This is a genomic window from Salipiger mangrovisoli, assembly GCF_015223355.1.
Classification (GTDB): domain Bacteria; phylum Pseudomonadota; class Alphaproteobacteria; order Rhodobacterales; family Rhodobacteraceae; genus Salipiger; species Salipiger mangrovisoli.
Genome location: NZ_JADFFK010000029.1, coordinates 1 through 54,402, shown reverse-complemented (window position 1 = coordinate 54,402; position 54,402 = coordinate 1). Strand labels below are relative to the sequence as shown.

Genomic DNA, 54,402 nt, shown 5'->3' with positions numbered 1-54,402 from the left:
CCGCCGGGATCAATTTAGCGCGCATATAAATCAATGACTTACGGCATCGTTATGGCCAAATATCGGTAGTCGTGACATCAGAGAAAGCAGATGAATGCGCAAACGGAAGCATAAGTCTGCGCAAGGGGTGTCAAGGGCGAAACGTACCGCCTCGTGCCCCTGGGCTGCTCTCTGAAGGACGTTGATAGAGGCGCTGGGGCAGACGCTCCGGCGCCTTTCGCGTATGAAGGGGATGTGCGGTTCGTGGCATGAAGCGGGGGATCTGGCGGAGGGCCGTTGTGCCCTCCCTGTAAGAGCCTGAGCATGGCGCAGTGGGGCTGGCTTGCGATGGTGAGACCCTGGACACGAGGTCGCTTGGGAGCAGTGGGAACTCCGATGAAGACCATTAAGCCGACGCAAGCTGTCGCTACGATCCTCAGCCGATATCAGCGTCGGAAAAATTGTCAGGTGCCCGTCACAGCAACAGACGTCTACGCCGACGCCATTGCTCGCGTCTGTGGAGACGACGTTGACCTCGACCCGGTTGAAAGGGGCCTCATCCACCTCAAGCGCCAGAAGGTGATTTCCGGCCGAAGACTGGTCAAGCTTCTTGCTCGCCATCAGCGCGAGATCAGACCTGATTGACGCTTCCCAAGGGCTTCCTATGGTACTGGGCTCAACGCCAGATACGAATACACGAGGCGTCATCGCTCTTGGGAGCGAATGGTCTGCTTCAAGGGGCCATAGTCATTGCTCATGTCCGGCGCTGCATGATGATCTGCCCTGGCTCGAATGGGCGGAAAGCTGCCACTCGCTGCATCCCGCACGAACGGCGGCTCTGAGCATTTGTGGAAGTTCTGCATCACCACACGAGTCATTCGTCGAGCGCCAAAAGGATATTCTGGCCCAAGCCATCGGCTCGGCAGAGTTACCTTGCGACCAGAGGTCGGCAAAAGTGGAGGAGACAATTTCAGCCAACTGGCCGGCACGTGGATTCGAACGATGCGTGCTTCGGCCTCAAGGGCCGTAGTCTTGACCGCCCATGCTCGACACCCAGCTGCGAAGGAACTCGTCCCGCTTGATCCGGTCCAGGAATGTGAGCAGGCCCGGTCCCAGCCTTATCGGCAGGAAGCTTGCATTGCCGGCTGGGCGAACGTCCTCGAGGCCCAGCGGCTGCTCGCGCGACAGCAAAAGCGGAATCAGCGGTGTCTTCAGGTTGATGATCGACTGACCTTCTGCAGACAGCAGGAAGGCAACGAAACGCTCCGCCATCTCCGGCTCTGGCGCGGTTTTAGGGACCCAAGCGGTACGGGACATCACGAGGTTGTAGTCGTCCAAGAAATGCACGCCGATGTTCTCTTGTCCGGGCGCTGGATCGCGCTTCATCGCATAGGATCCTATGACATTGAGCGCCATGGAGAGTTTGCCTGCCGCGACGGCGTCGAGCATCTCTGACGTGCAACAGAAGCTCTGCGCATTCGCCCGAGCGAGGACTTCCGTCAGGCGCTGAGCCTGCACGCTCTGGATCGTGTCTTGCGTCGCGAAGAGATAACCGATGCCAGATCTGCGCAGGTCGTAGCCGCCGACCTCACCGCGCAACTTGCTTTCGTTCTCCCGGATGAAAGAGGCGAGATCTCGATGGCTGGTCGGCAGGTCTTCCTCGTCGAACTCGCGTTTGTCGTAGATGATCGCCGCCGGCTCCCAGGTGAAGCCGAACAATTGGGATCGCCAGCGCGCCCAGTCCGGCGGCAGGATCGCGTTGGGGAGTCGCAGGGTCCGGGCCAGCCCGCGGTTCACCAGTTCGACCTGCAAGTCCATCGCCGAGGAAATGATGACATCGGCACGCGTTTCGGGATCTGCGTCGCGAACTTCCCGGTAAAGGTCCACAGTCTGGTATTCGCGATAGGTGATCGTCCAGCCGGGGCTTTGCGCCTCGAAGGCATCCACGAGCGGCCGCATGGCACCGGGATCGGTGGCGGCGTGGATGACGAGTTCGCGCGCTGACACGGCGTTCGCCTGCATGGTGAGCAGCAGGCAGGCCAGAGCGACAACCAGCAGGCGCGGGAAGACGATTGTTGCCCGCAGCCCGCCAAGTACCGAACTGCCAAGTTGCAGGCGCGCACCATGGCCTTCGGCGACGGACCGCACGATGGCAAGACCCAGGCCCGATCCGGCTGTTTTGCTGTTGATCGAGGTAAACCGCTCGGTGGCCCGAACGAGGTCTGCGCGCGCAATACCGGGGCCGGCGTCCGAGACGGTGAGCCGGACCACCTGCGCATCCGCGTCGATCTCGATGAGGATCGTGTTTTCCTGACCGCCATGCCGCACGGCGTTGTCGATCAGGTTCCGCAACGCCTCACGGATCGAGATGGCGTCGCCCCTGATCGGCGCCTTTCCTTCCGGCAGGCCTGAATCGTCGAACGAGATGGACACCTGCCGCAAGCGACGTTCGCGCAGCAACTCGGCCAGCGTATCGCGCACCAGCATGCGCAGGTCCATGGGTTCGAGCTGGGCATCTTCGGAGCGGTGGATCACCATGGCATTGGCAAGAAGCTGGTTGGTCAGATGCACGGTCCGCTCGGCCTGCTTTTCCGCTTTGCCGAGGCGATCTCGCATCCTGTCGAACTCGTTCGCGTCCGCTGCCAAAGAGAGTTGCCCCTGCAGCGCGGACAGCGAGGTGCGGGTCTGATGAGCGACATCGGCGATGAAGCTCTCAGTCAGGTTCCGACTGCGCACCAGCTGCGCGATGAAGCTGTTGATTGCCCGAAAGAGGTCGGAAATCTCGAGAGGGGGGTCTCCCTCGATCGGGGAAAGATCCCGCGATGTGCGGGCCATCAGCGTGTCGGCAATCGCCCGGAGTGGTGCCAGTGAAGTTCGGATTGCCAGCCAGACAAAGCCCAGCCCGATCAGCGACACCGCGCCGAGGCCGATCATGCCATAGAGGAACAGCGTATCCCTCTGAGCCTTGCGGGCGTTGAGCGTTTGTCCGATCTGGACGAAGACCCACTCGCGCCCCCGGCTCGAAGTGATCTGGCGTCCCTGGTAGACAAAGCGGAAACCTTCGTCGAGCTTCGCGTCGTAGAACACGGGATCAATCGACGGCTGCAGGCTTTCGGGAACAGGCAGGTCCGGCGTGCCGGTTAACTCGCCGTAGTTGGGCGAGAAGACGCGATAGGCGACCCGGTCGTCGGCAGCGAGCGCGAGGATGTCCATGGCCGATTGCGGCAGGTCTACCGTGGGACCTGCCGAATTGTAGGACACGCGCTCGAGGACCGACAGGGCGGCGCCTGCAAGCAAGAGATCGTATGTCCGGTTTGCCGCGGCTCTCGAATAGTTCCAAAGCAGCACCGAGATCAGCAGCAGCAGAAGGACGAAGGCAGCCGCCATGCTGGCCAGCAGGCGGCGCTTCAGAGAGTGGCTGTGGCGGTCCTCAGTCGTCGTCGCTGACATAGGCCATGTACCCCAGGCCGCGCGCGGTCTTGATCACCAGCGGAGTGCCCTCGAGCTTGCGGCGCAGCCGGGTGACCAGCTGTTCCACGGCATTGAGGCTGGGAGTCTCTTCAAAGGTGTAGAGCTTGTCGGCGACCTCTTCCTTGGTCAGCATGCGCTCGAGGTTGTCGAGCATGATCTCCAGGAGCTGCACCTCGCGGGCCCGCAGTTCGAGTTGGTGGCCGTCGACGTGGGCCTGTTTGGCGGCGCGGTCAAAGCGGAAGCTTCCGGCGCTGAAGACATTGCTCGACGACCCCGCCCGGCGTCGGGCCAGAACCCGGCACCGCGCCGAAAGTTCTCGAAAGTCGAAGGGCTTTACCATGTAGTCATCGGCCCCTGCGTCGAGCCCGACGACGCGGTCATCGATCTCGCTGCGGGCCGTCAGCACGATGACCGGGGTCGCGTCGCCGCGCGAGCGCATCGAACGCAGGACATCGTAGCCGGAACGTCCGGGCAGGTTGATGTCGAGAAGCACAATGTCGAAAGAGGAGAAACGCAGAAGGTCATTGGCCTCGTCGCCGTTGGCCTCGCGGTCCACCGAATGACCTTCGCTTCGCAGGCGATCAAGGATCGTCTCCGCAAGCTCGTCGTTGTCTTCCACCAAGAGCATTCTCATGGCGAAGACATTAGCTGCCTGCGGCGCGCCCCGGAAGCACGCATCGCGCGACGGCGCGGCATGTCAGCGTCGTGTCAGTTTCGCGTCAGCATGGGCTCAGCCTTGCTCGCGCATAAGCGAGGTCTGCCCCTTGGGCCAACTTCTCTGGGAGGATACCATGAAAATCATCCATCTTTCGACCGCGCTTGCCTGCGCGCTCGGTTTTGCCGTTCCCGGTTTCGCACAGAGCGAGATCGATCACCCCGAATGCGTGGCCCCGGCCAACCCCGGCGGCGGCTTCGACCTGACCTGCCGCGTGGCACAGACCGGCCTTGCGCCGCATGTCTCGAGCCCGGTGCAGGTCAACTTCATGCCCGGCGGCATCGGCGCCGTGGCGTTCAACCAGTTCAATACCAACCGTGCCGATGACGGCAGCGCCATCGTCGCCTTCTCGACAGGCTCGCTGCTGAACATCATCACTGGCAAGTACGGCGCCTTCGACGAGAAGTCGGTGCGCTGGGTCGGCACCGCGGGCGCCGATTTCGGCGCGGTCGTGGTGCGCGCCGACAGTGACTACCAATCGCTGAAGGACGTGATGGACGACCTCAGCGCCGACCCGCAGAGCGTGGTCGTCGGTGCCGGCGGGTCGGTCGGCTCGCAGGATTGGATGAAGGGCGCGCTGCTGATGCGCGAAGCCGGCGGCACGCCGATGCAGATGCGCTACGTGGCCTTCGACGGCGGCGGCGATGCGATCGCGGCGCTGCTCGGCGGCTCGATCAAGGTCTACACCGGTGACGTCGGAGAGATGGTGCCCTATCTCGACAGCGGCGACATGCGTGTTCTCGCGGTGCTTTCGCCCGAGCGCCTGGAAGCGCCCTTCGACCAGCTCCCGACCGCCAAGGAACAGGGCTACGATGTCGAGTGGACCATCCTTCGCGGCTTCTACATGGGCGGCAAGACCTCGGACGAAGACTACCAGAAGTGGGTCGATGCCTTCGAAGCGGCCTATGCGACCGAAGAGTTCGCCCAGATCCAGCACGACAAGGGCTTGCTGCCGCTCAACATGTCCGGCGAAGAGCTGAGCGCCTCGATCGAGGGCCGCATGCAGACGCTGCGCGAGATCGCGACCGAAGCCGGCCTCATCCAGTAACCGTTCACGCAAGACGCGCAGGGCCGGATCCCATCGGGGTTCGGCCCTGACGCGGCTCGCCCACGCCAAAAAATAGGAGCCTGAAAATGGCCAACCGCATTTTCGCTGCGGTGCTTCTGGTCGTGACCCTCGGCTATGCGGTCATCGCCTTCACCGCGATCAAGGCGCCGTTCCAATACGACCCGCTCGGCCCGGAAAGCTGGCCGCGCATCCTGTCCATCGTCGCAATCCTTTGCCTGCTCGTTATCCTGTGGAAACCAGATGACGAAGCCTTCGATGTGACGCGCAAGGTCTGGTTCCGTCTGACCGCGGCCGTGGCGATGCTGTTCGGCTATGCCGAACTCTACGAGCCGCTTGGCTTCATCCTGTCGACGATCCTCTTCGGAACCATCCTGTCGGCCATGCTCGGAGCACCGCTCCTGCGTGCGCTTGGTTTCGGTGTAGCGGCGGGCGTGGCGGGCTGGCTGCTCTGCGTCACCCTCATGGACCTCAACCTTCCCGAGGGCGAGCTGATCGCACCGCTCTTCGAGACCCACCAGCAAGGAGAGAGCTGATGGATACGGTTCTGTCCGGTCTCGCGACCGGCTTCGCGGTCGCGCTCGACCCGTTCAACCTCATGCTGGTGATGGTCGGCTGTTTCGTCGGCACGCTGATCGGTGCGTTGCCCGGTCTCGGGCCTATCAACGGCGTCGCGATCCTTCTGCCCATCGCCTATGGGCTCGGTTTCCAGCCGGAGTCGGCGCTGATCCTGCTCGCCGGTATCTACTACGGCGCCGAATACGGCGGCCGCATCTCCTCGATCCTGCTCAATGTGCCGGGCGATGCTGGCGCGGTCATGACCACGCTCGACGGCAATCCCATGGCGCGCGCCGGACAGGCCGGCCGGGCGCTGTCGCTCTCGGCCGTGGCCTCCTTCGCGGGCGGTACTTTCGCGGTGATCCTGATGTCGCTCTTCGCCCCGGCGCTCGCGGGCTTTGCCGTGACCTTCGGCCCGGCGGATTACGTGGCGCTTATGGTCTTCGCCTTCGCCTCTCTCGCCTCGCTGGTCGGCAAGAGCACCGTCAAGACGCTGCTTGGCGCGACCATCGGCCTGATGCTGGCGACCATCGGTATCGATGCCAACACCGGTGTGCCGCGTTACACATTCGGCCTGCCGGACATCCTGGCCGGGATCGACTTCCTGATCGTCGTCGTTGGCCTCTTCGGCATGGCAGAGCTGCTGACCCTCGTCGAGCACCAGGCACGCGGCACGCTGAAATCGCTGCCGGTCGACAAGAGCTTCGTGAGCATGGCCGATCTCGCGGCGACCAAGTGGACCATCGCCCGTGCATCGGTGATCGGTTTCTTCATCGGCATCCTGCCCGGCACCGGCGCCTCGGTGGCCTCGGCGGTGGCCTACGGCACAGAAAAGCGGATCAGCGACAAGGACGGCACCTTCGGAACCGGCGACCCCCGTGGTCTCGCGGCCCCCGAAGCGGCGAACAACGCGGCGGCTGGCGGCTCGATGGTGCCGATGCTGACGCTCGGCATCCCCGGCTCGGGCACCACGGCGATCCTGCTCGGCGCGCTGCTGATGTTCAACATCCAGCCCGGCCCGATGATGTTCGCGCAGCGCCCGGAGGTGGCGTGGGGGCTCGTCGCCTCGATGTACATCGGCAACGTCGCGCTGCTGGTGATCAACCTGCCGCTGGTCGGGCTCTTCGCCCGGATGCTGACGATCCCGCAGCATTACCTGACGCCGCTGATCGCGATCCTTGCCTTCATCGGCATCTACACGATCGTCGGCAACCCGCATGACCTGTTCATGATCACCGGGCTCGGCGTCTTCGGCTGGTTCCTGCGCAAGCTCGATTTCTCGCTGGCGCCGATCGTCCTCGGCTTCGTGCTGGGCGGGCTCTTCGAGGACAACCTGCGCCGCGCATTGTCGATCTCGGGTGGGGACTGGAGCATCCTCGTATCGAACTGGAAGAGCCTGCTGCTCTACGCGCTTGCACTCCTTGTCGTGATCTTGCCGATCTGGCTCGGACGGCGCGCGCGTGCCAATGCGGTGCGTGAAGCCGAAACACACTAAGGGTCGCCATGCGGGTGTCACAGGAATTGAAAACGGCGGGGCTCACGGGCCTCGCTGCCCTCGGAGGGGCGGCCCTTGCCGCCCTTCTCGGCATTCCGGCGGGGGCGCTGGTGGGCGCCATGCTGGCGGTGGCCCTGATGGCGGCTCTTGGCCAGTCGGTCGCCGTGCCCCTGGTCGCGCGCGATCTGGCGTTTCTCGTTATCGGCATTTCGCTTGGTGCTGGCATCGACGCCTCGGTGGTGCCGCACCTTCCGGGCTGGTCGGTGAGCCTGATCGGCCTCGCGGTGGCGCTGGTTGCCACGCTGGCGGCGAGCAGCCTGCTGCTCTCGCGGGCCTTCGGATTGGATTGGCAGACTGCTGTTCTGGCCAGCTCTCCCGGCACCATGTCGAACGCGGTCGCGATCGCAGTCGAGGGCAAGGGGGATGCCTCGGCAGTGATGATGTTGCAGCTGATGCGGCTGATCATCCTTGTCACGCTGGTCCCGCCGCTCGCCGCCGTGGTCGGCGCTCCCGAAGGCACGGCGACCGGCGCGCCCGTGGTCATGCCGCTACCCGCACTGGCAGTGCTGCTGGGCATCGGATTGCCGCTGGGACGCCTTGCCGGCAAGCGCGGTATTTCCGCAGCATGCCTGCTGACCGGCATCCTTCTGAGCGGCATTGCCCATGGCGCGGGCTTGCTGCACGGCGTGGCACCCGCTTGGATGATCTTCCTCGGCTTCACGATGACCGGCGCGGTGCTCGGCACGCGGATCAGCAAGGTCGATCTTCGCTCCGTGGCACGGCTCGCGGGGGCCGGGATCGTTGTGGTCGGCATGGCGCTCGGTATGGCGGTTGTCTTCGCGCTGATCACGCAGGCGCTGACGGGGTTCCCTCTGGGTCAAATCCTGATCGCCTACGCGCCCGGCGGGGTCGAGGCTATGGCGGCCATCGGACTCGCGCTCGGGTATGACCCCGCCTTCGTGGCCGCCCATCACTTTGCCCGGATCCTGATCTTGCTGGTGCTGGTCCCGGTGTTCCTGTCCCTTGGAGCATCGCCCCCGCCACGCTCGGGCGGCGACGACCGGCGCAGAGGCCTGGGCGGCTGACTCCGGGTCAGCGTCCTGTCGGCCGTGGGGCAAAGGGAAGTCAGCTTCGCCGTGCAAGTGTCGCCAGGCAAAAAGGTTGCTAAATCTGTCCCGGCTCCCACCATTCTCGAATGGAACAAAAGGGCTCGAACAGGGCATGCGGCGGCGCAGTAATGGCGCAGGCATGGTTGCCGCCGGGCGTGCCGTCACTTCCGGCCCTCAGCCGACAACCGGCACCAGCTGAGCATGCTGAAGCGCGGTCATTCGAAGTTGCCGTTCGCTGCGGTTGCATGCCTCGACGGAGGTCAGAGGTCGACACTCGGACTTAGCCGCCATGGCCCATCCGCGGTTGTGCCGATGCCGACGGGATCAGTCTGTTGGCCCGGGCCTGGCATCGTCCCCGATCCAAAAAGAGTTTTGCGACCTGCCGTTCCTTCTCTACCCCTATAGGGCAGACATTGCCTCGCGAGGGAGAAGACATGCCGCTCAAGGACTTTCCGATCTGGACCCGCCCAAGGCACCATCTGGACGTCGAGGGGGGCGCAAGCAACCACGTGCATTGGGTCGAGCTCTTCTACGATCTCGTCCATGTGGTGACGATCTTCCTGCTCGGCAATTACCTGTCGCATCACCTCGACTGGGCCGGGTTCTGGACATACACCTTCCTCTTCATCGCGATCTTCTTCGCCTGGGCCGACAACTCGGTCTACAACTCGCTCTACATCTCGACCGACATCCCGCACCGCGTGGCCATGGCGGTGCAGATCGTCACCATGATGTTCATCGCCGCGGCGATCCCCGAGATCACCCACGGAGGCTGGCCGTTCTTCGCGCTCGGCTACGCGCTCAACCGGGCGCTCACCGCATGGCTCTACTGGCGGGCGCGGCATCTCGGGGCCGAGAGCACCTCGCTGGCCTCCGAGATGGGGCGAAACTTCTTCATCCTCGCCGGGGTCTTCGCGGTCTCGGCCTTCCTGCCGCGGCCGCTGGCCTACTGGGTGTTCGGCGCGGGGATCGTGATGATCCAGCTGCTCTATCTGCTGCCGGGCATCGGCACGCTGCGCTTCGAGCGCTTCCTGCCGCGGCTTGGCCACCTGTCGGAGCGCTTTGGTCTGCTGATGCTGATCCTGCTCGGCGAGGGGTTCTTCAAGCTCTGCGTCACGCTCGCGGACAAGGGCATCGACGAGGCCTATCCCGGGACGTTCTTCAACATTGCCATGGGTGGGCTGTCACTCTTTGCGCTGGCGTGGATCTACTTCGACAGCGCCGGCATGGCCAAGCTGAAGACACGCAAGGTGCCGCTGATGCTGTGCTACTGGTTTGCCCATATCGTGATCCTCTGGGCGGCGGTGACCATCGGCGTGGCCCTGGCGGGTGAGGTCTATGTCGGCTTTCTCGAGTCCTATCCGCCGGGCTACGGCGCGCTTGGCACGATCGGGCTGGCCGTGTTCCTGGCCGCGCTCTGGGTGCTGCAACTGCTGGTCGAGGGTCGCGACGAGACCCGGCGCTACCATAGCGGCGGTCTGCGGCTCTTCGGGGTGGCCATGGCGATCTTCATGTTCTTCATCCACGCCTACGTGCCGGCGATCATCGGCAACATTGGCTGGGGCATTGCGCTCTTTTCGCAGATCGGTGTGCCGCTCTACCGCGCGGTGCGCGACCTGCGCGCCACCCCGGCATCGTGAGCCACGGCAAGGAAGGCCTCCGGCGGCGGGCCTACCTGCTGCTTGAACACCCCGGGACCGGGCCGAGGCTGGCGCGTGTGCTCGACGTCGCGCTCATCCTGCTGATCATCGCCAACGTCATCGCCGTGGCGCTGGAGACCGTGCCGCGCATCTATGCCACGCATCACGCCAGCTTCCGCGCCTTCGACACGATCTCGGTCGCGATCTTCTCGGTCGAGTACATGCTGCGGGTCTGGGCCAGCGCCGAGCGTGAGCCCAGGCTGCCGCCCTGGCGTGCCCGGCTGCGCTACATGCGCAGCCCGATGGCGTTGATCGATCTCGGCGCGGTGCTGCCCTTCTTCATCGGGCTGCTTTTCACCTCGAACCTGCAGATGCTGCGCATCCTGCGGCTCTTCCGCATCTACAAGCTGACGCGCTATTCCCCGGCGCTTTCGGTGCTGATCTCGGTGATCCGCGAGGAAGCGGGTGCGCTGGTGGCCGCCTTCTCGATCCTGACGATCCTGCTCGTCTTCGCGGCGACCGGTGCCTATCTCGTCGAGCACGAGGCGCAGCCGTCGGAGTTCGGCTCGATCCCCGCCGCCATGTGGTGGGCGCTGGTGACGCTGACGACCGTGGGCTACGGCGACGTGACGCCGATCACACCTCTGGGCAAGGTTTTCGGCGGATTCATCACCGTGCTTGGCGTCGGCATGGCCGCGCTGCCCGCCGGTATCATCGCCAGCGGCCTTGCCGATCACCTGCACCGCCGCCGCGACCAGCTGCGCAACGAGTTCCGGCTGGCGCTGGAGGACGGCAAGATCGATCTCGAGGAAGGCCGCCAGATCGAGCGGCTGCGGCGCGAGCTCGGCATCAGCCGCGACATCGCCCATGCCATCCTCTCCGAGGTCCGGCTGCGGCAGGTGCCACGCGGGGAGTGCTGCTGCCCCGCCTGCGGCCATGTCTTCGACAGCCGCAAGCTGGCCAGCGTCAGGTCAGCCGAGCCGTCGAAGCCGGGCCTTCAACGCATCCACGACAAGCCGGAAGGCCGGTGAGCTGTGCCGCCGGTTCGGGTAGTAGAGGTGATACCCCGGCAGCGCAGGCGTCCAGTCTGCCAGCACCTGTATCAGCGCGCCTCGTGCCAGATCGTCCTCGACCTGGTCTCGCGGAAGATAGGCCAGACCTTGCCCGAGCAGCGCGCTTTTCCGGATCAACTCGAGGGTGTTGAAGCTGAGCGCGCCCTCGACCCGGACCCGCTTTGTCTCGCCGTTCTTTGCCAGCCGCCAGGCGTTGATCGTCTCGGATGATGGCAGGCGCAGGTTGATCGCCCGGTGCTCGACGAGGTCCTCGGGGGACTTCGGCATGGGATGCTGCGCGAGGTAGGCGGGAGCGCCGACGATCGCCATCGGGATGTCCGGGCTGATGCGCACCGAGATCATGTCCTTCGCCACCTGCTCGCCGAGCCGGACCCCGGCGTCGAACCTGTCGGCCACGACATCGACGAGCCCGTAGTCGACGATGACCTCGACGTTCACGTCGGGATAGTCCGGGAGCACCTCGGCCAGCGCCGGAATGAGAATGGTCTTCGCCGCATGTTCGACCGAGGTGATGCGGATATTCCCGGTCGGCGTGTCCCGGAACTCGCTCAACTCGGCGAGATCGCTGTCGATCTCGCGCAGCAACGGGCCAAGGCGGCGGACCAGCCTGTCGCCTGCGGGTGTCGGGGCGACGCTGCGCGTCGTGCGCGCCAGCAGCCGCAACCCGAGGCGATCCTCGAGCCGCCGCACGATCTGGCTCAGTGCGGATTGCGAGATGCCCAGCCGGGTGGCGGCCTTGGTGAAGCTGCCCTCTTCGGCCACGGTCACGAAGGCCGTCAGATCGGCAATATCCTCGCGCCGCATTTATCACCTCACTTATAGGTCCATGAAGAACTTACCGTCTAATCACTGAGCGGCTCAAGGGTCATATTGGCTCCATCACCAGCGGATCGGTTCGATCCCACCCCCAAAGGAGACGACCATGACCAAGATCACCTTCGCCAACAGCAACAACTCGAACGTCGAGATGTCGGCCGTCATCAACCTGCCCGAGGGCTTCGAAGAGGGCGCCAAATACCCGGCCATCGTCGTCTCGCACCCCGGCGGCGGCGTGAAGGAACAGACCGCCGGCACCTATGCCGCGGAACTCGCCAAGCAGGGCTTCGTGACCATCGCCTATGACGCCTCCTACCAGGGCGAGTCCGGCGGAAGCCTGCGCCAGCTCGAGAACCCCTACATCCGCACCGAGGATGTCAGCGCGGTCATCGATCACCTGACCACGCTGGAGTACGTCGACACCGATCGGATCGGTGCCATGGGGATCTGCGCGGGTGCCGGCTATACCGCCAACGCGGCGATCAACGATCACCGGATCAAGGCCGTCGGCACGGTCAGCGCGGTCAACATCGGCGCGATGTTCCGCAATGGCTGGGACAATGACGTGGCCGACGCCGACGCGCTGCCCTTCCTCGAGGCTGGCGCCGCCGCCCGCACTGCGGATGCACGGGCACTCGCCACCGGCGGTGACCTGGCGCAGATCCCGATGGCCCCGCTGAAGGAAGAAGACGCCCCCAACGAGGAGCTTCGTCAGGCCTGGGAGTATTACCACACCCAGCGCGCGCAATGCGCCACCGCCCCGGGCTACGGGCTGGCCCGCAGTCTGACCCAGCTGATCAGCTACGACGCCTACAACTTCGCCGAGGCCTTCCTGACCCAACCCCTGCAGATCGTGGCCGGCAGCGTGGCGGGCAGCAAGTGGATGAGTGACGACCTCTACGCCCGGGCCGCAAGCGGCGACAAGAAGTTCCACGTCGTCGAGGGCGCCAACCACATGGACCTCTACGACGGGGCGACATTCGTCGACGAGGCGGTCAGCGTGCTGGCGCCCTTCTTCCAGGAAAAGCTCGGCGCCTGAGCCGCCGCAGACGACGCGTGCCCCGCCCGGATCGCGGGCGGGGCAGCCTCTGCCAATTTGACACCCAAGGAGTTCAAACCATGGAAAGCGTGACATTTCAGAACCCCGACATGGCCTGGCACATCGCGGCGGACATTCATCTGCCGCCTGCCTTCGACGCGGCCAAGCGCTACCCGACGATCGTCAGCATCCACCCCTTCGGAAGCTGCAAGGAGCAGACCTCGGGCAGCGTCTACGGCAAGGCAATCGCCGCGCAGGGCTACGTCGTCATTGCCTTCGACGCGAGCTATCAGGGCGCGTCCGGTGGCAGCCCCCGCTGGACCGAGAGCCCGAGCCAGCGGGTCGAGGACGTCAGCCACGTGATCGACCACGCGGTGACGCTGCCTTTTGTCGATGCGGACCGGATCGGGGTCATCGGCGTCTGCGGCGGTGGCGGCTACGCGCTGAATGCCGCGTTGACCGAGAAACGGATCAAGGCCGTGGTCGGGATCACCCCGGTGAACCTCGGTCGCCTCTTCCGAGAGGGGTTCAGCGGGTTCGATCCGCTCGGCGCGCTGACCGCCATGGCCGCGCAGCGCAGCGCCGAGGCGCGCGGCGCAGAGCTGCAGGTCAACGAACTGCTGCCTGCCAGCCTTGAGGCTGCACGCGAGACCGGGATGACCGAGCGCGATGTCTTCGAGGCGACGGACTACTACAAGACGCCGCGCGGCCAGGCGACCGGGGGCGCGACACGCATGGTCTTCAGCCATGCCCAGAAGACCCTGTCATGGGATGCGTTTGCCTTCGCCGAGACGCTGATGACCCAGCCGATGATGGTGGTCATCGGCCAGAAGGTCGGCGCCTTTGGGGCCTATCGGGACGGCATGGAAATCTACGGCCGCGCGATGGCATCGGAGGACCGGCAACTGGTCGAACTGCAGGATTGGTCCCACTACGACCTCTACGACCGCGAAGAGCCGGTCGGCCTGGCGCTGGAGAAGATCATTCCGTTCTTCAGGAAGCATCTCGGCGAAGAAGACATCGCCGCTGCCAAAGCTGCCTGACGACAAGACCGCTCGGTCCTGCGCTGCGGGATCGAGCCGCTGAATGCGGAAAGTCTCGGTTACGGTCTTTTTGGTCGCCTCTGACCTGACTGCGCGGGGGCGGTATGTGTCGGCTTTGGGCTCCGAGCGGGCTTGCGGCAGGGCAGCGCGTTGCACGGCTGGCAGGTGGTCCGACAGGCTGATGCCGCGACGCAGCCTCCTCAGATCGGCCGCTCGCCGCGGCTGCGAAGCAATGCGTCCGACCATATGCGGTGGCGACCAACCCGCCCCATTCGCTAGGGTCAGCTCACGCCGGGCGATGAGGCACAGCAGCCAGCGCGATGACCATTGCTGTGCGCCGCCTTGAGCGATCAGATCAGGCGCGCGAGCCGGTAGGCGTCGAGAATGGCCGAATGCAGATCGCGCGAGGCCACCGCGTCGCCGATGCGGTGCAGGGCAAACCCCTGCCGTGCTGCGAGCGGGGCGGAGCCATCGGCGCGCTGCGCCAAGGCGTCGATATCGGTGGTGCCATGATTGGCCGAGGCATCGCGAAGCTCTTCATAGACATCGTCAAGCGGCGTCGTGCCATGTTCGACCACCACCGAGTCTGTACCGTGGACGAATTCCGCTCCGGAGTATGTGTTGCGAAAGACCGCCTCGACCCTGCCGCCCGTCCTGCGCACAGCAACGAGCCGTGCATCGGTCACCTGGGTGATGCCGAGCTCTGCAAAGCGTTTCCGGAAGCCGCTGCGGTCCTGGTAGGGCATCTCGATTGCCACCGCATCGTCGGGCGTCGCGAAGATGACCTGCTTTCCCTCGCGGCTCAATGCGAGGGCGCAGGACGCGGCAGCCTGGCGTCCGCTCCCGTCGTAGACGATCGCCGTGCCACCGGAGGGCATCTGGCCGCTGAGGACATCCCAGACCGAGAGGCAATGCTCCGCCCCCTCCAGCCAGTCGAGGTCGGGGATGCCCCCGGTCGCGACGATGACGGTGTCGGGGCTCTCGGCGAGGATGTCGGAGGCATCCGCGTAGGTGTTCAGGCGGATATCGACACCGAGACGCTGCAGCGCGCTTTCTCGCCAGTCGAGGATGCCCACGAGATCGGCGCGCTCCTTGACCCTCGTCGCGATCCTTAGCTGCCCGCCAAGCTGGGCGGCCGCCTCGAACAGCATGACGCTGTGCCCGCGCAGGGCGGAGACGCGGGCGGCTTCCATCCCGGCGGGGCCGCCGCCGATCACAACGACGCGTCCGGGGCTCGCGGCCTTGGGTATGTCGTGACCGAGAGTCAGTTCGCGCGTCGTGGCCGGGTTGTGAATGCAATGTGCCTTGCGGAACAGGCAGTAGGAGGCGCCGACACAGGGTCGGATCTCTTCCTCGAGCCCCGCCTCGAGCTTTCGGACGATGTGTGGATCGGCGAGATGGGCGCGGGTCATGCCGACCAGATCCACGAGGTTCTGGCGTATGGCATGGCGCGCCGTGGCAACATCCCGGATCCCGCCGGCGTGCAGCAGCGGAAGCCGGACCTCCTTGCGGAATGCCGCGACCGAGGCGAGGTAGGGCGCGCTTTTCTGGAACATCCCCGGCATGTTGTCCTCGGAAAGGGTTAGGTCGCTGTCCATCAGGCCATAGATGCAGTTGAAGAAATCCACGGTGCCTTCGCGCTCGAAGATCTGCGCGATGGTGATCGCATCCTCGAGCGTGAGACCGCCCTCGACACCCTCGTCGACGACCAGCCTGATGCCGACGGGAAGCGCGTCGCCCACCGCCCTGCGGATGGTCTCATGGGTCATCAGGGCAAAGCGGATGCGGTTCTCGAGACTGCCTCCGAAGCCGTCCGTGCGGTGGTTCGTCAGCGGTGAGAGAAACTGGCCGATCAGATGTCCGCCCGTCAGGGTTTCGAGCCCGTCGAGGCCGGCCACGGCAGCGCGCCGCGCTGCCTGTCCATATTCGGCAACAACCCTGTCGATATCGTCCCGGCTCATCTCGCGCGGGAAGGAGCGGTTGCGCGGTTCCCGCACGCGCGACGGCGCGAGTACCGGAAGCCAGTCGCCGGTGGCGAATTGCGCCCGGCGGCCAAGGTGCGAGATCTGGGTCATGACTGCTGCCCCGGCTTCGTGCACCTCCTCGGTGAGCTTCTGCAGGTCCGGGATCACCGCATCCGTTGAGAGGTTCAGCTGACCACCGCCCCAACTTGAGTCGCGCGAGACCATCGCGCTGCCGCCGATCATGGTCATCGCAATGCCGCCACGCGCTTTCTCGACGTGGTAGGCGCGATACCTTTCGGCGGGCATGCCCTTGTCGTCGAGCGCGGAGGCATGCGAGGTGCTGATCACGCGATTGCGCAGTGTCAGCCCTTTCAGCAGGAAAGGTTCGAGCAGCGGGTCCTTCGTGGTCATCGCGACAGCAGTGTCCGGCATTCGTCTGTTCCTCTCGAGCGGGGGAGGTCGCCAAACAGGCGGTATTCGTTCTCCTCGATGATGCGGGGGCGAAAGCTCATCGTGAAGGTTGAAAAAAAGCCGTCACGCTATACGATGAGCGTATGGAAGAATTCAGCCAGAGGTTCTCCTCCCTCAAGCCATTCCTGGTCTTCGAATGCGCGGCTCGAAGCGGCAGTTTCTCGGCCGCCGCCAAGGCGTTCAACATCTCGCAGCCCTCCGTCAGCCGCAACGTTGCGCAGCTCGAGCGGGAGATTGGCGTGGCGCTGTTCGAGCGGCGCTCGACAGGTGCGGAACTCACGGACGCGGGCCGCGAGCTCTTTCACGCGATCACCCAGGGCATGAGCACCATCCTGCGCACGATCAAGCAAATCGAACGCCGACGGCACGAGGAAGCCGGGGTCGTCAGCCTTTCGGTGTCAGGCTCCTTCGTGGCGCATTGGATGGCACCCCGCCTCGCCGCCTTCACCCAGGCCTTTCCCGATGTGCGCCTGCGCTTTCACCTGATTTCCGGCATGGTGCGGGGCTTGCCGGACGATGTCGATCTCGCGGTGCGCACCATGGACGCCTCGGACCAGGACGTCCGGAGCTGGGATTTCGTGCCGGAAATCGTTCTTCCGGTCTGCAGTCCCGGATATGCAGCGGCGCGCAAAAGCACGGGAAATGAAACGTTCCTGCACTTTTCCGACCATGCGCACGACATCTGGAATGACATGTCCGACCTTTGCCTGCCGGGGCAGCTGGAGGGCGACGTCTGCCACGAATTCGACGATTACTCGGTGCTCTTGCAGGCCGCGCTGGACGGGAGCGGGGTGGCGCTCGGCTGGCTCAGCGTGACGTCGAAACTGCTGCTTGACCGAAGGCTGGTCCCTGTCGGAGGCCGAGCGCATCGCACCGGGCGTGTCCATCGCCTTATAGACTGCGGCGCGGGCCCTTCGCGGGACATCGTGGCCGATATCGCGCAGTGGCTCGTGGAGCGGATGAAGGAGGATCTTGCGGCATTGGAGCCGATCCTGCCCGCAACAACTTGATCGTGAGCGCGGGGCGGCGAGCTCCGCTTGCGGGTGGTGCTGTGGCGCGCATATCGACCCCCGGTCATGCGGCTTGGATGTCCTACGGATTTGGCTTGTGCCGGGCGCGGTCGCGTATGCCGCTTGCGATGCGGTGAGCGTATTGCCCTTGGCACGGGGAAGCTGCGCGGTCCGGTCTGCGAGGGTCTACGTTCAAGTGTGCGGATGTGTGGTATAAGACGGTTTCCCGATCATCGCCGCTGCGGGTCCGGGACCGGCTCGCGCATTGGCGTAAGGTCTCGCGCCGCGCGACGGCCCCCGGCGAGGGCCAGATGCCGATGACCTTGCGTGACATGCCTCGGCGACGCCGGAAATCCGGGGGCAGGGGTGCCGGGGCGTGTATTCCACTGGGATCGAGGTCGCTCGCGAAAGGGTTGCCGCCGAGCACCGAGAACGGCAGAAACTTCGGGCAGCGGGCGCGATACGGCAGATCTTTTCACGCGATCCGTTAGATAAACAGAACGAGCGATCCGTCTGGGAGACACCCTGTCGGGCTGCCGGCCAGCAACGGAAAGAAGTGAGCATGAGCGTCCAAGACCAGTCCGACCTGGCGCTGCCACCGGGCAGCGCCGAACTGATGCCGCCGGAGGCTCTTGCCCGCCACCGCGCCTTCATGCGCCGAGAGGCGCCGAAGGTGGAAAGCGACTGGATGCAGGTGGACACCTACAAGGCCCGGATCGAGCCGGTGGATGCCTCGATGATCGACCGGCTGCACGAGCTGACGGTCAGCGTCTTCTGGCCGCATCGCGCCAGTGACATCGAACTGGTGCTCGGGCTGGGCACCGGCTACCTCGCGCTCGACGAGATCGGCCGACCGCTCAGTTCGGTGATGGGCTTCCCGAGCGGCGAGGATTTCACCATGCTCGGCATGATGGTCACCACGCCGCGCCTGCAGTCGCAGGGCACCGGCGGGCGGCTGCTGCGCCGGGTGATGACCGAACAGGCCGGGCGCGACCTGCGGCTTTCGGCGACGCGGCAGGGGTACCGTCTCTACGAGGGAGCCGGCTTCACGCCGGTGCGCCTCGTCTACCAGCATCAGGGGGTGGCGCGAGCGATCCGGCCCCCCGAGCCGGTGCAAGGCGTCTCCATCCGGCCGATGCAAGAAAGCGACCTGCCGGCAATCCGGGCGCTCGACACCCACGCCTATGGTGCGGAGCGCACCGCGATCCTCGACGCGCTTCTGGGGGTTTCGGACGTGCTGGTCGCCGAGCGCGGCGGGGCGATCGAGGGCTACGCGATGATGCGGAACTTCGGCAAGGGCCGGGTGATCGGCCCGCTCGTGGCCGAGCAGGACGGGGTCGCCATGCAGTTGGCCGCCGAATTCATCATGGCGCATGAGGGCGAGTTCCTGCGCCTCGACACGATCATCGAGAGCGAGCGCTTCGAGGCCTTCGTTTCTGCCGCGGGGCTCGGCGTCTACGACACGGTCACCGACATGCGCTACGGGCGCCTGCGCCGCGCGCAGAGCGGGCCGATGACCTACGGTCTGGCGATGCAGTCTCTGGGCTGAGCATCCAGACCACCGAAAGAGGGGCCCTGGAGCCCTCTTCGCGTTTTCAGGAAATCCGATCCTTCAGGCCGAAATACATGCCGACCAGCGGCAAGAACCACGGCTTGCCGGAATGCAGCGGCACCTTTGGCCAGTCGAGTCCCTGCAACGGGTTGGTGTCGGTCCGGCCCATCGCCATGTCGGCAAGGACCTGCCCCATCAGCGTCGAAAGCTGCGCGCCGTGGCCGGAGTAGCCCATGCCGTAGATCATGCCGTCGGCCTCGCCCGCGCGCGGGAAGCGGTCCTTGGTCATGCCGACCATGCCGCCCCAGCAATAGTCCAGCTCGACCTTGGCCATCTGCGGGAACATCTGCGCCAGTGCGGCGCGCAATACCTTGCCCGACTTTGCGTCCGAGTTCTGGTCCGAGGTCGCCGAGAAGCGCGCGCGCCCGCCGAAGATCATCCGCTTGTCCGGCGACAGGCGGAAGTAGTTGCCGATGTTCATCGATGTGACATAGGTGCGGTTGCCCGGCAGCGTCGCGGCGATCTCGGCATCGCTGAGCGGGCGGGTCGCCACGATGAAGGAACCGACGGAGATGATCCGCTTCTTGAAGAACCCCAGCGGGGCCGTCTCGACGCTGTTCGAATAGGCGTTGGTCGCGGCGATCACCCGCTCGGCGCGGATCGTGCCCTTGGGTGTCTCGATCAGCCAGCCGCTGTCCTCGCGTCTGCGCCCGGTGACCGGGGCGTCTTCCCAGATCTTCGCGCCGTGGCGGTGGGCGGCCTCGGCCAGACCCGTCACGTAGCGGCCCATGTGCATCATTGCCGACTTGCCGTAGAGCATCCCGCCGTGGAACTGGTCCGAGCCGATCTCGCCCTCCAACTCGTGCTGTTCAAGGAACCGCGTGTCGGCATCCACCTCGCGGTGGATCGTCTCGAAATTGGCACGCAGCCCCGCGACGTGGCTGGCCTTCGAGGCGAGCTTGAGCTTGCCCGAGCGGCGGAAGTCGCAGGCGATGCCTTCCTCGGCGATGACGTCCTCGATCATGTCGATCGACCGGTCGTAGGCCTGCCAGAGCGCCTTGGCCCGCTCCGCGCCGAGATGCGCCTTGGCCTCGCCGTAGCCATGGGCCATGCCGTTGTTGAGATGGCCGCCGTTGCGGCCCGAGCCGCCGAAGCCGACGTGACGGGCCTCGAGCACCGCGACGCTCACGCCCTCGCGGGCCAGCTTGCGGGCGGCGTTGAGGCCGGTGAACCCGGCCCCGATGACGACCACGTCGACCTTGCCCTCGACCGGTCCCGGCTGGGCCGAGGCAAAGGGGGTCGAGGTGGCGTGCCAGTAGGACTGATATTGCATCGCGGTGCTTTCGTTACAGCTTTGGTTACAGGCCGACGACGCCGGGAAGCCCGGAGATGTCCTTGATCTCGGTATAGCCGTAGAAGGGGTTCGCCGGCTCGTGGCCGCGGTTGACCCAGACCTTGTTCCTGATCCCCAGATCATGCGCGGTCATCAGGTCGTAGCGGAACGAGGAAGAGACGTGCAGCACGTCTTCCGGCCCGCAGCCCAGTTCGTCGAACATGTACTCGAAGGCGCGCATCTGCGGCTTGTAGGCCCGCGCGCTCTCGGCGGTGAACACATGCGCGATCGGCGCCCCGAGCTTGGCGATATTGTGCGGGATCTGGCTGTTCATCGAATTGGTGAGCGCCACCAGCGGGATGTGCGGGGCGATCTTGGCAAGGCCGGCTGGAACGTCGGGGTTGGGACCCCAGGTCGGCACGCGGTCATAGATCTTTGCCGCGATCTCGGGGTCGAAGGCGACGCCGTTGCGCTTGCAGGTGCGCTCCAGAGCGTTGTGAACCACCTCGGCATAGGGCTTCCACGTGCCCAGCACCTCGTCCAGCCGGTAGGCCGAGAAGTCGCGGATGAAGACCTCGATCTTCTCTGCCCCAAGCTGCTCGCCGTAGAAGTCGCGCGCGGCGCCTGCCATGTCGAAGTAGATCATCGTGCCGTGACAGTCGAAGGTGATGAATTTGGGGCGGAAGGTCATGTCGGTCTCCGGGGTGCGTGATACCGTCATCTTGACCCGCCCGCCGCCACAGCGCCTGCCGCGTTTCGCGCTCTCAGCGCAGGAAATTGCGTTTGGCGCGCGGGTCGCGGCACGGTCTGCCGCGCCACGTGCGCTTTCGGTGACCGGCGCGCGGCGCGGCGGGGCATTCTGCGGTCAATGTTCCCGAGACCAATACCGGAGACTCCCATGGCCCTGCTCGTACCCGTTGAAACCGCTCCCACTTTTGCGCCGAAGGAGGCCACCGCCGCGCCCGACCGCCTGATCGAGGGCGCGCCCGCCTACAAAACATGGGAGCTCGACACCGCGCTGGCCGAAGCCGCCAACTGGGGCAAGATCCGTACCGGCGTCTGGGAGGCGACCGAAGGCAAGACCATCTCGATCAAGGGCGAGACCTTCGAGTTCTGCCACATCCTCTCGGGGCGCTGCGAGATCGCCGAGGACGGCGGCAAGAGCCATGTCTTCGGGCCCGGCGACAGCTTCGTGATGAAGCCCGGCTTCACCGGCACCTGGAGCACGCTCGAGACGGTGCGCAAGATCTTCGTGATCGCCTCCTGATGCGGGCGGCGGAGATCCTCGAACGGCTCGTCGCCTTCCCCAGCGTCGTCGGCACCTCGAACACGGCGCTGATGGATTACGTCGCGCACTACCTTTCGGAGCACGGCGCGCGGGTCACCCGCGTGGTCGGCCCCGAGGGCGACCGCGAGAACCTCTTCGCCACGATCGGCGATCCCTCGCTGCCGGGCTACATCCTGTCGGGACACGTCGATGTCGTCCCGGCGCAGGAGCCGGGCTGGCTCGGGGATCCCTTCGTGCTGCGGCGGGACGGCGCGCGGCTGATCGGCCGCGGGGCCTGCGACATGAAAGGCTTCGATGCCGCCGTGCTCGCCGCCGTTCCCGAACTGGCCGCAATGCCGCTGCGGGCGCCGGTCCACATCGCGCTCTCCTACGACGAAGAGGCGGGCTGCCGCGGCGTGCGGCACCTGCTGGCGAAACTGCCGGAGCTTTGTGCCGCGCCGCTTGGCTGCATCGTCGGCGAACCCTCGGGGCTGGTGCCGGTGCTGGCGCACAAGGGCAAGGCGGCGCTGCGGCTGGTGGCGACGGGCGTTTCGGGCCATTCATCGCGTCCCGATCTGGGGCAGAACGCGATCCATGCGCTTGCGCCGGCACTTTGCGCCGCCGTCGCGCTGGCCGAGAGCCTGAAATCCGGGCCGCAGGACGCGCGCTTCGCGCCGGCCCATTCGACGGTGCAGATCGGCACCGTCGCGGGGGGACAGGCGCTCAACATCATCCCGGACCGCGCCGAGGCCTGCATCGAGGCGCGCGCCATCTGCGGTGTCGATCCGCGGCAGATCCTCGCGCCGCTGGCCGGGATCGGCGGCCTCGACGCCGAATGGCTGTCTGACTACCCGGCCCTGGCGCTCGACGCGGACCATCCGCTTACGGCCCTCGCCACAGAGATCTCGGGCCATGCGCCGCTTCAGGCCGTGTCATACGGCACCGAGGCCGGGCTTTTCCAGCAGGCGGGCGTGCCCGCGATCGTCTGCGGCCCGGGCGACATTGCGCGCGCGCACAAGCCCGAGGAATACCTCACGGAGCCGGAACTGGCCGGCGCGACCGAGATGGTCCTCGCGCTCGGCCGGCGGCTCTGCTGAGCGCGGCATATCCTGCGGCGGCCCGTGGTCGCCGCAGGGAAAACTGCCGTGCACGCAGCGGATCAGGGCGAACCTGCCGCCCGCCGTGCGCTAGCCTGACCCCGACACGTCAAGACACAGAGACCCCCGATGACCGCTGCCTCCCCACTCGCGGCCGATGCGCCCGAGATCATCCTCGCCCCGTTTTCGCCTGCCCACCTGACCGGTGCCCTGCGCCTCTCGCGCGAGGCAGGCTGGCCGCACCGTGCCGTCGACTGGGAGCTGACGCTCTCGGTCTCGCAGGGTGTCGTGGCCTTGCAGGGGGACGAGGTGGTGGGCACCGCGCTCTGCTCGCTCTTCGGCGAGGTGGCGACCATCAACATGATCATCGTCGATGCGCGGATGCGGGGCAGGGGGCTTGGCCGCAGGCTCATGCAGGCGGTGCTGGAGATCGGAGGTACGCGCGAATTGCGCCTTACCGCCACCGCCGACGGGCTGCCGCTTTACGAGAAGCTCGGCTTCGAGGCCACGGGCGAGGTCTTCCAGCATCAGGGCATCGCCAAGGCCGCCGCGCCCGAGTTGCCGGTTCAGCTGGTTGCCGGGGCGGACGCATCGGACCTTGCTGCGATGGACCGCGCTGCCAGCGGCATGGACCGCGCTGCCCTGATCGCGGCGATCACGGAGCGCGGCGAGCTACTTCGCGCCGAGCGCGGTTTCGCCATTCTGCGCGAGTTCGGACGCGGCAGGGTGCTGGGGCCGGTCGTGGCGCAGGACGCCGAGACCGCCCGCGCGCTGATCGCCACCGGGGCCACGCGCTGCGCCGGGCAATTCCTGCGCGTCGACCTGACCGATGCCGTGCTGGCGCCCCATGCCGAAGCGCTCGGCCTTGCCCATGCGGGTGGCGGCACCGCGATGAAGAAGGCGGCCCGGGCCGCCGCCGAGACCGATTTTACAACCTACGCCCTTGCCTCGCAGGCCCTGGGCTGACCTTCCGGAGAGCGTCATGCTGACCAATTCCCTCATCGAGCTGGACCGCCAGCACCTCGTCCACCCGGTCTCGTCCTTCCGCGGCCACGAGGCGCGCGGCGTGCGCGTGCTGCGCTCGGCCAAGGGCGCGACCGTCACCGATGCCGAGGGCCGCGAGCTGATCGACGGTTTCGCCGGCCTGTGGTGCGTCAACGCCGGTTACGGCCATGAGAGCGTCGTCGAGGCCGCCGCCGAGCAGATGCGCAGGCTGCCCTATGCCACCGGCTATTTCGACCTCGGGGCCGAGGCACCGATCCGGCTTGCCGCCGAGCTGGCCGAGCGCAGCCCCGGCGATCTCAACCACATCTATTTCAGCCTCGGCGGGTCTGACGCGGTGGACAGCACGATCCGATTCATCCGCTACTACTGGCACGCCAAGGGCCAGCCGCAGCGCGATCAGTTCATCTCGGTCGAGCAGGGCTACCACGGCTCCACCACCATGGGCGCCGGGCTGACCGCGCTGCCCGGCTTCCACGATGGCTTCGGCGTGCCCTACCAGTGGCAGCACAAGATCTCGTCGCATTACATCTACCGGAACCCGCTCAAGACCGAGCAGGAGATCGTCGATGCCTCGGTCGCCGAGCTGAAGGCCAAGGTCGCAGCGATCGGCGAGGACAAGGTCGCCGCCTTCTACGTCGAGCCGATCCAGGGATCGGGCGGGGTGCTTGTGCCGCCGAAGGGCTGGGTGAAGGCGATGCGCGACGCCTGCGCCGAGATGGACATCCTCTTCGTCGCCGACGAGGTCATCACCGGCTTCGGCCGCACCGGCCCGCTCTTTGCCTGCGAGGAAGAGGGCATCGTTCCGGACCTCATGACCACCGCAAAGGGGCTCACCTCAGGCTACGTGCCGATGGGCGCGGTCTTCATGCGTGACCATGTCTACGAGACCATCGCCGAGGGCGCGGGCGCCAAGGCCGTGGGCCACGGTTTCACCTACTCGGCGCATCCCGTGTCGGCCGCCGTCGCGCTGGAGGTGCTGCGTCTCTACGAGGGCGGGCTGCTGGAGAATGGCCGCAAGGCGGGGGCGCGGCTGATGGCCGGGCTCGAGACGCTGCGCGATCACCCGCTGGTCGGCGACGTGCGAGGCCGGGGGATGCTGGCCGCCGTCGAGCTGGTCACCGACAAGGAGAAGAAGACGCCGCTGCCCGCCGCCGTGCAGCCCGCCACCCGGCTCTTCGATCGGGCCTGGGAGCAGGGGCTCATCGTGCGCAGCTTCGCGCAGGGCATCTTCGGTTACGCGCCGCCGCTCTGCTGCACCGACGCGGAAATCGACGCCATCGTCGAGCGCACCCGCACCGTGCTCGACCTGACGCTGGAAGACCCGGAAATCCGCGCGGCCCTCGCCTGATGGCGCTGCTCTACCTCTCGACGGCGGATCGCGCCGAGGTCTGGAAGCCGCTCTTCGCGGCGGCGGGCGAGGAGATGATCGTGGGCGAGGCGGCGGTGACCGACCCCGCCGCGATCACCCATCTCGTCTGCTGGGTGCCGCCGCGGGATCTGCGGCGCTACCCGAACCTGCGGGTGGTGATCTCGACCGGGGCGGGCGTCGACCAGATGCCCGCCATGCCCGAGGGCGTGAGCCTCGTGCGCACGCTGGCGCCGGGCATCGAGGAGATGGTGCGCGACTGGGTGGTGATGGCCACGCTGATGCTGCACCGCGAGATGCCCGTTTACCTCGGCCAGCAGCGCGCGGCGGAGTGGACCACCCGCCCGGTGCCGCTCACGCGCGGCGCGCGGCTGGGGATCATGGGGCTGGGGCGCATCGGCCTTCTGGCCGCAGACACCCTGCGCGGCATGGGCTTCGACGTGGCCGGCTGGTCACGCTCGGGCCGCCCTGTCGAGGGGATCGAGGTCTTCGGGGCCGAGGGGATGGATGCCTTCCTTGCGCGGTCCGACATTCTGATCTGCCTGCTGCCGCTCACCGCCGGGACGCGCGGCCTGATGAATGCCGCCTTCTTCGCGAAGATGCCGCAGGGCGCGATGCTGGTCCACGCGGGCCGCGGCGCGCAGCTCGACATGGCGGCGCTGAAGGGCGCGCTCGATGCCGGGCAGCTGGCCTCGGCCATGCTCGACGTCACCGACCCCGAGCCGCTGCCCGCGGATCACTGGGCCTGGGCCGACCCGCGGCTGGTGATCACCCCGCACATCGCGGCCAACACCGACGCCGCCGAAGGCGCCCGGCACGTGCTGAACGTGCTGCGCGCCAGCCGGGCTGGGGAGCCGCTTCCGGGGCTCGTCGATCAGGCGCGGGGCTACTGAAACGCCGCTCCGGGGCACGGCGCGAAAATGCCGCGCCTCGGGGGAATACAGAAGAATATGCCGCCCCTCTGGCCGCTTTCGGAGTTTCCGAAGCGCCATTTCGGGGGAAGCTGAATGCAACAGGGACGCGACGACCCGACGGGACTACGCAGCATTTCCCCGAAAATCAGGGGAAAACGACGGAAACCAGCGTGGGTGGGTCAAAACCGCAGGTCAGGCAGAAAATTCTGCGAATGCCCCGCGTCCCGGCACGGATCATGGCGCCCCTCCCGCGCCGCTACATCGCAGAAAGGACTGCCGAGATGGCAACGACCACCGCCGTGAAACCGCTTACCGCCTTCAGCTACGTCACATTCGACGTGGTCGGCACGCTCATCGACTTCGAGGGGGCGATCAAGGAGGGCCTTGCGACCATCGCCGCCCGCGAAGGTGTGGACATCGACGGCGAAGCGGCACTCTCGGTCTACCGCGACGCGCGCTACGAGCCGGGCGCGGGGCTCTTCCCCGACGACCTGGGCCGCTGCTATTCGCGCATCGCCGCGGCCTTCGGCTTTCCCGACACCGAGGAATACCGTCAGCTGATGATCGACACGGTGGGCGAGGCGAAACCCTTCCCCGACAGTGTCGAGGCGATGGCGAAGCTCAAGGCGCGCTACAAGCTGATCGCGATGACCAACGCCCGCCGCTGGGCCTTCGAGAAATTCGCCGAGAAGCTGGGCCAGCCCTTCTGGGCGGGGTTCACCACCGATGACACCGGCTGCGAGAAGCCCAACCCCGACTACTTCCACCAGGTCTTTGCCCACGTGGAGAAGGACGGTGGCTCGAAGGACGACATCCTGCACACCGCGCAGAGCCAGTACCACGATATCGGCATCTCGCGCGAGCTCGGCATGACCAATGCCTGGATTCAGCGCCGACACGCGCAGAAGGGCTACGGCGGCACCATCGAGCCGAAGGAATTCACCGAGCCCGACTACCACTTCCACGCGCTGATCGAACTGGCCCTCGCGGCCGACGAGGCCTTCGGCGCGTAACCCCGCGAAGCATCTGGCCCGAGGCGGCACGAAGACCGTCCGGGCCCGTACAACCACCACAACAGGGAAGACTGTCATGACCAAGACCCCTACCAACTGGACCGGCCGCGATGACGCGATGGTCGAGCACATGATCCGCCGCGGCGCTTCGCGCCGGGATCTGCTGAAGATGCTTATGTCCTCGGGCGTCGCGGCCGCCGCGGGCGGCTCGCTGCTGCTGCGCGCCTCGGCCGCCGTCGCCGCGACCCCGGTCTCGGGTGGCTCGCTCAAGGCCGCAGGCTGGTCGTCCTCGACCGCCGACACGCTCGACCCGGCCAAGGCGTCGCTCTCCACCGATTACGTGCGCTGCTGCGCCTTCTACAACCGCCTGACCTTCCTCGACGAGGCCGGGCAGGCGCAGATGGAACTGGCTGACGCGGTCTCCTCCGACGACGCGCAGACCTGGGAAGTGAAGCTGAAGTCCGGCGTCACCTTCCACGATGGCAAGACGCTCTCGGCCGATGACGTGGTCTACTCGCTCAAGCGTCACCTCGACGAGGCGGTCGGCTCCAAGGTGAACTCGATCGCCAAGCAGATGACCGAGATCTCCAAGGTCGACGACCTGACCGTGAAGATCGTGCTCTCGGCGCCCAACGCCGACCTGCCGACCATCCTGGCGCTGCACCACTTCATGATCATCGCCGACGGCACCACGGATTTCTCCAAGGCCAACGGCACCGGCGCCTTCATCTGCGAAGCCTTCGAACCCGGCGTGCGCTCCGTCGCGGTGAAGAACCCCAACTACTTCAAGGCCGAGGGTCCGTATCTCGACAGCTTCGAGTTCTTCGCGATCCCCGACAACAACGCCCGCGTCAACGCGCTGCTCTCGGGTGACATCCAGCTCGCCGCTTCGGTCAACCCGCGCTCGATGCGGATGCTCGAGGGGCAGGAGCAGGTGATGACCTCGGTGACCACCGCGGGCAACTACACCAACCTCAACATCCGGCTTGACCTCGAACCCGGCGCCAAGGCCGATTTCGTCGAGGGCATGAAGTACCTCGTGAACCGCGAGATGATCCAGAAATCGGTGCTGCGCGGCTTTGCCGAGATCGGCAACGACCAGCCCGTGTCCGCGGCCAACCGCTACCACAACCCGAACCTCGCGCCGCGCGCCTTCGACCCGGAAAAGGCCAAGTACCACTTCGAGAAGGCGGGCCTGATGGGCACCGAGATCCCGATGGTCGCCTCCGATGCCGCCTCGTCGTCGGTCGACATGGCGACCGTGGTGCAACAAGCGGGCTCCGAGATCGGCATGAACCTCAAGGTCGACCGCGTGCCCTCCGATGGCTACTGGTCGAACTACTGGCTGAAGGCCCCAGTCCACTTCGGCAACATCAACCCGCGCCCGACGCCGGACATCCTCTTCTCGCTGCTCTACGCCTCGGACGCGCCGTGGAACGAGAGCCAGTACAAGTCCGAGAAGTTCGACAGCATGATGGTCGAGGCGCGCGGTGCCCTCGACGAGGAGAAGCGGACCGCGATGTATTGGGAGATGCAGGAGATGATCGCCAACGAAGCCGGCACCATCATTCCCGCCTACATCTCCAACGTCGACGCCGTGTCGAGCAAGCTTGGCGGCCTCAAGGCCAACCCGCTGGGCGGCATGATGGGCTACGCCTTCGCCGAATACGTCTGGCTCAACGCCTGATCTTCGCGCACACTCCGGGCCCGCGTCAGACGCGGGCCCGGTCTTCGACTTTTCCGACACCCCCGGCTGAAAGAGGTGCCCCACTTGCCCCAATCGCTCACGCCATGGTTCCTGGTGATACAGCGGCTCGGCATCGCCCTGCTGACGCTGGTCATCGTCTCCTTCGCCGTCTTCTTCGCCACCGAGCTGCTGCCCGGTGACGTCGCCGAGATCCTGCTGGGTCAGGCCGCCACCCCCGAGGCCGTCGCCGGCCTGCGCGAGGCGATGGGCCTGAACGAGCCCGCGCTGAACCGCTTCATCGGCTGGCTGGTCGGGCTGCTGGGCGGCGATCTGGGCACCTCCTACGTGAACAAGATGGAAGTGGTGGAGCTGATCTCGGGCCGACTGGGCAACTCGCTGAAGCTCGCCGGCGTGACGACGCTGATCTCGGTGCCGGTCGCGCTGGCGCTGGGGATCGGCGCGGCCATGTGGCGCGGCTCGCTTTTCGACCGGATCGTCTCGGTGCTGACCATCTCGGTGATCTCGGTGCCCGAGTTCATGGTGGCGACGCTCGCCGTGCTGATCTTCGCGGTCTGGCTCGGCTGGCTGCCGGCGCTGAGCTACGGCGCCGACGTCAGCTCGCTCTCGGCCATGCTCAAGGCCTACGCGATGCCGGTGATCACCCTCGCGTTCGTGGTCTCGGCGCAGATGATCCGCATGACACGTGCCGCGGTGATCGAGACGATCAACACCCCCTACGTCGAGATGGCGCTGCTCAAGGGCGCCTCGCGCAAGCGCATGGTGCTGGGTCACGCGCTGCCCAACGCGCTGGGGCCGATCGCCAACGCCGTGGCGCTGTCGCTGAGCTACCTCGTCGGCGGGGTGATCATCGTCGAGACGATCTTCAACTACCCCGGCGTCGCCAAGCTGATGGTCGATGCGGTCAGCACCCGCGACCTGCCGCTGATCCAGTCCTGCGCGATGATCTTCTGCGTCAGCTACCTGTCGCTGATCACCCTGGCGGACATGATTGCAATCCTTTCCAACCCGAGGCTGCGTCGATGATGGCTGAAGCTACCACCACCACCGCCAAGGACGCGCCGAAGCGCAAGGGGCCGGGCTACCGCTTCAACTGGGTCGGCAGGATCGGCCTCGCGATCATCCTCTTCTGGGCCGTGGTCGCTGTCGTCGGGCCGTCTCTGGCGCCGCATCCGCCGGGCGAGATCGTCGACTGGGACTACTTCGGCCCGGTGACCAAGGACTTCTGGATGGGCACCGACTACCTCGGGCGCGACATCTTCTCGCGCATCCTGATGGGCGCGCGCTACACCGTCGGCATCGCCCTCGCCGCGGTGACGCTGGCCTGCACGCTGGGGGTGATCCTCGGCATGGTGGCCGCCGTCGCCGGGGGCTGGTTCGACATGATCCTGTCGCGGCTGCTGGACGCCTTCAACGGCATCCCCTCGCTGCTCTTCGGCCTTGTGGTCGTCGCGGCCGTCGGCTCGTCGATCCCGGTGCTGATCTTCACCCTGACGGCGATCTACATGCCGGGCTCCTACCGCTTCGCCCGGGCGCTGGCTGTCAACGTCAACACGATGGATTTCGTCACCGTCGCCCGCGCCCGCGGCGAAAGCACACCCTACCTGATCCTGCGCGAGATCTTCCCCAACATCCTCGGCCCGGTGCTGGCCGACCTCGGCCTGCGCTTCGTCTTCATCGTGCTGGTGCTCTCGGGTCTGTCGTTTCTCGGGCTCGGCGTGCAGCCGCCCAACGCCGACTGGGGCGCGCTGGTGCGCGAGAACATCGAGGGGCTGAGCCTCGGCGCGCCGGCGGTGATCTTCCCCTCGATCGCCATCGCCTCGCTGACCATCTCGGTGAACATGTTCATCGACAACCTGCCCACCAAGATCCGCGACAGGAGCGAATGATGACCAACCCACTCGTTTCCGTCCGCGACCTGCGCATCGGCGCGACCACCGACGCCGGCCGCAAGGTCGAGATCATCAAGGGCGTCAGCTTCGACATCGCGCCCGGAGAGATCGTCGCGCTGATCGGCGAGAGCGGCTCGGGCAAGACCACCATCGCGCTCTCGCTCATGGGCCACACCCGCACCGGCTGCCGCATCAACGGCGGCAGCATCCGGCTCGGCAGCTCCGAGATCACCGCCATGTCCGAGCGCGCCCGCGCGCGGGTGCGCGGCACCGAGGTCTCCTACGTGCCGCAATCGGCCGCCGCGGCCTTCAACCCCTCGAAGCGGATCATGGACCAGGTGATCGAGATCGCCGCGATCCACGAGCTGATGCCGCGCGCCGAGGCCGAGAAAAAGGCGGTCGAACTCTTCCGCGCCCTCGCCCTGCCGGAGGCCGAGACCATCGGCAAGCGCTACCCGCACCAGGTCTCGGGCGGGCAGCTGCAGCGGCTCTCGGCGGCGATGGCGCTGATCGGCGATCCCAAGCTGGTGATCTTCGACGAGCCCACCACGGCGCTCGACGTGACCACCCAGATCGAGGTGCTGCGCGCCTTCAAGTCGGTGATGCAGCGGGGCGGGATCGCGGGCGTCTACGTCAGCCACGACCTCGCCGTCGTGGCGCAGATCGCCGATCGGATTATCGTGCTGAGGGGCGGCGAAATTCAGGAAGTCGGCAGCGCCGAGCAAATCCTGCACGCGCCGCAGCATTCCTATACCAAGCAGCTTCTGGCGGCCTTCGAGCCGGTGCCGCATCAACCCATTGCCCAGCCCGAACAGGCGGCCAAACCCAAGCCGATCCTCGAGGTCTTCGACCTCTGCGCCGGATACGGGCCGCTGCGTGACGGCGTGCCCTTTGCCAAGATCCTCAAGAACGTGAACTTCAAGCTCGAGCGCGGCCGCAACCTCGGGGTGATCGGCGAATCCGGATCGGGCAAGTCGACGCTGGCGCGGGCCATCGCGGGGATCCTGCCGGCCTATCGCGGGGGTGTAATGGTCGATGGCAAGGAGCTGAAGCCCGACCTGCAGAACCGGTCCAAGGACGACCTGCGGCGCATGCAGATGGTCTTTCAGCTGGCCGACACCGCGCTCAACCCGGCGCATTCCATCGGCGCCATCCTCGCCCGGCCGCTGACCTTCTACGAGAGGCTGCGCGGCAAGGCGCGCGAGGCGCGGGTGATCGAGCTGCTCGACATGGTGCACCTGCCCGCCGCCCTGCGGCACCGGTTGCCCGCAGAGCTCTCGGGCGGGCAGAAGCAGAGGGTGAACCTTGCCCGCGCGCTCGCCGCCAGCCCCGATCTGATCCTCTGCGACGAGATCACCTCGGCGCTCGACACGGTGGTGGCGGCGGCGATCCTCGAGCTGCTCAAGGAACTGCAGCGCGAGCTGGGGCTGAGCTACATGTTCATCAGCCACGATCTCTCGACGGTCGAGGCGATCTGCGACGACGTGCTGGTGATGTACAAGGGCGAGGTGGTCGAGGCGCTGCCCGCCGCGCGGATGTCGACCGAGGCGACGCATCCCTATTCGCGGCTGCTCATTTCCTCGGTACCGCAGCTCGACACCGGCTGGCTGGCCGGGCTCGAGCAGGACCCCGAGCTGGTGGCGCAATTCGCCAATCGCTGAGGACAGCGTGGCGCGGGTGCCGAGGCTCCCGCGCCGTGTCCCCATGACCCTGCGCCGCGCCCCTCAGACCTTGTCGGCGAAAAGGTGGGTCAGCGGCATCTGCGTCTTGGAGAACGGTGTCTTCATCACGACGAAGCTGAAGTATTTATCGATGCCGACGTTGCGGTCGATCAGCCCCTCGATGATCGTCTGGTAATCCGAGATCGAGGCGGTCACGAATTTCGCGAGGTAGTCGTAGCCGCCGGACACGAGGTGGCATTCGACGCAGCACTCGACCTTCTCCAGCGCCTCCTGGAAGCGCGCGAAATCGATCTGGCGATGGTTGCTCAGCGTGAACTCGGTGAAGACGGTCAGCGTCTCGCCGAGCTTTGCCATGTCGATCTGCGCCGCGTAGCCGGTGATGTAGCCTGCCTTTTGCAGCTTCTTGACCCGCATCAGGCAGGGCGAGGGCGACAGGTGCACGAGGTCCGCCAGCTCGACGTTGGTGATCCGGCCGTTCCGCTGCAACTCGGCGAGAATCTTCAGGTCGATCCGGTCGAGCTTGTAACGGGGGGTCATGGTCTTTTTTCCTCGGAGTCTGCGCGCCGTACGCTCCTTGTGAAGGGCAGAGCGGCCCCCAAGTCAACCGCATTCGACAGGAAATGCCGTGACGGGCCCGTGATCCGGCACATGCATCTGGGGGCACCATCGTAGAAGATTCCGGGACTACAGGAGAAGACCATGACCGCCCCCTTGCTGCACATCGAGACCCGGAACGACCTGCCCGAAACCGCCGATTGCGTGGTGATCGGGGCGGGCATCGTCGGCACCAGCGCCGCCTACTGGCTGGCGCGGGCGGGGATGAAGGTGGTGCTGCTCGAGAAGGGCCGCGTCGGCGCCGAGCAGTCGAGCCGCAACTGGGGCTGGTGCCGCCAGCAGAACCGCGACGCGCGCGAGCTGCCGCTTTCGACGAAGAGCCTCTCGCTCTGGGAGGAGATGGCCGGGGACATCGGCGAGGACCTCGGCTTCCGGCGCTGCGGGCTGCTCTACCTCTCGGACGATCAGGCCGAGCTCGACGGCTGGGCGCGCTGGGGCATCTTCGCCCGCGGCGAGGGGGTGGACACGCGGATGCTGAGCGCCGCCGAGGCGGCCGAGCGCGGCAGCGCGACCGGCAAGAGCTGGGCGGGCGGCGTCTGGTCGCCCACCGACGGGATCGCCGATCCGTCGCGCGCGGCACCGCTGATCGCCAGGGGCATCCTCAAGCACGGCGGCGCGGTGATCCAGAATTGCGCGGCGCGCGGCATCGAGACATCCGGCGGCACGGTCTCGGCGGTGATCACCGAGAAGGGCACGATTCGCACGAAACAGGTGGTGCTCTCGGGCGGGGCCTGGGCGGCGAGCTTCCTGCACCAGTCGGGCATCTTCTTCCCGCAGGCCTCGGTGCGCAGCTCGATCCTGTCGGTGGCCCCCGGCGCCGAAGGGCTGCCGCCGGCGCTGCACACTGCCGCCGTCTCGATCACCCGACGCGGCGACGGGGCGCACACGCTGGCGATCTCGGGGCGCAGCAACCTCGATCCCACGCCCGGCGCGATCCGCGGGGCCAAGCATTTCCTGCCGATGTTCGCCAAGCGCTGGCGCGCCCTGTCGCCGGGTGGCCTGCAGGCATGGAAGGCCGGCTTCGAGACGCGCGAGATCTGGGCGCTCGACCGCGAGACGCCGATGGAGCGGATGCGCATCCTCGATCCCAAGCCGTCCGAGGTCCTCGTGAATGAAACCCTCGCCCGCGCCCGCAAGCTGCTTCCCGCGCTCGAGAATGTGCCGGTGCAGGCCAAGTGGGCGGGCTATATCGACAGCACCCCCGACGGCGTGCCGGTGATCGATACGGACATCGGCATCCCCGGTCTGACGCTGGCGTCGGGCCTCTCGGGCCACGGTTTCGGCATCGGGCCGGGCGTCGGGCATCTGGTGGCGGACATGCTGACAGGGCGCGAGCCGATCACCGAGACGGCGCAGTACAAGCTGAGCCGTTTCGAGACCTCGCAATGGGGCAAGGTGGCGAAATTCTGACCTCACGCGGCGAACCTCTCGATCGACATCACCGCGATAGGCGTCGTGCTGGTGCCGGTCGCGATGAGCTCGGCCATGGTCTCGCCGACGCCGGGCCCGAGCTGGAAGCCGTGGCCGCAGAAGCCGAAGGCATGGAAGAGCCCCGGTGTGGTGCCAGAGGCGCCGATGACCGGAAGCATGTCCGACAGGTACCCCTCGCAGCCCGACCATTGCCGGATGATCGCCACGTCGGCGAGGGCGGGGCAGAGCTGCACCACCTTGGCGAGCTGCACCGTCAGCCCGGCGGGATCGTATTGCGCAAAGCCAGTCTCTGCCACCGGCACCCGAGGCACGCCGCCCCCGAAGACCACATTGCCGCGCTCGACCTGCCGCAGGTAGGCGCCGCTGTCCTGCGACCAGATGCCGACCACCGGCAGGATGCGGTGGGGCAGGGGTTCGGTCACACCCATCTGCGGGCCGTGTGCGGTCAGCGGCACCGGCTCGCCGAAGTGGTGGGCGATCTCGGCACCCCATGCCCCGGCGCAATTGACCAGCACATCGGCGCCGAAGGTACCCTGCGCGGTGCGGGCCTCGAAGCCGGCCTCCGTCTTCTCGATCCGCGGTACGCCGGCGTGGGCGATGATCTCGGCCCCGGCGCGGGCGGCTGCATCGGCAAAGGCGGGGGCGACCAGCCTCGGGTTGGCGCTGCCGTCGCGGGGCGAGAAGCTGGCGCCGATCGCCGAGGGGCCGAGGCCGGGAAAGCGGCGCCGGATCTCCGCCGGCTCCAGCTGGTCGAGCTCCAGTCCCCAGGGCCGCGCTGCCTCGGCAAAGCGCAGCATGTCGGCGCGCGAGGCCTCGTCGAAGATCAGCCGCAGGTGGCCGGTGGCGCGGAATTCGACGTCGCGGCCCAGCAGCTCCCCGGTGCGGTTCCACAGGTCGAGCGAGCGCTTCGCCAGCGGCAGCTGCTCGAGCGCCCGGCCGGTGCGGCGGATGTTGCCGAAAGAGGCGACGGTGGCCCCGGCACCGACATGGCCGCGCTCGATCAGCCGCACGCGGATGCCGCGCCGCGCCAGGAAGAAGGCCGTCGCGCTGCCCATCAATCCGCCGCCGAGTACGATCACCTGCATGACACATCCTTTCCGTCTCGCGGCAGGAAAGCCCGTCGCGGGCCTTGCGGTCAAAGACGGGATATGACGAGTGTCATAAGTCAGACCTATGGAGCGGCCCATGCGCGCACGTCAGCTTGAAGTCTTCACCGCGGTGATGCGGGCGGGCACGGTGACCGAGGCGGCGCGGATGCTGAATATCTCGCAGCCCGCGCTCAGCCAAGTGCTGCGCCACACCGAGGACGAGCTGGGTTTCGCGCTCTTCGACCGCGAGAAGGGGCGGCTGAAGCCCACGCCCGAGGCGCTCGAACTCTACCCCGAGGCCGAGCGGCTGTTCGGCGAATTGGAAGGGCTGCGCCGGATGACCGCGGATTTGCGGCAGGGTCGGGCCGGGCTGGTGCGGATCGGCTGCTCGACCCCGCCGGCCATGTCGCTGCTGCCGCGGGTCATGGCGGCCTTCCGGGCCCGGCACCCCGATATTGCGCTGCGCTGCAACGTGGCGCCGGTGCAATCGCTGCGCACCATGCTGCGCGAGGGCGACGCGGCGCTTGCGCTGGCGCTCACCGACCAGATGCCCGAGGACATCGAGGTCGAGGTCCTGGGCCGCACCGGGTTCTGCTGCCTGCTGCCGAAGGGCCATTCGCTCGCCGCGCGGGCAGCCATCGCGCTCGGGGACCTTGGCGAGGAATTCGTCATCTCCTACCGCTCCGCCACGCGCCCCTTCGACGAGCTGGACAAGGCGGCGCGCCGCCTGGGGCATCGCTTCGAGCCGCGGCTGGAAATCGACACCTCGATCTCGGCAGTCGGATTCGTGCAGGCGGGTCTGGGGATTGCCGTGGTCGATTCCCTGCTGCCCTGGGAGCAGTTCGACGGGATCGAGATCCGCCCGCTGGACGGAGCGCCCGCGCTTCCGCTGTCGCTGCTGACCCTGCGCGGCAAGTCCCTGTCGCGCGCCGAGGACCTCATGCGCGAACAGATCCGCGCGCTTCTGCCCGAGGGCCTCTCCCGCCCATAGGCTCGACTTATGGGTCCTGGCTGCATCCGACTTGGACCGCCGCTCCGTCCTCTGCTCGACTGGGGCAAACGGAACGAAAGGCGATGACCCATGGACGGCCAACTCCCGGCGGAAGACTGGAAAATCGGTGTCGATATCGGCGGCACCTTCATGGACTTCTGTGCGCTCGAGGCCCGCTCGGGGCGCATCGCCTCGCTCAAGGTGCTGACCACGCCCGACGATCCCGGCGCCGAGCTGCGCACCGGGCTTGATCTGCTGGCCGAGAGAGAGGGGCTGGATGCGTCGGCGGTCAGCCGCTTCGTGCATGGCACCACGGTGGGCATCAACACGATCATCCAGCGCAAGGGCGCGAAGCTCGCGATGTTCACCAACGCGGGTTTCGAGGACGTGATCGAGCTCGCGCGACTGCGGATGCCGGACATGTACTCGCTGTTCTGCCAGCGCCCCGATCCGCTGGTGACGCGCGACATGATCTTCGGCCTGCCGGTGCGGATGCGCGCCGACGGACGGCGGAGCGACGCTCCCGAGGGTGCCGTGGCCGAGGCCGTTACCCGGGCGAAGGCAGCGGGCGCGGAGGGGATCATCGTGGCGTTGCTGCACTCCTGGCGCGACAGCGCGCAGGAGGCCGAGATCCGGAAGCAAATCGAGGCCCTCGCGCCGGAGCTCTTCGTCTTTGCCTCCTCCGAGGTCTGGCCTGTGATCCGCGAGTACGAACGCACATCGACGGCGATCCTCAACGGCTACGTCCACCCGCGCGTCTCGGGCTACCTCGAGGCGCTGGAGGCGCGGCTTTCCACGCAGGGCGTGCCCGCCCGCGCCATGCTGACCAAGTCGAACGGCGGCGTGATGACCGCTGGAGAGGGGCGCCGCGATTGCGTGTCGATGCTGCTCTCGGGCACCGCCTCGGGGGTGATCGGCGCGGCCTGGCTGGCGCGGCAGGCGGGCGAGAGCCGCATCCTGACGCTCGACATCGGAGGCACCTCGGCCGATTTCGCGCTGATCATCGACGGCGAGGTGCAATTCGGCTCGGACGAACTTGTGGGTGAATTCCCGCTGCACATCCCCTCGGTCTCGGTCAGCTCTATCGGGATCGGCGGTGGCTCCATCGCCTCGGTCGACGCGCATGGCGTGCTGCGCGTGGGGCCGGAGAGCGCGGGCTCGGTGCCCGGCCCGGCCTGCTACGGGCGCGGCGGCATCCGCGCCACGGTGACCGACGCCATGGCGGTCTGCGGTTGGCTGGGGCATTCGGAAATGGCCTATGGCCAGCTCGACATGCAGGTCGACCTGGCGCGCGAGGTCGTCGGCGCTCTGGCCGCGCAACTGGGGCGCGGCGTCGAGGAGACGGCGCAGGCGATCCTCGACATCGCGGTGTCGGAAATGTTCGTCGAGGTCGAGAAACTGTCGTCCCGCGCCGGGGTCGACCTGCGGGATTTCGCGCTGATGCCCTTCGGCGGCGGCGGTCCCATGCTGGGCGCCTTTCTCGCCCGCGAGCTGGGCATGCCGCGCGTCATGGCGCCGCGTCGCCCGGGCGTGGTCTCGGCGCTTGGCGGGCTGGTGGCGGACTTGAAGGGCGACTTCATCCGCACCGTCTTTGCCGATCTCGACGCGGCGCGGCTGCCGCTGCTGCAGGAGCAGTTCCGCGCGCTTTCCGAAGAGGGCCGCGCCTGGCTCGAGGCGCAGGGCCATGACGGCGCCATCGAGCTGAAGCTCTCGGCGGACATGCGCTACGCCGGGCAGAGCTACGAGATCGAGGTGGCGCTGGCGCCCGATTGGCTCTCGGACCTCGACCGGATCACCGGGGCCTTCCATGCCACCCACCGCCGCATCTACGACTTCGACGACCCCGAGGGTCGGATCGAGATGGTCAACCTGCGGCTCTCGGCCATCGGTGCCGGGCCCAAGCCCGATCTTGCCGAGCTGGCGCAGGTCGAGGCGGGCGATAGCCGCGAGGTGCAGGTGCATATCGGCGGCTGGCGCCCGGTGCCGCTGCACAGCCGCGCTGCGCTCGCCCCGGGGGCCACCTTCGACGGCCCTGCCATCGTCGCGCAGGAAGACACGACCTTTGCCATTCCGGCGGGCGCAAGGGTGCGTGTCGACGGCCATCTCAACATTCACCTGCAGTTCGAGGACTGACCCATGTTCGACAAGATGACCCTCCAGGTGCTCGCCAACCATGCCCGCGCCGCGGCCGAGAACATGGCCCATACGCTGCACCGCACCGCGCATTCCGCCTTCGTCAAGGAGACGCAGGACTTCACCGTCATGCTGATGGACCGCGCGGGCGATACCTTTGCCGTGCCGATGGAGCTGGGCGCGACCTGGTATCCGGGGCTGACCTACGGCCGCGCCATCGACATGGTGGAGGAAGAGTATCGGCCCGGCGACGTCGCCTTCACCAACGATCCCTATTCCGGCCACGTGGCGACCCACGCCCCCGACACCCACCTGTGGAAGCCGGTCTTCGCCGACGGCGAGATCGTCGCCTGGACCGGCGGGCACATCCACAACACCGACATGGGCGGCGCGGTGCCTGCCTCGCTGTCGCGCTCGCTGACCGAGATCCACCAGGAAGGCCTGCGCTTCCCGCCGATGAAACTGGTGCGTGAGGGGGTCTTCGACGAGCAGATCTTGAAGATCATGTCGACCAACGTGCGCAAGCCCGCGCTCAACATCGGCGATATCAAGGCGCTGGTCGGTGCGCTCGGCACCGGCGAGCGCAAGGTGCATGCGATGATCGAGCGTTTCGGCAAGCAGGGCTTCGTGCAGGGCGTCGCGGCGCTGTTGGATCAGGCCGAGGCGCAGGCGCGCTCGGTGCTGGCTGAAATCCCGGACGGCCAGTACGTCTTTGCCGATTACGCCGACGAGGACAGCGACGAGGCCAACCCCTGCCGTCTCAAGCTGACGCTGACCATCCGCGGCGAGGAGGCGGTGCTCGACTTCACCGGCTCCGATCCGCAGCTGGCCTCCTCGCTCAACGTGCCCTCGGGCGGCGATCCGCGGCACACGATGCTGCTCGTGGGCGTCTACTACGTGCTCTACACGCTGAACCCGCGCATCCTGCTGAACACCGGGCTGACGCGCCCCTTCACCTGCATCACTCCCGAGGGCACGGTGCTCAACCCGGTGTCGCCTGCGGCGGTGGGGATGCGCTCGCTGACCTGCGCGCGGCTGCGCTCGGTGATCTTCGGGGCCTTTGCTCAGGCGATCCCGGAGCGGATGCCCGCGGCACCTGCCGGCAACAACTGCATCGTCAACGTGATGACCCGCGACGAGCGCAGCCGGAAGACGGTGATCGCGGCGGTGAACCCGGTGGTCGGCGGCGGCGGCGGCATGCCGCATCGCGACGGCACCAACGGCTCTGGCGCGGATGCGGCCTATCTCAAGAACACCCCGATCGAGATCACCGAGACCGAGGTGCCGGTGGAATTCGTCAAATACGGGCTGGCGCGCGACACCGGCGGCGCCGGGCGCTGGCGCGGCGGGCTGGCGACCGAGATGGCCTTCCGCGTCTTCACTCCCGATAGCCGCATCACCGCGCGCAACCGCGACCGTTCGTTCTTCCGTCCGTGGGGCACGGGCGGTGGCCGGGCGGCGGGGCTCGCCGATATGGTGGTGAATCCCGGCACCCCCGATGAGCGGCGCATGGGCTCGAAGGACACCGCGATCCTGCAGCCGGGCGATGTGCTCGAGGTCCGCTCGGCGGGTGGCGGTGGGCGCGGCAACCCGGCGGAACGGGAACCCTGGCGTGTCGCCCGCGACGTGGCGCGGGGCTATGTCTCGGCCGAAGCCGCCGCGCGCGACTACGGCGTCATCCTGAAGGAAGGTGAGGTCGACGAAGAGGCGACGGAAGCTGCACGCGCTGCGATGCCGGCGCCTTCCGAGAGCTTCTTCCACTTTGGCCCCGAACGCGAGGGATACGAGGCGCGCTGGACCGCGGAGGCCTACGACCGGCTGACCGAAATCCTCGCTGCGCTGCCGATCCACTGGCGCTTCTTCACCAAGACCGAGATCTTCCGCCGGATCGAGGGCAGCGGCGCGGAGGCCGTGGAGGCGGCCTTCGAAGCCACCTGCGCGCGGTTCCCCGAATTGCCGCGCCCGGCGACCTACGCCGAGGCGGCGGAATGAGCGGCGGGCGGCTCGTCCGGCTGGCCGAGACCGCCCGCGCGACGGTCCGCTTCGACTTCGATGGCGAGGCGCTGACCGGGCTCGAGGGCGACACGGTGCTGACCGCGATCCTGCTGTCGCGCCGCGCGCTCCGCCAGGCCGAGTTCGGCCCCGAGGCGCGGGCGGGCTTCTGCCTGATGGGGGCCTGCCAGGATTGCTGGATATGGCGGGAGGAAGGGCCGCGCCTGCGCGCCTGCTCGACCCCGTTGCGCGAGGGGATGCGGCTGCGCAGCGCTCCGGGCGCGGCGCACTGGCCGGGCGGAACAGGGGGCACCGCATGACACGCGTGCTGATCGTCGGCGCCGGACCTGCTGGGATCCGCGCGGCCGAGGCCCTTGTGGAGGCGGGGCTGCATCCGGTGGTGGTGGACGAGGCCGCCCGTGCCGGGGGGCAGATCTACCGCCGCCCGCCCGAAGGCTTCACGCGCCCGCCGGATAAGCTCTACGGATCCGAGGCCGCGAAGGCGGTCGCGCTGCATGCCACCTTCGACCGGCTGGTGGCCGGGGGCAAGGTGACCTACCTGCCGCAACGCTCGGTGATGGCGCTTCGCGCTGGCGTGGCGCATGTGCTGGGCGAGGCGCGGCAGGAGGTTCCCTACGACCGGCTGATCCTCGCCACCGGCGCCACCGACCGGCTCGCCCCGGTGCCGGGCTGGCAGGCGGGCGGCGTCTACTCCCTGGGCGCGGCGCAGATCGCGCTCAAGGCGCAGGGCGTCGCGCTTGGCCGGAGCATCGTGCTGGCCGGCTCGGGGCCACTGCTGACCCTGCTCGCGGCGCAGCTTCTGGAAGCCGGGGCGGAAGTGGCGGCGGTGCTCGACACCGCGCCGATGCGAGCGCAGCTGCAGGGCGGACTGCGCATGGTGATGGCCCGCCCTCTGGTCACGCTGCGCGGCCTGCGGCTGCGCGCAGCGCTTGGCCGGCGTTACCATGCCGGCGTCTCTCTCACGCGGATCGAGACCGGCGAGGCCGGTCCGACGGCGGTGCACTGGCAGGATGCGCGCGGCAGCGCGCGCGAGACGTCCTGCGACATGGTGGGCCTTGGCTGGCACTTGCGCGCCGATGGTACGCTCGCGGATCTCGCCGGGGCCGCTTTCGACTGGAATTCCGCGTTCGCGCAATGGCTGCCCCGGGCCGATCCGCTGGGCCGCGCTGGCACGGGGCTCTATCTTGCCGGTGACGGGGTGCGCATCCTCGGGGCGGATGGGGCCGAGCTCGCCGGCCGCGCCGCCGCCATCGCCTGCCTTCAGGACCTCGGTCTGCCGCACCCCGACTCTGCCTCGATCCTGCGCCGACTGAAACGAATGCAGCGGTTTGCCGATGGGGTGGCGCAGGCCTTTCCCTGGCCCGCCGAGATGATCCGGACCCTGCCAGACACCACCACCGTCTGCCGTTGCGAGGGCATCTCGGCGGGCGACCTGCGAGCCACGCTCCCGCTTTCGGGGCCCGAGGCGAACCGGGCGAAGTCGCTCGCGCGGGTCGGCATGGGGCGTTGCCAGGGCCGCTATTGCCAGTTGTCGGGGGCAGAGATCATCGCAGCGGCGGCGGGCTTGGCACCGCGGGATGTGGGCCGCCTGCGCGCCCAACCCCCGGCCCGGCCCGCACCGATCGGTGCATGGCTCAAGGCAGAAGGGACGCGCGAGGCAGAATAATCTGCCAGCGGGACGCATCCCGCAGAGAATTCTGCCGCAGCCCTGCTTTCGGCAGCTTCCGCCGGGCGCGGGCGCGCAGATTGCGGGCAAGGAACGACAGGAGACGCCATGCCCGGCTTCGACATCCCGCTGCCCTGCGGACATTTCATCGCGGGTCGCTACGTGCCCGGTGACGCTGCCATCGAGGTGATCTCTCCCTCGACCGGCCAGCGCATCGGGGGGATCCCGTGCGCCGATGCCGCGCTGGTGGGCGAGGCGGTCGAGGCCGCGCGTGCGGCCCGCGCCGCGTCGAACTGGGGCGGCATCGCACCGCGCGAACGGCTGAAAGCGCTGCACGCCTGGGCGGACCTGATCGAAGCGGAGGCCGACACGCTGGCCTATCTCGAGGCGGTCTGTTCCTCGCGCCCGCTGGCACAGGCACGGGTCGGCGACGTCCTGGTCACCGCCGAGCAGATCCGCTTCTTCGCCGAATTCGCCGACAAGGAAGGCGGCGCGCTTGTGCCGACCTCGGACAGCGCCTTCGGCTTCATCGCCGACGAGCCCTACGGCGTTGTCGGTGCGATCACCCCGTGGAACTTCCCGATCTCCATGGCGGGCTGGAAGCTCGGTCCGGCGCTTGCGGCGGGCAATGCGGTGGTGCTGAAACCCTCAGAGATGACCCCCTACAGCGCTCTCTACCTAGCCGAGCTCTCGGTGCGGGCCGGTATCCCGGCCGGGCTGATCAACGTGGTGCTGGGCGACGGGCCGGTCACCGGCACCGCGATCACCGGCCATCCCGGCATCGACAAGGTGTCCTTCACCGGCTCGACCCGTGCCGGCGCGGCGATCATGGAGAACATCGCCCGCACCGGGATAAAGCCGATGACGCTGGAGCTGGGCGGCAAGAGCCCCATGGTGGTCTTCGCCGACGCCGATCTCGATCTGGCGGCGGACTGCCTCGAGCGGGGCATCCTGCCCAACGCCGGACAGTTCTGCGTCGCGGGCTCGCGCATCCTTGTCGAGCAGGGCATCGCCGGGGCGCTGGCCGAGCGGCTGAAGGAGCGCTTCGCCCGCCATCTGCCCGCCGACACGCTGGCCCCGGAAGCCGGCTTCTCGCCGATCATCTCGGCCGGGCAGATGGCGCGGATCGACGGCATCGTGCAGGCGGCGGCAGGGCAGGGGGGCGAGATCCTCTGTGGCGGCGCGCCTTTCGCGCGCGAGGGCAGCTACTACCAGCCGACGCTGATCGCCGGGGTCACGCAGGACAACCCGGCGGTGACCGAGGAAATCTTCGGACCCGTCGCCACCTTCCAGACCTTCGACGGCGAGGAAGAGGCCATGGCGCTGGCCGCGCATCCGACTTACGGGCTGGCCGCCGGCCTCTTCACCCGCGACGTCAGCCGGGCGCTGCGCCTGTCGCGGCGGCTCGAGGCCGGGACCGTCTGGATCAACCGCTATGGCCGCTCACGCGACCACATCCTGCCGACCGGCGGCTGGAAGGCCTCGGGCCTCGGCAAGGATCTCGGCCGCGAGGCCTACCTTGCAAACCGGCGCAGCAAGTCCGTACTGATCGACCTATGAATTGGGGAGCTTTCCATGAAGACCTATAACCTTGCCCTGATCCCCGGTGACGGGATCGGCGTTGACGTGACCGATGCCGCGATGAAAGTGCTGGGCGCCGTCGCAAAGGGGCGTTTCGCCTTCGAGACCACCTCCTTCCCGTGGTCCTGCGAGTATTACCTCAAACACGGCCGGATGATGCCCGAGGACGGCATCGAGACGCTGCGCGGCTTCGACGCGATCTACCTCGGCGCCGTGGGCTGGCCTGCGACGGTGCCGGACTCGGTGTCGCTGCACGGGCTGCTGCTGCCGATCCGCAAGGCCTTCAACCAGTACGCCAACATCCGCCCGCACCGGCTGCTCGCCGGGGTCGAGGGGCCGCTGAAGGCCGAGGGCTTCGATATCCTCTGCATCCGCGAGAACACCGAGGGCGAATACTCCGGCGCCGGTGGCCGCGTGCATGAGGGCAAGGACAACGAGGTGGCGGTCGAGACCTCGGTCTTCACCCGCGCCGGGGTCGAGCGCATCCTGCGCTTCGGTTTCGAGCAGGCGCGCAGCCGCCGGGGACATCTGACCTCGGTGACGAAATCCAACGCGCAGAAATACTCGATGGTGTTCTGGGACGAGGTGACGCGCGCGCTGGCCGCCGAGTATCCCGATGTCACCGTCAGCCACATGCACATCGACGCCATGGCCGCCAAGATGGTGATGGCGCCGCAGGATCTGGACGTGGTGGTCGCCTCGAACCTCTTCGGCGACATCCTCACCGACCTCGGCGCGGCGATCCAGGGCGGGCTGGGCTTTGCCGCCTCGGCGAACATCAACCCCGACCGCTCGGCGCCCTCGATGTTCGAGCCGGTGCATGGCTCGGCACCCGATATCGCCGGCAAGAACATCGCCAACCCGATCGCCGCGATCTGGTCGGTGGCGCAGATGCTCGACCACCTCGGCGAGGCCGAGGCCTCGGCCGCGGTGCTTTCCGCCATCGAGGCGGCGACCGCCAAGGGCATCGGCATTCGCCCCGGCCTGAACACCACCGATGAAATCACCGCGGCCGTCATCGCCGCCCTGGAGGCCTGAGCCATGACCCTTCACACCGCCTTCGCCGCCGACATCCGCGAAAGCCTGAGCGATCCCGACCTCTTCCGCGAGGCGGCGCTGATCAACGGGCAGTGGATCGCCCGCGCCGACATGGAGGTTTCCAACCCCGCCACCGGCGGCGTCCTGGGCCACATGCCGGACTGCACCGCCGATGAGACCACGCAAGCGATCCTTGCCGCAGAGCAGGCGATGAAGGCCTGGAAGAAGAAGACCCACGCCGAGCGTGCCGACCTCCTGATGGGCTGGTACCAGCTTATGCTCGACCATGCCGATGACCTTGCGCTGATCCTCACCGCCGAGCAGGGCAAGCCGCTGGCGGAAGCCAAGGGCGAGATCCTCTACGGTGCCTCCTTCGTGCGCTGGTTCGCCGAAGAGGCGCGGCGGATCAACGGCCACATCATCCCCAGCCCGGTGCCGGGCAAGAAGATCTTCGCGATGAAGGAACCGGTGGGCGTCTGCGCGATCATCACGCCGTGGAACTTCCCCAACGCGATGATCACCCGCAAGGTGGCACCCGGCCTCGCGGCGGGCTGCACCATGGTCATCAAGCCCTCGGACTTCACACCCTACTCGGCGCTGGCGCTCTGCGTGCTGGCCGAGCGCGCGGGCATTCCGGCGGGCGTGCTCAACGTGCTGACCGGCCGCCCCGAGGCGATTGGCGCGACGCTCACCGCCTCGCCGGTGGTGCGCAAGCTGTCGTTCACCGGATCCACGCGGGTCGGGGCGTTGCTGGCCGAGCAATGCGCGCCGACGCTGAAGAAGATGTCGCTGGAGCTCGGCGGCAACGCGCCCTTCATCGTCTTCGACGACGCCGATCTCGAGGCGGCGGTCGAGGGCGCCATGGCCAGCAAGTTCCGCAACGGCGGGCAGACCTGCGTCTGCGCCAACCGCATCCTCGTGCAGTCCGGCATTCACGATCGTTTCGTCGCCGCGCTGGCGGCGAAGGTCGACGCGCTGAAGGTTGGTGCAGGCACCGAGGAAGGCGCCCACATCGGCCCGATGATCAACGCCGCCGCGATCGCCAAGATCACCGCCCATGTCGAAGACGCGCTGGCCAAGGGTGCAACCCGCGCCACGGCGACCCGCGATCTGCCCGCGCAATTCGCTGACCCGGTGGTGCTGACCGGTGCCACGCAGGAGATGCGCCTCGCCTCCGAGGAGACCTTCGGCCCGGTCGCGCCGATCTTCCGCTTCGAGACAGAGGAGGAGGCGCTCGCGATCGCCAACGGCACGCCCTTCGGCCTTGCGGCGTATTTCTACACCACCGACATGGCCCGCGCTTTCCGCTTCGGCGAGGCGCTGGAGGCGGGGCTGGTAGGGCTGAACACCGGCGCGGTGAGCCACGCCGAGGCGCCCTTCGGCGGGGTGAAGGCCTCGGGCCTCGGTCGCGAAGGCGCGCAGGAGGGTATCGAGGAGTACCTGGAGACCAAGGCCTTCCACTTCGGCGGACTCTGAGTGCAGGGTCCCGTAATGCAAAAAGGCCCGCGCCGTTCGGCGCGGGCCCTTGTCGTCTTCGGGATGCGCGGAACAATCGTGGTATGGTCCGCCCACTCAAGCCATCCAATCCGATCACATGGCACCGCGACAGTGTTGCCTGTCGATCCCTTGTAAGTTCCGAAACCGGCGACACCGGATGGTCACGGCGCTGACTGATGAATGAACAAAGAGTTGTCGGGACTGCGCGCCTCAGCCTCCCGCCCGGCATGGGCTGGAAAAATCCCTTTTGGGCCGTGGAGCGGACCCTGATATCGCGTTGAATTTCAATGAATAAGGCCCGGCTGGACCTCATGGCGGCTCAGTAATTGTTTGCGCGCTGGCCAGAGGCTCCCGTCAGACGTTTTCCGACGTATGAACGTCGAAGGGGATGTTGACCCTTTGCGCACCGGCATCGGGACCGAGCCGCTTGGCCTTGACCATGGTTTCGATGATCTCTCGGGCGAAGCTTTCCAGCGGATAGGAGAGGGTCATCGTGATCGTCCCGTCGATCAGGGCCGCCTTGGTGACATCGAAGAGTTCGTAGGCGACACAGACGAACTCCTTGCCGGGCTTGCGCTCGCGCAGCGCCGCCACCGCGCCGGTGATGCCGCCACCGGAGACGAAAAGCCCGCACATGTCGGGATGTTCCTGGAACAGCTTTTCGGTCATCTCACGCGCGACCGCGGCGGACTCAAACGTGGGCAGCGGCTCAAGCAGGACGAAGTCGGAATTGTGCTCGCGGAAATAGGAGCGGAAGCCACTCTCGTTGATCTCCTGGTTGCGGTAGCGGTGGTTGCCGAGAAGGATGCCGATCTTGCCCGGCTTGTGGCAGCACTTGTGGAAGGCCCAACCGGCCATCCGGCCCTTCTTCCAATTGTCATGCCCGACGTAGCCGACGTTGCCGCGGGCCGAGAGCGGGCCAATCAGGGCGGAGACCGGCACGCCCTTCTCCATCAGCGATGAGATCGCGTCCGAGACCATCGGGTGCTCTGCGGCGACCACTCCCAGGGATTCCGACGTCTGGCCGAGCGCGGTGATTCTGCTGGCCACATGGTCCGGGGAGAGGTCGTCGAGATATTCCAGATCCAGTGAGATGTTTGCGCCTGCAAAGGCCTCTGCGGCGCGCATGAGGGCGTTCCCCAATCCGCGGTAGAACACCCTGTGGCCCTGCTGCAGGAGGATCGCCAAGCGGTGGGTCTCGCGCCCCTGGAAGACCGAGTTCTCGATCGTGCCAAGCCCATAGAAACCAATGTTTTCAGCGGCGTTCAGGACGATCTCGCGGGTGGATTGGCGCACGGATTCGGCACCGCTGATCACCCGGTTCACGGTGGCCACCGAGACCCCCGCCTCCCGTGCCAGATCCTTGATCGTGGGACGTGACATGACCTGCTCCATTTGTCTCATTTTGTTTCACCATGGCATCGGCATGAGACATATTGATACGAAATGCATCTGCATCAATTGGTACGATTGATCTGATTTATGTCAATCGGCAATGTTCAGGGACCAGCGGCGACGAGCCCTGGCAGATGCGGCAGAGGAGCCGTGTCACATGGAGGAGTTCACAGGTTTTCCGCGGCCCCACGCCGCGACGCATGTGCAGGGGCCGTAAGGCTTTTGCGCACCAGCCGAGTTGTCCGCCGGGACACCGCAAGAGGAGCGCGGGACCGGAGCCACGGACGTTGACTGCCGCCACAAGGCGGTGACGTACCCCAGGGAGGAACTACGCATGCAACTGACCAAGACCCTGAAAGCGACCGTCTGCGCCGCCGTTCTCGCAGCCACCGCCATTCCGGCCTCCGCGGCGAACATCGCGGTGATCGCCGGTTCGATCGAGGACGGGTTCTTCAACCTGATCAAGAAGGGCGTGGACGACGCGACCCTGATGGTCGAGGCGAACGGCGGCTCGGTGAACTACCTGCGCACGCCCAATTACGACAACTTCGGCCCCGATCTCGTGAACCTGATCAACCAGGCCGTTGCGCAGGGCGTCGACGGCATTGCAATCCCGGTCTGGGTCCCCGAGGCGCAGGTTCCCGCGCTGCAGGCCGCGGCCGAGAAGGGCATCAAGATCATGATGTACAACTCGGGCCAGGACGTGAAGGACGACGTCCACGGCATCAACTACTTCGGCTCGGACGAGTTCGTCGCGGGCAAGGCCGGCGGCGCCTACATGGCCGAGCAGGGCGCGAAGAAGATCCTCTGCCACATTCACACCCCGGGCGCGGTCAACCACGAAAGTCGCTGCGCCGGCGTCAAGGAAGGCGGCGAGGAGGGCGGCTCGGAGGTGATCATCCTGCGCACCCCGGCCAACCTCGATGGCGACATTACCGGCACCGCGGAATCCATCAAGTCCGAGCTGGTCGCCGACCAGTCGATCGACGCGGTGATCTCGTTGGCCGCCTGGTCCGCCGATGCCGCGACCAACGCCGTCGCCCAGATCGGCGCGCAGGACCGGGTGATGGTCGGCTCTTTCGACCTCAGCGAGTCCGCGCTGGACCGGATCAAGGCCGGCACCCAGAAGATGGCGATCGACCAGCAGCCCTACCTGCAGGGCTTCCTCGCCACCTCGATGCTCGCGGCCCACATCGACTTCGGCACCGAGCTGGCCACCGACCCGGTGCTGACCGGCCCGGCCATCGTCGATGCCTCGAACATCGACACCGCGCTCGCCGGTGTCTCGAAGGGCGCCCGCTAAGTCACCGCGACCTCGGTCCCGGGCCAGAAGGCCCGGGACGTCCCGCCCGGCGCTCGCGCACCCCGAGGGTGCCCGCGGAGACCGCATCTTTGCCAGAGAGAACCGTATGACCATGGAAACCACATCACAGACATCGAAACCCGCGCGGCCCGCCGCCACGCCGTCTTTTTCCATCGGCGCCCTGTTCCGCCGTCCCGAGGTTGGCGCCTTCATGGGCATGGTACTGGTCTTCGTCTTCTTCGCGTATTTCGGGTTTGACCGGAACTTCCTGTCGCCCTTCGGCACCTCGTCCTGGGTCAACATGGCATCGACCATCGGGATCATCGCCATTCCCATCGGCTTCCTGATGATCGCCGGAGAGCTCGACATCTCGATCGGGGCCATGGTGCCCGCCGCCAAGATGTCGATGGCCGTCGCCTGCGGCTTCTACGGGCTGCCCTTCGTCGTCGGCCTGCTGATCACCTTCGGCATCGCCTTCGTGGTCGGCTGGATCAACGGCATGCTGGTGACCCGCACCAAGGTGCCCTCGCTCATCGTCACCCTCGCCACGCTCTTCTCGGTCTCCGGGCTGACGCTCTTCCTGTCGTTGCTGCTGACGGACACCACGAGCCAGGCGCTGACCTCGCCGGCCTGGGCCAAGTTCCTCTTCGGCGACTATCACTTCTGGGGCTTCCAGTCCTCGGTCTTCTGGTGGATCGCCATCGCCGCGGCGCTCTACTACCTGCTGCACCTCTCGCCCTGGGGCAACTGGATCTTCGCGCTCGGCGGCGACAAGGAAAGCGCCCGCAACGCCGGCATCCCGATCGACAAGCTGAAGATCTCGCTGTTCATCCTGACCGCCATGGCCGCTGCCCTCTCGGGTGTCTGCGAGACGGTGCTGTCGAACTCGGCCACCACCACCACCAACTTCGCGCTGATCTTCAACTGCATCATCGCGGTGGTTGTCGGGGGGGTGCTTCTGACCGGCGGCTTCGGCACCGTGGCGGGCGTCTTCTTCGGCACCGCGACCCTCGCAATCGTCCAGCAGGGCATCGGCTACACGCCCTTCGACCGCAACCTCTCGTCGCTCATCATCGGTGTCATGCTGCTTATCGCGGTCCTGATGAACGACACCTTCCGCAACATGGCGACCTCGATGTCGACCTCGAAAAAGGGGAAGTGAGCGATGACCGCACCCGTTCTTGAAATGCGCAATGTCGACAAGAGCTTCGGCCCGATCGACGTTCTTCATGAAATCAGCCTCAAGGTGCATGCGGGGGAGGTGCTCTGCCTGCTCGGCGACAACGGCGCGGGCAAGTCCACCCTGATCCGCACCCTCTCGGGCGTGCACAAGCCCACCCGCGGCGAGATGCTGATGGACGGCGAGCCGGTGACCTTCACCAACCCCAAGCAGGCGCAGCAGATGGGCATCGCCACGGTGCACCAGTTCGGCGGCACCTACCCGCTGATGTCCGTGGGCCGGAACTTCTTCGTCGGGGCCGAACCGACAAAGGGCTGGGGGCCGTTCAAGGTCTTCGACCGCCAGAAGGCCAACGCCATCGCCGTGGATGCCGTGCAGAAGTTCGGCATCACCCGGATCACCGACGGCGACCGGCTGGTCGGCGGCCTGTCGGGCGGGGAGCGCCAGTCGCTGGCCATTGCCCGGGCCGTGCACTTCGGGGCGCGCGTGCTGATCCTCGACGAGCCGACCGCCGCGCTGGGGGTCAAGCAGGCCGCCCACGTGCTGCGCATCGTGAACGAGGCCAAGCGGCGCGGCCTCGCGGTGATCTTCATCACCCACCAGGTGATGCACGCCATGGCGGTGGGCGACCATTTCGCGGTGCTGATTCGCGGCGCCATCGCGGCGGACTTCCGCAAGGGCGACAAGTCGCGCGAGGAGATCGCGGACCTCATGGCCGGCGGCGAGTCCATGGCCGACCTCGAAGCGTCGATCGAAGGCTACATGGAGACTCACGAGGGGCATCCTCCGCCCGCCCACTGAGCCTTCTGGGGATGCGGAAACTCCCGAACCGCATCCCCAATGGTGACCCGGCCCCCGTGTCAGCCGGGTCACCCCCCAGAATTCCCACCCCAAAACCCCGTGGATTGAGAAAATGACCACCCGAATTGCCATCATCGGAGCGGGCCTCATGGGCGCCGACCATGCGAGGATCGTCGCCGAGGAACTGCCCGGCGCCGCGCTGCAGGTGGTCTGCGACATGGACGCCGCGCGGGCGAAGGCGGTGGCGGACCGGCTGGGCGCGCAGGACGCGGCCAGTGATCCAGAGGGGGTTATCGCCCGGTCCGACGTGGACGCGGTGATCATCGCCAGCCCCGATTTCACCCATGCGCCGCTCTCGCTCGCCTGCATCCGGGCTGGCAAGAAGGTGCTCTGCGAAAAACCGCTCTCGCAGTCGTCGCAGGAGTGCATCACGGTGATGGAGGCCGAGCAGGCCGCCGCCGCGCGCTTCGTGCAGCTGGGCTTCATGCGGCGCTTCGATCCCTCCTACGTCGAGATGACCGCGGCGTTGGCCGCCGGCGCGCTCGGCCGCCCGCTGATGATGCACAACTTCCACCGCAACCTCGAAACGCCCGCCGCCGAGTTCACCGGCGCCATGGCGATCACCAATTCCGCGCCGCACGAGTTCGATGTGGTGCGCCGTGTGCTGGGCACCGAATACACCTCGATTTCTGCCTTCCAACCGAAGCGCTCGGACGCGCTCGTCGCCCCTGTGGTCATGGTGCTGGAAACCGAAGGCGGCCAGCTGGTGACCATCGAGATCAACAACAATGCGGCCTATGGCTATGACGTGCGCGCCGAGTTGGTGGGTGAGGCTGCCAGCATCTCGATGAACCACGTCGCCTACACGCGGCTCGACCGCACGCAGACCCAATCCACCACTTTCGAGGCCGACTGGCGCGGGCGCTACTTCGATGCCTACCGCCAGCAGAACCGCGCCTTCCTGCGCTTCGTGCAGGGCGGGGCCTTCCCCGAGCAGGGGGCCTCGGCCTGGGACGGATACGCCGCGGCCGTGGTCGCCGAGGCGGGCGTCACCGCGCTGGCATCGGGCGTGAAGACCCCCGTGGCGATGATCGACCGTCCGGAGGTCTACGCATGAAGCTGGGTTTCGTCTCCGACAGCCTCGGCGGCATAGGCTTCACCGAGATGCTCGACCACGCGCAGCGCATGGGCGTCTCGTGCATCGAGGTGACCACCGGCGGCTGGTCCACCGCGCCGCATCTTAACCTGAACGACCTGCTGGCCAGCGCCGACAAGCGTCGCGCCTATCTCAGGGAATTCGAGGCGCGCGGGCTGGAGATCATCAGCCTCAACGCCAATGGCAATCCGCTGCACCCGACCGACCCGGCGCAGGGCGACTGCCTGAAGAACACCCTGCGGCTCGCCGGTGAGCTGGGGCTGGGGACCGTCTGCACCATGTCCGGCCTGCCCGAGGGCTGCGCCGGAGACCGGATGCCGAACTGGGTTGTGTCCTCCTGGCCGCCCGAGACGCAGGCGATCCTGCGCTACCAGTGGGAAGAGCGGCTGCTGCCGTTCTGGACCGAAGTCGTCGGGCTGGCACAGGCGGCGGGCGTCAGCCGTATCGCGCTCGAGCTGCATGGCAACCAATGCGTGCACAACGTGCCCTCGCTGCTGAAGCTGCGCGGCGAGATCGGGGCGCTGGTCGGTGCCAACCTCGACCCGTCGCACCTGATCTGGATGGGCGCGGATCCGCATGTGGCGGCCGAGGCTCTGGGCGAAGCGATCTATCACGTGCACGCCAAGGACACCTTTCTGAACGCGCCGGTGCAGGCCGTGTCGGGCCTGCTCGAAACCGGCTCGCTGATGGACATCCCGGCGCGGAGCTGGAGCTACATCACGCTCGGCTTCGGCCACGGCGAGGAATGGTGGCGGCAGTTCTGCTACCGCCTGAAGATGGCCGGCTATGACGGCTGGCTGTCGATCGAACATGAGGACGTTTTGCTGGGCAGCCTGGAAGGGCTGGGGAAATCCGTCGAGCTGCTGCAGCGGGTGATGCCCCGCGCGGTCTCGGATTTCAAACCGCAGGACATCTGAGGAACGACCCGCGCGCCGCAGCAGAGGCGGGCGCGCAAGACGGAGGAGACAGGTCACATGACCCTGAGGATCGGAGTTGTCGGCTACGGAACCGGTGGGCGTCACTTCCACGCACCGTTCATCGACGCCGCGGAGGGCTGCGCGCTCGCGGGCATCGTGGCGCGGGCGCCGGGCACCGTCGCCGCCGCCAACGCGGATTGGCCCGGCCTGCCGGTCTACCCGAGCCTTGCCGCGATGATCGAGGCCGGGGTCTGCGATGCGGTGACCATCTCGACCCCGCCGCACACCCGTCGCGAGCTGGTGCTGGAGGCCATCGAGGCGGGGTTGCACGTGGTCGCCGACAAGCCCTTCGCCCCCAGCGCCGAGGCCGCGCTGGAGCTTGACGCGGCTGCGCAGGCCAAGGGCATCACGCTCGGCGTCTATCAGAACCGGCGCTACGATGCGGACCTGCAAACGCTGGCCAAGGTGCTGCGCGACGAGACCCTCGGCCCGCTATGGCGCGTGCATTCGCGGATGGATTTCGACGATCCGGCAACGCTCGAGGCTGGCCCCACCGGCGGGCTGCTGCGCGATCTCGGCAGCCATCTCGTCGACCAGATGATCTGGCTGCTCGGTCCGGTCACCGAGGTCGATGCGCAGATGGATTTCCTCGATCTGCCCGAGGGGCCGACCGACGTGGGCTTCACCATCACGCTGCGACACGAGACCGGCACCCATTCCCACATCAACGCCAGCAAATGCAACTTCCTCAACCTGCGCGAGCTGCGCGCACTCGGCGGCAAGGGCAGCTTCGTGTCGCAGAGCACCGACGTGCAGGCGCAGCAGATCTTCGCCGGCAAGCGCCCGGCGGCGGACCCCGAGAACTGGGGCTTCGAGCCCGAGAGCAATTGGGGCGTTCTGCGCACCTCGGATGGCGCGCGCCAAGTGCCCTCCGAGCAGGGCCGCTACCACGACTACTACGCAGCCTTCGCGGCCGCGGTGCGGGAGGGCTCCGCGCCCCCGGTCACCGCCAAGCAAGGCGCCCGCACCCTCGCCGTACTCGACGCGGCACGGGAAAGCGCCACCAGCGGGCGCTCCGTCTCACTCATCTAGTCACCACACGCGCCCGGCCAGGGATCAACGGAGGGCCGGCGCGACACAGGACAGACATCCAGGAAAGGCCAAGCCGTGAAAATCGCACTCGACCCCTTCATGCACCGCCATCTCAGCCTCGAAGCGCTGCCGTCCAAGGTGGCAGAGCTGGGTTACGACTGGATCGAACTCAGCCCCCGCGGGGACTTTCTCGAATGGTTCAAGGCGCCGCGCGTCTTTCCGGACCGTAT

General features: G+C 67.1%; 45 protein-coding genes. 36 read left to right on the top strand and 9 right to left on the bottom strand.

The features are described 5' to 3' along the window. The first annotated feature begins 375 nt into the window (after positions 1–375). Positions 376–624: a hypothetical protein gene (locus tag IQ782_RS25895; RefSeq protein WP_194137572.1), complete on the top strand. Its 249-nt coding sequence runs from the start codon at positions 376–378 to the stop codon at positions 622–624. A gap of 372 nt (positions 625–996) precedes the next feature. Here IQ782_RS25895 and IQ782_RS25890 read toward each other — a convergent pair whose 3' ends face one another. Both IQ782_RS25890 and IQ782_RS25885 read right to left on the bottom strand, forming a co-directional pair. Continuing rightward, positions 997–3,429 carry a sensor histidine kinase gene (locus IQ782_RS25890; RefSeq protein WP_194137571.1) on the bottom strand — a complete coding sequence of 811 codons (2,433 nt, stop codon included), beginning with the start codon at positions 3,427–3,429 and terminating at the stop codon, positions 997–999. Beyond that, a complete protein-coding gene (locus IQ782_RS25885) occupies positions 3,410–4,078 on the bottom strand; it encodes a response regulator transcription factor (RefSeq protein ID WP_240989581.1) in 669 nt (222 codons plus the stop codon). The genes IQ782_RS25890 and IQ782_RS25885 overlap by 20 nt, the downstream gene beginning before the upstream one ends. Positions 4,079–4,241: 163 nt before the next feature. Between IQ782_RS25885 and IQ782_RS25880 the strand changes: the two genes are divergently transcribed. The 6 genes from IQ782_RS25880 to IQ782_RS25855 all read left to right on the top strand — a co-directional run bounded on the left by IQ782_RS25880 (position 4,242) and on the right by IQ782_RS25855 (position 11,064). Continuing rightward, positions 4,242–5,213: a Bug family tripartite tricarboxylate transporter substrate binding protein gene (locus IQ782_RS25880; protein WP_194137569.1), complete on the top strand. Its 972-nt coding sequence runs from the start codon at positions 4,242–4,244 to the stop codon at positions 5,211–5,213. Positions 5,214–5,299: 86 nt separating this feature from the next. After that, positions 5,300–5,767, top strand: coding sequence for a tripartite tricarboxylate transporter TctB family protein (locus IQ782_RS25875; RefSeq protein ID WP_194137568.1), 468 nt, complete (start codon positions 5,300–5,302; stop codon positions 5,765–5,767). After that, a complete protein-coding gene (locus IQ782_RS25870) occupies positions 5,767–7,284 on the top strand; it encodes a tripartite tricarboxylate transporter permease (protein ID WP_194137567.1) in 1,518 nt (505 codons plus the stop codon). The genes IQ782_RS25875 and IQ782_RS25870 overlap by 1 nt, the downstream gene beginning before the upstream one ends. An 8-nt stretch (positions 7,285–7,292) precedes the next feature. Beyond that, positions 7,293–8,369 carry an AbrB family transcriptional regulator gene (locus tag IQ782_RS25865; protein ID WP_194137566.1) on the top strand — a complete coding sequence of 359 codons (1,077 nt, stop codon included), beginning with the start codon at positions 7,293–7,295 and terminating at the stop codon, positions 8,367–8,369. A 458-nt stretch (positions 8,370–8,827) separates the two neighbouring features. Then, complete coding sequence (locus IQ782_RS25860; RefSeq protein ID WP_194137565.1) at positions 8,828–10,033, top strand: low temperature requirement protein A; 1,206 nt, start codon at positions 8,828–8,830, stop codon at positions 10,031–10,033. Beyond that, on the top strand, positions 10,030–11,064 hold the full coding sequence (locus IQ782_RS25855; RefSeq protein ID WP_194137564.1) for an ion transporter: 1,035 nt from the start codon (positions 10,030–10,032) through the stop codon (positions 11,062–11,064). Before IQ782_RS25860 ends, IQ782_RS25855 begins: the two co-directional genes overlap by 4 nt. On the opposite strand, the gene IQ782_RS25850 is transcribed toward IQ782_RS25855, so the two are convergent. Next, complete coding sequence (locus IQ782_RS25850; protein WP_194137563.1) at positions 11,005–11,910, bottom strand: LysR family transcriptional regulator; 906 nt, start codon at positions 11,908–11,910, stop codon at positions 11,005–11,007. The genes IQ782_RS25855 and IQ782_RS25850 overlap by 60 nt on opposite strands. Before the next feature lie 118 nt (positions 11,911–12,028). On the opposite strand from IQ782_RS25850, the gene IQ782_RS25845 reads away from it, so the two are divergent. Next, positions 12,029–12,961 (top strand): alpha/beta hydrolase, encoded by a 933-nt coding sequence (locus IQ782_RS25845; RefSeq protein WP_194137562.1) that lies wholly within the window; start codon positions 12,029–12,031, stop codon positions 12,959–12,961. Between the two features lie 80 nt (positions 12,962–13,041). Beyond that, entirely contained in the window at positions 13,042–14,004 is a 963-nt protein-coding gene (locus tag IQ782_RS25840; protein ID WP_194137561.1) for an alpha/beta hydrolase, read from the top strand. A 350-nt stretch (positions 14,005–14,354) separates the two neighbouring features. Here IQ782_RS25840 and IQ782_RS25835 read toward each other — a convergent pair whose 3' ends face one another. Further along, on the bottom strand, positions 14,355–16,400 hold the full coding sequence (locus IQ782_RS25835) for an NADH:flavin oxidoreductase (protein ID WP_194137560.1): 2,046 nt from the start codon (positions 16,398–16,400) through the stop codon (positions 14,355–14,357). A 122-nt stretch (positions 16,401–16,522) separates the two neighbouring features. On the opposite strand from IQ782_RS25835, the gene IQ782_RS25830 reads away from it, so the two are divergent. Together IQ782_RS25830 and IQ782_RS25825 are read left to right on the top strand one after the other, a co-directional pair. Next, entirely contained in the window at positions 16,523–17,449 is a 927-nt protein-coding gene (locus IQ782_RS25830; RefSeq protein ID WP_194137559.1) for a LysR family transcriptional regulator, read from the top strand. A 562-nt stretch (positions 17,450–18,011) separates the two neighbouring features. Continuing rightward, entirely contained in the window at positions 18,012–18,998 is a 987-nt protein-coding gene (locus IQ782_RS25825) for a GNAT family N-acetyltransferase (RefSeq protein ID WP_194137558.1), read from the top strand. 46 nt (positions 18,999–19,044) lie between these two features. Here IQ782_RS25825 and IQ782_RS25820 read toward each other — a convergent pair whose 3' ends face one another. Both IQ782_RS25820 and IQ782_RS25815 read right to left on the bottom strand, forming a co-directional pair. Next, positions 19,045–20,334, bottom strand: coding sequence for an NAD(P)/FAD-dependent oxidoreductase (locus IQ782_RS25820; protein ID WP_194137557.1), 1,290 nt, complete (start codon positions 20,332–20,334; stop codon positions 19,045–19,047). 25 nt (positions 20,335–20,359) lie between these two features. Further along, entirely contained in the window at positions 20,360–21,025 is a 666-nt protein-coding gene (locus tag IQ782_RS25815) for a haloacid dehalogenase type II (protein WP_194137556.1), read from the bottom strand. A gap of 207 nt (positions 21,026–21,232) precedes the next feature. Here IQ782_RS25815 and IQ782_RS25810 point away from each other — a divergent pair, with 207 nt between their 5' ends. The 10 genes from IQ782_RS25810 to IQ782_RS25765 all read left to right on the top strand — a co-directional run bounded on the left by IQ782_RS25810 (position 21,233) and on the right by IQ782_RS25765 (position 32,254). Next, entirely contained in the window at positions 21,233–21,601 is a 369-nt protein-coding gene (locus IQ782_RS25810; protein WP_194137555.1) for a cupin domain-containing protein, read from the top strand. Then, the gene (gene argE / locus IQ782_RS25805) at positions 21,601–22,698 is read left to right on the top strand and encodes an acetylornithine deacetylase (protein WP_194137554.1); all 1,098 of its coding nucleotides are present in this window, start codon (positions 21,601–21,603) and stop codon (positions 22,696–22,698) included. The genes IQ782_RS25810 and argE overlap by 1 nt, the downstream gene beginning before the upstream one ends. A gap of 129 nt (positions 22,699–22,827) precedes the next feature. Beyond that, positions 22,828–23,664 (top strand): GNAT family N-acetyltransferase, encoded by an 837-nt coding sequence (locus IQ782_RS25800; protein WP_194137553.1) that lies wholly within the window; start codon positions 22,828–22,830, stop codon positions 23,662–23,664. A gap of 16 nt (positions 23,665–23,680) precedes the next feature. Further along, positions 23,681–25,051 carry an aspartate aminotransferase family protein gene (locus IQ782_RS25795; RefSeq protein WP_194137552.1) on the top strand — a complete coding sequence of 457 codons (1,371 nt, stop codon included), beginning with the start codon at positions 23,681–23,683 and terminating at the stop codon, positions 25,049–25,051. Next, positions 25,051–25,962: a 2-hydroxyacid dehydrogenase gene (locus tag IQ782_RS25790; protein ID WP_194137551.1), complete on the top strand. Its 912-nt coding sequence runs from the start codon at positions 25,051–25,053 to the stop codon at positions 25,960–25,962. The genes IQ782_RS25795 and IQ782_RS25790 overlap by 1 nt, the downstream gene beginning before the upstream one ends. A 302-nt stretch (positions 25,963–26,264) precedes the next feature. After that, positions 26,265–26,996, top strand: coding sequence for an HAD-IA family hydrolase (locus IQ782_RS25785; RefSeq protein ID WP_194137550.1), 732 nt, complete (start codon positions 26,265–26,267; stop codon positions 26,994–26,996). Between the two features lie 76 nt (positions 26,997–27,072). Continuing rightward, positions 27,073–28,683 (top strand): ABC transporter substrate-binding protein, encoded by a 1,611-nt coding sequence (locus tag IQ782_RS25780; protein WP_194137549.1) that lies wholly within the window; start codon positions 27,073–27,075, stop codon positions 28,681–28,683. Between the two features lie 84 nt (positions 28,684–28,767). Beyond that, positions 28,768–29,727 (top strand): ABC transporter permease, encoded by a 960-nt coding sequence (locus IQ782_RS25775; RefSeq protein WP_194137548.1) that lies wholly within the window; start codon positions 28,768–28,770, stop codon positions 29,725–29,727. Beyond that, on the top strand, positions 29,727–30,590 hold the full coding sequence (locus tag IQ782_RS25770; RefSeq protein WP_194137547.1) for an ABC transporter permease: 864 nt from the start codon (positions 29,727–29,729) through the stop codon (positions 30,588–30,590). The genes IQ782_RS25775 and IQ782_RS25770 overlap by 1 nt, the downstream gene beginning before the upstream one ends. Continuing rightward, positions 30,590–32,254, top strand: a complete 1,665-nt coding sequence (locus IQ782_RS25765; RefSeq protein WP_194137546.1) for an ABC transporter ATP-binding protein — start codon at positions 30,590–30,592, stop codon at positions 32,252–32,254. The genes IQ782_RS25770 and IQ782_RS25765 overlap by 1 nt, the downstream gene beginning before the upstream one ends. 63 nt (positions 32,255–32,317) lie before the next feature. Here IQ782_RS25765 and IQ782_RS25760 read toward each other — a convergent pair whose 3' ends face one another. Continuing rightward, positions 32,318–32,812: an Lrp/AsnC family transcriptional regulator gene (locus IQ782_RS25760; protein ID WP_095882641.1), complete on the bottom strand. Its 495-nt coding sequence runs from the start codon at positions 32,810–32,812 to the stop codon at positions 32,318–32,320. Positions 32,813–32,974: 162 nt separating this feature from the next. On the opposite strand from IQ782_RS25760, the gene IQ782_RS25755 reads away from it, so the two are divergent. Beyond that, positions 32,975–34,300 (top strand): NAD(P)/FAD-dependent oxidoreductase, encoded by a 1,326-nt coding sequence (locus IQ782_RS25755; protein ID WP_194137545.1) that lies wholly within the window; start codon positions 32,975–32,977, stop codon positions 34,298–34,300. A 2-nt stretch (positions 34,301–34,302) separates the two neighbouring features. Here IQ782_RS25755 and IQ782_RS25750 read toward each other — a convergent pair whose 3' ends face one another. Further along, positions 34,303–35,406 carry an NAD(P)/FAD-dependent oxidoreductase gene (locus IQ782_RS25750; protein ID WP_194137544.1) on the bottom strand — a complete coding sequence of 368 codons (1,104 nt, stop codon included), beginning with the start codon at positions 35,404–35,406 and terminating at the stop codon, positions 34,303–34,305. A 100-nt stretch (positions 35,407–35,506) separates the two neighbouring features. On the opposite strand from IQ782_RS25750, the gene IQ782_RS25745 reads away from it, so the two are divergent. The 8 genes from IQ782_RS25745 (at position 35,507) to IQ782_RS25710 (ending at position 46,307) form a co-directional block, all read left to right on the top strand. Next, a complete protein-coding gene (locus IQ782_RS25745) occupies positions 35,507–36,400 on the top strand; it encodes a LysR family transcriptional regulator (RefSeq protein WP_194137543.1) in 894 nt (297 codons plus the stop codon). A gap of 90 nt (positions 36,401–36,490) precedes the next feature. After that, positions 36,491–38,533 (top strand): hydantoinase/oxoprolinase family protein, encoded by a 2,043-nt coding sequence (locus IQ782_RS25740; RefSeq protein WP_194137542.1) that lies wholly within the window; start codon positions 36,491–36,493, stop codon positions 38,531–38,533. A 3-nt stretch (positions 38,534–38,536) separates the two neighbouring features. Next, the gene (locus IQ782_RS25735; protein ID WP_194137541.1) at positions 38,537–40,525 is read left to right on the top strand and encodes a hydantoinase B/oxoprolinase family protein; all 1,989 of its coding nucleotides are present in this window, start codon (positions 38,537–38,539) and stop codon (positions 40,523–40,525) included. Next, complete coding sequence (locus tag IQ782_RS25730) at positions 40,522–40,845, top strand: (2Fe-2S)-binding protein (protein ID WP_194137540.1); 324 nt, start codon at positions 40,522–40,524, stop codon at positions 40,843–40,845. Before IQ782_RS25735 ends, IQ782_RS25730 begins: the two co-directional genes overlap by 4 nt. Then, complete coding sequence (locus IQ782_RS25725) at positions 40,842–42,212, top strand: NAD(P)/FAD-dependent oxidoreductase (protein ID WP_194137539.1); 1,371 nt, start codon at positions 40,842–40,844, stop codon at positions 42,210–42,212. Before IQ782_RS25730 ends, IQ782_RS25725 begins: the two co-directional genes overlap by 4 nt. Before the next feature lie 108 nt (positions 42,213–42,320). Then, positions 42,321–43,772 (top strand): aldehyde dehydrogenase family protein, encoded by a 1,452-nt coding sequence (locus IQ782_RS25720; protein WP_194137538.1) that lies wholly within the window; start codon positions 42,321–42,323, stop codon positions 43,770–43,772. Positions 43,773–43,787: 15 nt separating this feature from the next. Further along, a complete protein-coding gene (locus tag IQ782_RS25715; RefSeq protein WP_194137537.1) occupies positions 43,788–44,831 on the top strand; it encodes a tartrate dehydrogenase in 1,044 nt (347 codons plus the stop codon). A gap of 3 nt (positions 44,832–44,834) precedes the next feature. Further along, on the top strand, positions 44,835–46,307 hold the full coding sequence (locus IQ782_RS25710; protein WP_194137536.1) for an NAD-dependent succinate-semialdehyde dehydrogenase: 1,473 nt from the start codon (positions 44,835–44,837) through the stop codon (positions 46,305–46,307). Between the two features lie 375 nt (positions 46,308–46,682). Here the strand turns inward: IQ782_RS25710 and IQ782_RS25705 are convergent, their stop codons facing one another. Then, positions 46,683–47,711 (bottom strand): LacI family DNA-binding transcriptional regulator, encoded by a 1,029-nt coding sequence (locus IQ782_RS25705; protein WP_194137535.1) that lies wholly within the window; start codon positions 47,709–47,711, stop codon positions 46,683–46,685. A 346-nt stretch (positions 47,712–48,057) separates the two neighbouring features. Between IQ782_RS25705 and IQ782_RS25700 the strand changes: the two genes are divergently transcribed. The 6 genes from IQ782_RS25700 to IQ782_RS25675 all read left to right on the top strand — a co-directional run bounded on the left by IQ782_RS25700 (position 48,058) and on the right by IQ782_RS25675 (position 54,172). Further along, a complete protein-coding gene (locus tag IQ782_RS25700) occupies positions 48,058–49,026 on the top strand; it encodes a substrate-binding domain-containing protein (protein WP_194137534.1) in 969 nt (322 codons plus the stop codon). Between the two features lie 106 nt (positions 49,027–49,132). Then, the gene (locus tag IQ782_RS25695; protein ID WP_240989578.1) at positions 49,133–50,188 is read left to right on the top strand and encodes an ABC transporter permease; all 1,056 of its coding nucleotides are present in this window, start codon (positions 49,133–49,135) and stop codon (positions 50,186–50,188) included. 3 nt (positions 50,189–50,191) lie between these two features. Further along, positions 50,192–51,007 (top strand): ATP-binding cassette domain-containing protein, encoded by an 816-nt coding sequence (locus IQ782_RS25690; protein ID WP_194137533.1) that lies wholly within the window; start codon positions 50,192–50,194, stop codon positions 51,005–51,007. A 112-nt stretch (positions 51,008–51,119) separates the two neighbouring features. Continuing rightward, complete coding sequence (locus IQ782_RS25685; protein ID WP_194137532.1) at positions 51,120–52,124, top strand: Gfo/Idh/MocA family oxidoreductase; 1,005 nt, start codon at positions 51,120–51,122, stop codon at positions 52,122–52,124. After that, the gene (locus IQ782_RS25680) at positions 52,121–53,080 is read left to right on the top strand and encodes a sugar phosphate isomerase/epimerase family protein (RefSeq protein ID WP_194137531.1); all 960 of its coding nucleotides are present in this window, start codon (positions 52,121–52,123) and stop codon (positions 53,078–53,080) included. The genes IQ782_RS25685 and IQ782_RS25680 overlap by 4 nt, the downstream gene beginning before the upstream one ends. Positions 53,081–53,137: 57 nt before the next feature. Then, positions 53,138–54,172: a Gfo/Idh/MocA family protein gene (locus tag IQ782_RS25675; RefSeq protein ID WP_194137530.1), complete on the top strand. Its 1,035-nt coding sequence runs from the start codon at positions 53,138–53,140 to the stop codon at positions 54,170–54,172. Positions 54,173–54,402: the final 230 nt, after the last annotated feature.

Bases quoted from the DNA above. Each gene is read 5' to 3' on its own strand.
- argE (WP_194137554.1), top strand. From the start codon at position 21,601: ATGCGGGCGGCGGAGATCCTCGAACGGCTCGTCGCCTTCCCCAGCGTC.
- IQ782_RS25790 (WP_194137551.1), top strand. From the start codon at position 25,051: ATGGCGCTGCTCTACCTCTCGACGGCGGATCGCGCCGAGGTCTGGAAG.
- IQ782_RS25740 (WP_194137542.1), top strand. From the start codon at position 36,491: ATGGACGGCCAACTCCCGGCGGAAGACTGGAAAATCGGTGTCGATATC.
- IQ782_RS25795 (WP_194137552.1), top strand. From the start codon at position 23,681: ATGCTGACCAATTCCCTCATCGAGCTGGACCGCCAGCACCTCGTCCAC.
- IQ782_RS25690 (WP_194137533.1), top strand. From the start codon at position 50,192: ATGACCGCACCCGTTCTTGAAATGCGCAATGTCGACAAGAGCTTCGGC.
- IQ782_RS25890 (WP_194137571.1), bottom strand. From the start codon at position 3,429: ATGTCAGCGACGACGACTGAGGACCGCCACAGCCACTCTCTGAAGCGC.
- IQ782_RS25780 (WP_194137549.1), top strand. From the start codon at position 27,073: ATGACCAAGACCCCTACCAACTGGACCGGCCGCGATGACGCGATGGTC.
- IQ782_RS25745 (WP_194137543.1), top strand. From the start codon at position 35,507: ATGCGCGCACGTCAGCTTGAAGTCTTCACCGCGGTGATGCGGGCGGGC.
- IQ782_RS25835 (WP_194137560.1), bottom strand. From the start codon at position 16,400: ATGCCGGACACTGCTGTCGCGATGACCACGAAGGACCCGCTGCTCGAA.
- IQ782_RS25750 (WP_194137544.1), bottom strand. From the start codon at position 35,406: ATGCAGGTGATCGTACTCGGCGGCGGATTGATGGGCAGCGCGACGGCC.
- IQ782_RS25760 (WP_095882641.1), bottom strand. From the start codon at position 32,812: ATGACCCCCCGTTACAAGCTCGACCGGATCGACCTGAAGATTCTCGCC.
- IQ782_RS25705 (WP_194137535.1), bottom strand. From the start codon at position 47,711: ATGTCACGTCCCACGATCAAGGATCTGGCACGGGAGGCGGGGGTCTCG.
- IQ782_RS25830 (WP_194137559.1), top strand. From the start codon at position 16,523: ATGGAAGAATTCAGCCAGAGGTTCTCCTCCCTCAAGCCATTCCTGGTC.
- IQ782_RS25845 (WP_194137562.1), top strand. From the start codon at position 12,029: ATGACCAAGATCACCTTCGCCAACAGCAACAACTCGAACGTCGAGATG.
- IQ782_RS25730 (WP_194137540.1), top strand. From the start codon at position 40,522: ATGAGCGGCGGGCGGCTCGTCCGGCTGGCCGAGACCGCCCGCGCGACG.
- IQ782_RS25850 (WP_194137563.1), bottom strand. From the start codon at position 11,910: ATGCGGCGCGAGGATATTGCCGATCTGACGGCCTTCGTGACCGTGGCC.
- IQ782_RS25720 (WP_194137538.1), top strand. From the start codon at position 42,321: ATGCCCGGCTTCGACATCCCGCTGCCCTGCGGACATTTCATCGCGGGT.
- IQ782_RS25825 (WP_194137558.1), top strand. From the start codon at position 18,012: ATGAGCGTCCAAGACCAGTCCGACCTGGCGCTGCCACCGGGCAGCGCC.
- IQ782_RS25695 (WP_240989578.1), top strand. From the start codon at position 49,133: ATGACCATGGAAACCACATCACAGACATCGAAACCCGCGCGGCCCGCC.
- IQ782_RS25865 (WP_194137566.1), top strand. From the start codon at position 7,293: ATGCGGGTGTCACAGGAATTGAAAACGGCGGGGCTCACGGGCCTCGCT.
- IQ782_RS25785 (WP_194137550.1), top strand. From the start codon at position 26,265: ATGGCAACGACCACCGCCGTGAAACCGCTTACCGCCTTCAGCTACGTC.
- IQ782_RS25820 (WP_194137557.1), bottom strand. From the start codon at position 20,334: ATGCAATATCAGTCCTACTGGCACGCCACCTCGACCCCCTTTGCCTCG.
- IQ782_RS25840 (WP_194137561.1), top strand. From the start codon at position 13,042: ATGGAAAGCGTGACATTTCAGAACCCCGACATGGCCTGGCACATCGCG.
- IQ782_RS25755 (WP_194137545.1), top strand. From the start codon at position 32,975: ATGACCGCCCCCTTGCTGCACATCGAGACCCGGAACGACCTGCCCGAA.
- IQ782_RS25885 (WP_240989581.1), bottom strand. From the start codon at position 4,078: ATGCTCTTGGTGGAAGACAACGACGAGCTTGCGGAGACGATCCTTGAT.
- IQ782_RS25870 (WP_194137567.1), top strand. From the start codon at position 5,767: ATGGATACGGTTCTGTCCGGTCTCGCGACCGGCTTCGCGGTCGCGCTC.
- IQ782_RS25895 (WP_194137572.1), top strand. From the start codon at position 376: ATGAAGACCATTAAGCCGACGCAAGCTGTCGCTACGATCCTCAGCCGA.
- IQ782_RS25770 (WP_194137547.1), top strand. From the start codon at position 29,727: ATGGCTGAAGCTACCACCACCACCGCCAAGGACGCGCCGAAGCGCAAG.
- IQ782_RS25675 (WP_194137530.1), top strand. From the start codon at position 53,138: ATGACCCTGAGGATCGGAGTTGTCGGCTACGGAACCGGTGGGCGTCAC.
- IQ782_RS25685 (WP_194137532.1), top strand. From the start codon at position 51,120: ATGACCACCCGAATTGCCATCATCGGAGCGGGCCTCATGGGCGCCGAC.
- IQ782_RS25860 (WP_194137565.1), top strand. From the start codon at position 8,828: ATGCCGCTCAAGGACTTTCCGATCTGGACCCGCCCAAGGCACCATCTG.
- IQ782_RS25810 (WP_194137555.1), top strand. From the start codon at position 21,233: ATGGCCCTGCTCGTACCCGTTGAAACCGCTCCCACTTTTGCGCCGAAG.
- IQ782_RS25710 (WP_194137536.1), top strand. From the start codon at position 44,835: ATGACCCTTCACACCGCCTTCGCCGCCGACATCCGCGAAAGCCTGAGC.
- IQ782_RS25800 (WP_194137553.1), top strand. From the start codon at position 22,828: ATGACCGCTGCCTCCCCACTCGCGGCCGATGCGCCCGAGATCATCCTC.
- IQ782_RS25735 (WP_194137541.1), top strand. From the start codon at position 38,537: ATGTTCGACAAGATGACCCTCCAGGTGCTCGCCAACCATGCCCGCGCC.
- IQ782_RS25725 (WP_194137539.1), top strand. From the start codon at position 40,842: ATGACACGCGTGCTGATCGTCGGCGCCGGACCTGCTGGGATCCGCGCG.
- IQ782_RS25875 (WP_194137568.1), top strand. From the start codon at position 5,300: ATGGCCAACCGCATTTTCGCTGCGGTGCTTCTGGTCGTGACCCTCGGC.
- IQ782_RS25765 (WP_194137546.1), top strand. From the start codon at position 30,590: ATGACCAACCCACTCGTTTCCGTCCGCGACCTGCGCATCGGCGCGACC.
- IQ782_RS25680 (WP_194137531.1), top strand. From the start codon at position 52,121: ATGAAGCTGGGTTTCGTCTCCGACAGCCTCGGCGGCATAGGCTTCACC.
- IQ782_RS25700 (WP_194137534.1), top strand. From the start codon at position 48,058: ATGCAACTGACCAAGACCCTGAAAGCGACCGTCTGCGCCGCCGTTCTC.
- IQ782_RS25715 (WP_194137537.1), top strand. From the start codon at position 43,788: ATGAAGACCTATAACCTTGCCCTGATCCCCGGTGACGGGATCGGCGTT.
- IQ782_RS25880 (WP_194137569.1), top strand. From the start codon at position 4,242: ATGAAAATCATCCATCTTTCGACCGCGCTTGCCTGCGCGCTCGGTTTT.
- IQ782_RS25815 (WP_194137556.1), bottom strand. From the start codon at position 21,025: ATGACCTTCCGCCCCAAATTCATCACCTTCGACTGTCACGGCACGATG.